Source organism: Massilia psychrophila, assembly GCF_002760665.1.
In the GTDB taxonomy this organism is placed as follows: domain Bacteria; phylum Pseudomonadota; class Gammaproteobacteria; order Burkholderiales; family Burkholderiaceae_D; genus JAFCUW01.
In genome coordinates this window covers 281449-337818 of record NZ_PDOB01000001.1, presented here as the reverse complement: position 1 = coordinate 337818, position 56370 = coordinate 281449, and the positions used below count along the sequence as shown (strand labels likewise).

General features: G+C 64.2%; 52 protein-coding genes and 2 pseudogenes (2 of these 54 cut by a window edge). 17 read left to right on the top strand and 37 right to left on the bottom strand.

All coding sequences use genetic code 11. The annotated features are described in order from the left end of the window. The 3 genes in view from CR103_RS01605 to CR103_RS01595 are tightly spaced (at most 1 nt apart) and all read right to left on the bottom strand, a layout consistent with a single transcriptional unit that may run on beyond the window. Nucleotides 1-128 carry the beginning of an ABC transporter ATP-binding protein gene (locus CR103_RS01605; RefSeq protein WP_099914230.1) on the bottom strand. The gene continues 682 nt to the left of window position 1, outside the view, so 128 of the gene's 810 nt are visible here — the first part of the coding sequence; it begins with the start codon at nucleotides 126-128; the stop codon falls past the left edge of the window. Nucleotide 129: 1 nt separating this feature from the next. Then, nucleotides 130-996, bottom strand: a complete 867-nt coding sequence (locus tag CR103_RS01600; RefSeq protein WP_099914229.1) for an ABC transporter permease — start codon at nucleotides 994-996, stop codon at nucleotides 130-132. Further along, nucleotides 986-1960 carry an ABC transporter substrate-binding protein gene (locus CR103_RS01595; protein WP_099914228.1) on the bottom strand — a complete coding sequence of 325 codons (975 nt, stop codon included), beginning with the start codon at nucleotides 1958-1960 and terminating at the stop codon, nucleotides 986-988. Before CR103_RS01595 ends, CR103_RS01600 begins: the two co-directional genes overlap by 11 nt. A 332-nt stretch (nucleotides 1961-2292) precedes the next feature. Here CR103_RS01595 and ffh point away from each other — a divergent pair, with 332 nt between their 5' ends. Together ffh and CR103_RS01585 are read left to right on the top strand one after the other, a co-directional pair. Beyond that, nucleotides 2293-3660: a signal recognition particle protein gene (gene ffh, locus CR103_RS01590; RefSeq protein WP_099914227.1), complete on the top strand. Its 1368-nt coding sequence runs from the start codon at nucleotides 2293-2295 to the stop codon at nucleotides 3658-3660. Between the two features lie 276 nt (nucleotides 3661-3936). Next, on the top strand, nucleotides 3937-4338 hold the full coding sequence (locus CR103_RS01585) for an SWIB/MDM2 domain-containing protein (protein ID WP_099914226.1): 402 nt from the start codon (nucleotides 3937-3939) through the stop codon (nucleotides 4336-4338). Between the two features lie 135 nt (nucleotides 4339-4473). Here CR103_RS01585 and CR103_RS01580 read toward each other — a convergent pair whose 3' ends face one another. Continuing rightward, complete coding sequence (locus tag CR103_RS01580; RefSeq protein WP_099914328.1) at nucleotides 4474-5106, bottom strand: lytic transglycosylase domain-containing protein; 633 nt, start codon at nucleotides 5104-5106, stop codon at nucleotides 4474-4476. Nucleotides 5107-5123: 17 nt separating this feature from the next. Beyond that, complete coding sequence (locus CR103_RS01575; RefSeq protein ID WP_099914225.1) at nucleotides 5124-6869, bottom strand: proline--tRNA ligase; 1746 nt, start codon at nucleotides 6867-6869, stop codon at nucleotides 5124-5126. 202 nt (nucleotides 6870-7071) lie between these two features. Between CR103_RS01575 and CR103_RS01570 the strand changes: the two genes are divergently transcribed. Next, nucleotides 7072-7683: an RNA pyrophosphohydrolase gene (locus CR103_RS01570; protein WP_229442599.1), complete on the top strand. Its 612-nt coding sequence runs from the start codon at nucleotides 7072-7074 to the stop codon at nucleotides 7681-7683. Between the two features lie 181 nt (nucleotides 7684-7864). Next, a complete protein-coding gene (locus tag CR103_RS01565) occupies nucleotides 7865-8284 on the top strand; it encodes a DUF1841 family protein (RefSeq protein WP_099914224.1) in 420 nt (139 codons plus the stop codon). A 19-nt stretch (nucleotides 8285-8303) separates the two neighbouring features. Here the strand turns inward: CR103_RS01565 and CR103_RS01560 are convergent, their stop codons facing one another. The 4 genes from CR103_RS01560 to CR103_RS01545 form a co-directional block, all read right to left on the bottom strand. Continuing rightward, entirely contained in the window at nucleotides 8304-9785 is a 1482-nt protein-coding gene (locus CR103_RS01560; protein ID WP_099914223.1) for an amidohydrolase family protein, read from the bottom strand. A gap of 67 nt (nucleotides 9786-9852) precedes the next feature. Further along, nucleotides 9853-10995, bottom strand: a complete 1143-nt coding sequence (locus CR103_RS01555) for a helix-turn-helix domain-containing protein (RefSeq protein ID WP_099914222.1) — start codon at nucleotides 10993-10995, stop codon at nucleotides 9853-9855. A gap of 102 nt (nucleotides 10996-11097) precedes the next feature. Continuing rightward, nucleotides 11098-11442: a c-type cytochrome gene (locus CR103_RS01550; RefSeq protein ID WP_099914221.1), complete on the bottom strand. Its 345-nt coding sequence runs from the start codon at nucleotides 11440-11442 to the stop codon at nucleotides 11098-11100. 10 nt (nucleotides 11443-11452) lie between these two features. Continuing rightward, the gene (locus CR103_RS01545) at nucleotides 11453-11791 is read right to left on the bottom strand and encodes a c-type cytochrome (RefSeq protein WP_099914220.1); all 339 of its coding nucleotides are present in this window, start codon (nucleotides 11789-11791) and stop codon (nucleotides 11453-11455) included. Between the two features lie 175 nt (nucleotides 11792-11966). Between CR103_RS01545 and CR103_RS01540 the strand changes: the two genes are divergently transcribed. Together CR103_RS01540 and CR103_RS01535 are read left to right on the top strand one after the other, a co-directional pair. Further along, nucleotides 11967-12845 (top strand): AAA family ATPase, encoded by an 879-nt coding sequence (locus CR103_RS01540; protein WP_099914219.1) that lies wholly within the window; start codon nucleotides 11967-11969, stop codon nucleotides 12843-12845. An 86-nt stretch (nucleotides 12846-12931) separates the two neighbouring features. Further along, nucleotides 12932-14101, top strand: coding sequence for a vWA domain-containing protein (locus CR103_RS01535; RefSeq protein WP_099914218.1), 1170 nt, complete (start codon nucleotides 12932-12934; stop codon nucleotides 14099-14101). A 285-nt stretch (nucleotides 14102-14386) separates the two neighbouring features. Here CR103_RS01535 and CR103_RS01530 read toward each other — a convergent pair. After that, nucleotides 14387-15364 (bottom strand): annotated as a pseudogene (locus CR103_RS01530) (gamma-glutamyl-gamma-aminobutyrate hydrolase family protein). 24 nt (nucleotides 15365-15388) lie between these two features. Then, a complete protein-coding gene (locus CR103_RS01525) occupies nucleotides 15389-16231 on the bottom strand; it encodes a response regulator (RefSeq protein WP_099914217.1) in 843 nt (280 codons plus the stop codon). A 160-nt stretch (nucleotides 16232-16391) separates the two neighbouring features. On the opposite strand from CR103_RS01525, the gene CR103_RS01520 reads away from it, so the two are divergent. Then, nucleotides 16392-18389, top strand: a complete 1998-nt coding sequence (locus CR103_RS01520) for a DNA topoisomerase IV subunit B (protein ID WP_099914216.1) — start codon at nucleotides 16392-16394, stop codon at nucleotides 18387-18389. Between the two features lie 144 nt (nucleotides 18390-18533). Continuing rightward, nucleotides 18534-20948: a DNA topoisomerase IV subunit A gene (gene parC, locus CR103_RS01515; RefSeq protein WP_099914215.1), complete on the top strand. Its 2415-nt coding sequence runs from the start codon at nucleotides 18534-18536 to the stop codon at nucleotides 20946-20948. 13 nt (nucleotides 20949-20961) lie between these two features. Here the strand turns inward: parC and CR103_RS01510 are convergent, their stop codons facing one another. Beyond that, nucleotides 20962-23097 carry a TonB-dependent receptor plug domain-containing protein gene (locus CR103_RS01510; RefSeq protein WP_229442597.1) on the bottom strand — a complete coding sequence of 712 codons (2136 nt, stop codon included), beginning with the start codon at nucleotides 23095-23097 and terminating at the stop codon, nucleotides 20962-20964. A gap of 218 nt (nucleotides 23098-23315) precedes the next feature. On the opposite strand from CR103_RS01510, the gene CR103_RS22395 reads away from it, so the two are divergent. Then, nucleotides 23316-23459 carry a hypothetical protein gene (locus CR103_RS22395; RefSeq protein ID WP_180279240.1) on the top strand — a complete coding sequence of 48 codons (144 nt, stop codon included), beginning with the start codon at nucleotides 23316-23318 and terminating at the stop codon, nucleotides 23457-23459. 29 nt (nucleotides 23460-23488) lie between these two features. Next, nucleotides 23489-23761, top strand: a complete 273-nt coding sequence (locus CR103_RS22390; RefSeq protein ID WP_180279239.1) for a hypothetical protein — start codon at nucleotides 23489-23491, stop codon at nucleotides 23759-23761. Here the strand turns inward: CR103_RS22390 and CR103_RS01500 are convergent. The 3 genes from CR103_RS01500 to CR103_RS01490 all read right to left on the bottom strand — a co-directional run bounded on the left by CR103_RS01500 (nucleotide 23739) and on the right by CR103_RS01490 (nucleotide 27250). Next, the gene (locus CR103_RS01500; RefSeq protein WP_099914214.1) at nucleotides 23739-24221 is read right to left on the bottom strand and encodes a hypothetical protein; all 483 of its coding nucleotides are present in this window, start codon (nucleotides 24219-24221) and stop codon (nucleotides 23739-23741) included. The genes CR103_RS22390 and CR103_RS01500 overlap by 23 nt on opposite strands. A 236-nt stretch (nucleotides 24222-24457) precedes the next feature. Beyond that, the gene (locus CR103_RS01495) at nucleotides 24458-25900 is read right to left on the bottom strand and encodes an IgA Peptidase M64 (RefSeq protein WP_099914213.1); all 1443 of its coding nucleotides are present in this window, start codon (nucleotides 25898-25900) and stop codon (nucleotides 24458-24460) included. Nucleotides 25901-25987: 87 nt separating this feature from the next. Next, the gene (locus CR103_RS01490) at nucleotides 25988-27250 is read right to left on the bottom strand and encodes a cyanophycinase (RefSeq protein WP_180279238.1); all 1263 of its coding nucleotides are present in this window, start codon (nucleotides 27248-27250) and stop codon (nucleotides 25988-25990) included. A gap of 245 nt (nucleotides 27251-27495) precedes the next feature. Between CR103_RS01490 and CR103_RS01485 the strand changes: the two genes are divergently transcribed. Continuing rightward, nucleotides 27496-28614, top strand: a complete 1119-nt coding sequence (locus tag CR103_RS01485; protein WP_099914212.1) for a succinylglutamate desuccinylase/aspartoacylase family protein — start codon at nucleotides 27496-27498, stop codon at nucleotides 28612-28614. A gap of 33 nt (nucleotides 28615-28647) precedes the next feature. On the opposite strand, the gene CR103_RS01480 is transcribed toward CR103_RS01485, so the two are convergent. Next, nucleotides 28648-29073 (bottom strand): GNAT family N-acetyltransferase, encoded by a 426-nt coding sequence (locus tag CR103_RS01480; RefSeq protein WP_099914211.1) that lies wholly within the window; start codon nucleotides 29071-29073, stop codon nucleotides 28648-28650. Between the two features lie 199 nt (nucleotides 29074-29272). Here CR103_RS01480 and argH point away from each other — a divergent pair, with 199 nt between their 5' ends. From argH to CR103_RS01465, 3 genes are all read left to right on the top strand, one after another. Beyond that, entirely contained in the window at nucleotides 29273-30670 is a 1398-nt protein-coding gene (gene argH / locus CR103_RS01475; protein WP_099914210.1) for an argininosuccinate lyase, read from the top strand. Nucleotides 30671-30730: 60 nt separating this feature from the next. Beyond that, entirely contained in the window at nucleotides 30731-31300 is a 570-nt protein-coding gene (locus CR103_RS01470) for a TRAP transporter small permease subunit (RefSeq protein WP_099914325.1), read from the top strand. Nucleotides 31301-31372: 72 nt separating this feature from the next. After that, complete coding sequence (locus tag CR103_RS01465; protein WP_099914209.1) at nucleotides 31373-32989, top strand: TRAP transporter large permease; 1617 nt, start codon at nucleotides 31373-31375, stop codon at nucleotides 32987-32989. A 173-nt stretch (nucleotides 32990-33162) separates the two neighbouring features. Here CR103_RS01465 and CR103_RS01460 read toward each other — a convergent pair whose 3' ends face one another. Further along, nucleotides 33163-34044 (bottom strand): CPBP family intramembrane glutamic endopeptidase, encoded by an 882-nt coding sequence (locus CR103_RS01460; RefSeq protein ID WP_099914208.1) that lies wholly within the window; start codon nucleotides 34042-34044, stop codon nucleotides 33163-33165. A 209-nt stretch (nucleotides 34045-34253) separates the two neighbouring features. On the opposite strand from CR103_RS01460, the gene CR103_RS01455 reads away from it, so the two are divergent. From CR103_RS01455 to CR103_RS23145, 3 genes and pseudogenes are all read left to right on the top strand, one after another. Further along, complete coding sequence (locus CR103_RS01455) at nucleotides 34254-35945, top strand: DUF1800 domain-containing protein (RefSeq protein ID WP_099914207.1); 1692 nt, start codon at nucleotides 34254-34256, stop codon at nucleotides 35943-35945. A 24-nt stretch (nucleotides 35946-35969) separates the two neighbouring features. Next, nucleotides 35970-37379, top strand: a pseudogene (locus CR103_RS01450) (DUF1501 domain-containing protein). Between the two features lie 45 nt (nucleotides 37380-37424). Further along, nucleotides 37425-37754, top strand: coding sequence for a hypothetical protein (locus CR103_RS23145; protein ID WP_229442595.1), 330 nt, complete (start codon nucleotides 37425-37427; stop codon nucleotides 37752-37754). Here CR103_RS23145 and CR103_RS01440 read toward each other — a convergent pair whose 3' ends face one another. The 20 genes from CR103_RS01440 to paaH all read right to left on the bottom strand — a co-directional run. Then, the gene (locus CR103_RS01440) at nucleotides 37755-38135 is read right to left on the bottom strand and encodes a translational machinery protein (RefSeq protein WP_099914324.1); all 381 of its coding nucleotides are present in this window, start codon (nucleotides 38133-38135) and stop codon (nucleotides 37755-37757) included. 127 nt (nucleotides 38136-38262) lie between these two features. Continuing rightward, the gene (locus CR103_RS01435; protein ID WP_099914206.1) at nucleotides 38263-39540 is read right to left on the bottom strand and encodes an NAD(P)/FAD-dependent oxidoreductase; all 1278 of its coding nucleotides are present in this window, start codon (nucleotides 39538-39540) and stop codon (nucleotides 38263-38265) included. Then, nucleotides 39537-39848, bottom strand: a complete 312-nt coding sequence (locus CR103_RS01430; RefSeq protein WP_099914205.1) for a c-type cytochrome — start codon at nucleotides 39846-39848, stop codon at nucleotides 39537-39539. Before CR103_RS01430 ends, CR103_RS01435 begins: the two co-directional genes overlap by 4 nt. Nucleotides 39849-39865: 17 nt before the next feature. Continuing rightward, a complete protein-coding gene (gene soxA / locus CR103_RS01425; protein WP_099914204.1) occupies nucleotides 39866-40636 on the bottom strand; it encodes a sulfur oxidation c-type cytochrome SoxA in 771 nt (256 codons plus the stop codon). A gap of 4 nt (nucleotides 40637-40640) precedes the next feature. Beyond that, nucleotides 40641-40964 carry a thiosulfate oxidation carrier complex protein SoxZ gene (gene soxZ, locus CR103_RS01420; RefSeq protein ID WP_099914203.1) on the bottom strand — a complete coding sequence of 108 codons (324 nt, stop codon included), beginning with the start codon at nucleotides 40962-40964 and terminating at the stop codon, nucleotides 40641-40643. After that, nucleotides 40965-41432: a SoxY-related AACIE arm protein gene (locus CR103_RS01415; RefSeq protein ID WP_099914202.1), complete on the bottom strand. Its 468-nt coding sequence runs from the start codon at nucleotides 41430-41432 to the stop codon at nucleotides 40965-40967. It abuts the gene before it with no gap. Then, the gene (gene soxX / locus CR103_RS01410; RefSeq protein WP_099914201.1) at nucleotides 41429-41857 is read right to left on the bottom strand and encodes a sulfur oxidation c-type cytochrome SoxX; all 429 of its coding nucleotides are present in this window, start codon (nucleotides 41855-41857) and stop codon (nucleotides 41429-41431) included. Before soxX ends, CR103_RS01415 begins: the two co-directional genes overlap by 4 nt. Before the next feature lie 23 nt (nucleotides 41858-41880). Beyond that, nucleotides 41881-44067: a xanthine dehydrogenase family protein molybdopterin-binding subunit gene (locus tag CR103_RS01405; RefSeq protein WP_099914200.1), complete on the bottom strand. Its 2187-nt coding sequence runs from the start codon at nucleotides 44065-44067 to the stop codon at nucleotides 41881-41883. Continuing rightward, nucleotides 44064-44576, bottom strand: coding sequence for a (2Fe-2S)-binding protein (locus CR103_RS01400; RefSeq protein ID WP_099914199.1), 513 nt, complete (start codon nucleotides 44574-44576; stop codon nucleotides 44064-44066). The genes CR103_RS01405 and CR103_RS01400 overlap by 4 nt, the downstream gene beginning before the upstream one ends. A gap of 116 nt (nucleotides 44577-44692) precedes the next feature. After that, nucleotides 44693-46744 carry a phenylacetic acid degradation bifunctional protein PaaZ gene (gene paaZ / locus CR103_RS01395; protein WP_099914198.1) on the bottom strand — a complete coding sequence of 684 codons (2052 nt, stop codon included), beginning with the start codon at nucleotides 46742-46744 and terminating at the stop codon, nucleotides 44693-44695. 124 nt (nucleotides 46745-46868) lie between these two features. Continuing rightward, a complete protein-coding gene (locus CR103_RS01390) occupies nucleotides 46869-47465 on the bottom strand; it encodes a phenylacetic acid degradation protein PaaY (RefSeq protein ID WP_099914197.1) in 597 nt (198 codons plus the stop codon). A 39-nt stretch (nucleotides 47466-47504) separates the two neighbouring features. Next, a complete protein-coding gene (locus CR103_RS01385; protein ID WP_099914196.1) occupies nucleotides 47505-48233 on the bottom strand; it encodes an ABC transporter ATP-binding protein in 729 nt (242 codons plus the stop codon). Between the two features lie 18 nt (nucleotides 48234-48251). After that, nucleotides 48252-49007 (bottom strand): ABC transporter ATP-binding protein, encoded by a 756-nt coding sequence (locus tag CR103_RS01380; RefSeq protein ID WP_099914195.1) that lies wholly within the window; start codon nucleotides 49005-49007, stop codon nucleotides 48252-48254. A 1-nt stretch (nucleotide 49008) separates the two neighbouring features. Continuing rightward, on the bottom strand, nucleotides 49009-49950 hold the full coding sequence (locus CR103_RS01375; RefSeq protein WP_099914194.1) for a branched-chain amino acid ABC transporter permease: 942 nt from the start codon (nucleotides 49948-49950) through the stop codon (nucleotides 49009-49011). Continuing rightward, nucleotides 49947-50822, bottom strand: coding sequence for a branched-chain amino acid ABC transporter permease (locus CR103_RS01370; protein ID WP_180279237.1), 876 nt, complete (start codon nucleotides 50820-50822; stop codon nucleotides 49947-49949). The genes CR103_RS01375 and CR103_RS01370 overlap by 4 nt, the downstream gene beginning before the upstream one ends. 36 nt (nucleotides 50823-50858) lie before the next feature. Beyond that, a complete protein-coding gene (locus CR103_RS01365; protein ID WP_307719659.1) occupies nucleotides 50859-51983 on the bottom strand; it encodes an ABC transporter substrate-binding protein in 1125 nt (374 codons plus the stop codon). Between the two features lie 80 nt (nucleotides 51984-52063). Beyond that, the gene (gene pcaF / locus CR103_RS01360) at nucleotides 52064-53293 is read right to left on the bottom strand and encodes a 3-oxoadipyl-CoA thiolase (RefSeq protein ID WP_099914323.1); all 1230 of its coding nucleotides are present in this window, start codon (nucleotides 53291-53293) and stop codon (nucleotides 52064-52066) included. 64 nt (nucleotides 53294-53357) lie between these two features. Continuing rightward, nucleotides 53358-54671: a phenylacetate--CoA ligase PaaK gene (paaK, locus tag CR103_RS01355; protein ID WP_099914191.1), complete on the bottom strand. Its 1314-nt coding sequence runs from the start codon at nucleotides 54669-54671 to the stop codon at nucleotides 53358-53360. A gap of 58 nt (nucleotides 54672-54729) precedes the next feature. Further along, entirely contained in the window at nucleotides 54730-55167 is a 438-nt protein-coding gene (paaI, locus tag CR103_RS01350; protein WP_099914190.1) for a hydroxyphenylacetyl-CoA thioesterase PaaI, read from the bottom strand. Next, a protein-coding gene (gene paaH, locus CR103_RS01345) for a 3-hydroxyacyl-CoA dehydrogenase PaaH (RefSeq protein ID WP_099914189.1) crosses the window boundary here: on the bottom strand, nucleotides 55160-56370 show its 3' portion. It continues 370 nt past the right edge of the window; only the last 1211 of its 1581 coding nucleotides appear in the window; the start codon falls outside the window, past its right edge — the gene reads right to left on this strand; it ends in the stop codon at nucleotides 55160-55162. Before paaH ends, paaI begins: the two co-directional genes overlap by 8 nt.

Below are 56370 nucleotides of genomic sequence, written 5' to 3'. Positions count from 1 at the left end.
CAAATGAACTGGCCGCGCGGGATGACCAGGTCGATGCCGGACAGCGCCACCAGTTCGCGGTCGGCCGTCTGGAACACCTTGCTGACGCCTGAAATGACAATATGGGTGCTGGTGCTATCGGTGCGCATCTTAACTTTCCATGCCGCGGTGCCAGCGCAGCAAATAATTGTTCAGGCGGTTCATGCCGACGTCGATCGCCAGGCCCCACAAGCCGATGGTGATCATGCCGGCGATAATTTTGTCGGACCAAAAATACTCGCGCGCCTCCAGGATGCGAAAGCCCAGGCCGTTGTTCACCGCGATCATCTCGGAGACGATCACCACGATGAAGGCGGTGCCGATGCCGATCCGCACCCCGGCCAGGATGTAGGGCACCGAGGCCGGCAGGATCACGCGCAGGAACATGGTGCGCTGGTTGGCGCCGAGGTTGCGCGCCGCCCGCAGGTAGATGCTGTCGACCTGGCGCACGCCGGCGATGGTGTTCATCAACACCGGGAAAAAAGCGCCCAGCGCGATCAGGAACACCGCCGGCGGATTGCCCAGCCCGAACCACAGGATCGACAGCGGGATGTAGGCGATCGGCGGGACTGGCCGCAGCAGCTGGAACAGCGGGTTGAGCCAAGCGTAGACGCGGTTGCTCGCCCCCATCGCCAGGCCGATCGGCAGGGCCAGGCCGGCGCCGATGGCGAAGCCCACCACCACCCGGTACATCGAGCTGAGCGAGTCGATGATCAGCTCACCCGAAAAATACCAGGCCAGCTTGCTGCCTTCAACGTACGGCTGCAGCGGCAGCAAATACGCGATCCACTTGGCGACTACCGCCAGCGGCGACGGCAGCACCTGGGGGTTGACCCAGCCCATCGCCGCCACGACCTGCCATAGCGCGATGATCGCCGCCGGCACCACCAGCCCGACGCCGATCTCACGCCAACGCCGGCTACGCACGCCTGTCGGCACCCTGTTGGCCAACTGCGTGCCAGCGCCCTTACTTGACATTCAAGCTCTTCTTGGCGGCGTCGAGCATGTCGGTCTTGACCCAGTCTTTTGCCAGCGGCGGCTTGGTCATCCTGCCGACGCCGGTCTTGACCATGATGTCGGTGGTGATCTGGATGTGCTCGGGCGTGATGTCGTAGGTGTACGACGAATTGCCGATCGCGTCGTTGAAATCGTCGGTCGTGATCTGGCCCTTGAACACCACTTCGCGCACGTACTTCTCGGCCAGCGCCTTGTTGTCGATGAAGGTCTTGGTCGCCTCGACGAAGCACTTCATGAACTTCTCGGCCAGCGCGCGCTTCTCCGTGTAGAACTTTTCCGTCATCACCATGGTGCGCACCGGTTCGCCGATCGGCGTGTCGTACGGCTTGATCACTTCGACGCCGAAATTCTTGTTGATCGCCTGCGACGACTGCGGCTCCGACTGCATCATGGCGTCGATGTTCTTGCCCAGCAGCGCGGCGTTCAGGTCCGGGTATGACAGAAAGATCAGCTGGACGTCCTTGCCGGGCGCACTGTCGGAGGTCAGGCCGTGCTTTTGCAGCTCGGCCATCAACAGCACTTCCTGGATCGCGCCGCGGGTGACGCCGACCTTCTTGCCCTTCAAGTCTTTGACGGTCTTGATATTGAGCTCGGGGCGGGCCACCAGGCGCGCGCCGCCCTTGGCGAAACCGGCCACGACGTAGATCGGCGCCCCGGATGCGCGGCCCGAAATGGCGGCCTCGGAAGCGGTGGTGGCGACGTCGAGTTCACCGGCAATGACGGCCTGCATGGCGTCGAGCCCCTTGGCGAAGATCTTCTCTTCGACCTTGATGCCGCATTTCGGCGCGATTTCCTTGATGTACGATACCGCGCCATAGTGCGCAAACTTCAGGTTGCCGAGCCGAACCACTTCCTGCGCCTGGGCGCCGCCCGCCACCAGCATTGCCGCGATGGCGATGGTCCTGCAGATCAATGTCGTCGTCATGCCTGTCTCCGTGATTAAAATGAGTGTTCGGTGTTGCCAACATTATGCATTCAAATGCCAGCACGTAAGGGCCTGTCGCTTAAAGCGCTGTTGCTTTCCCGTCAGTGATTGTCGCGCCCAGCCAACGTAAAAAGTGGCTGGTAGGAAAGGCTATACTGCAAAGCAAGATGTGTCAAACATCAACATGCCGCCGGCGCCACGCAACGGCGCGCAACTATATAGAAGAAAGGCAGCCGCTTGCGATGCCGCCGGCACGCCACGGCGATGAGGTAAAATGCTCGTCACCGCCCGGCGCTGCGCCGGGCTCGTCCAAGTCTTCATCCAGGTTCGCCATGCTAGATAACTTAACCCAACGCCTTGCCAAGGTCGTCAAGACCATGCGCGGTGAGGCGCGACTGACCGAAACCAATACCGCCGAGATGCTGCGCGAAGTGCGCCTCGCCCTGCTCGAGGCCGACGTGGCGCTGCCCGCCGTGCGCGAATTTATCAGCCGCGTCAAGGAAAAAGCGCTTGGCGAGGAAGTCATCGGCTCGCTGTCCCCGGGCCAGGCGCTGGTCGGCGTGGTGCAGAAGGAACTGGCCGCGCTGATGGGCGCCGACCTCGGGCCGGAAGCGTCGCAGCTCAGTTTCGCGCAGCAGCCGCCGGCGATCATCCTGATGGCCGGCCTGCAAGGCGTCGGCAAGACCACCACCGTCGGTAAGCTGGCCAAGTACCTGCGCGAAGAAAAGAAGAAAAAAGTGCTGACCGTCTCGGCCGACGTCTACCGTCCGGCCGCGATCGCCCAGCTCGAGTCGGTCACCAAACAGGTCGGCGCCGACTTCTTCCCCTCTTCCGCCACCGACAAGCCGGTCGCCATCGCCCTTGCCGCGCTCGACTGGGCAAAGAAGCATTACCACGACGTGCTGATCATCGACACCGCCGGCCGCCTCGGCATCGACGAAGCGATGATGCAGGAGATCACCGCACTGCACGCCGCCGTCAAGCCGATCGAAACGCTGTTCGTGGTCGACGCCATGCTCGGCCAGGACGCCATCAATACCGCCAAGGCGTTCAACGACGCGCTGCCGCTGACCGGCATCGTGCTCACCAAGCTCGATGGCGATTCGCGCGGCGGCGCCGCGCTGTCGGTGCGCCACATCACCGGTAAGCCGATCAAGTTCGCCGGCGTGTCCGAAAAGCTCGACGGCCTTGAGGCGTTCGACGCCCAGCGCATGGCCAACCGCATCCTCGGCATGGGCGACATCCTCGCGCTGGTCGAGGAAGCGCGCAAGGGCGTCGACGTCAAGGCGGCGGCCGACCTGGCCAACAAGATCAAAATCGGCGGCAAGTTCGACATGAACGACTTCAAGTCGCAGCTCGGCCAGATGAAGAAAATGGGCGGCATGGCCAGCCTGGTCGACAAGCTGCCGGCCCAGTTCCAGCAAGCTGCGGCCGGCGGCAACATGGACCAGGCCGACAAGCAGGTACGCCGCATGGTCGGCATCATCGACTCGATGACGCCGTCCGAACGGGCCAAGCCGGAGCTGATCAAGGCCACCCGCAAGCGCCGCATCGCCGCCGGCGCCGGCGTCCAGGTGCAGGAAGTCAATCGCATGCTGACACAATTCGACCAGATGCAAAGCATGATGAAAAAGCTCAAGGGCGGCGGCATGATGAAGATGATGCGCGGTATGAAAGGCATGATGCCGGGGATGCGTTAAGGGTTTTAATCGCGTTTTAATCGCTCCGATGCCGCTTCCAAGCGCTCGCGGCGCGATAAAAAGCCGGCTGACGGAATCGCTCCGCAGCCGGCTTTTTTTATCGGTTTTCCCCGCCGCGGCGCCCGGGCAAGCACCGGGCGCGCGCATTATTGATTATTTCGCTTGTGTTAGAGTGAAAAACGTTGAAAAAGACTTGCAACAACAGTAAAAGCCCACCAATATAAGCCGTGCGATCAATTGCGCAATTTCCCATGTGTTCGTTAAGGAGGCTTGAAGATGGCAACAGCCAAAAAAACCCCAGCAGCAGCTCCAGCAAAAGCAGCAGCCAAGCCGGCAGCAGCGGCAAAGCCAGCGGCTAAGAAAGCAGCTCCAGCAAAGGCTGCGGCGCCAAAAGCAGCCGCAGCGACAAAAGCACCAGCAGCACCACGCAAGCCGAATGCCGCCTTCATGAAGGCGATGACTCCGTCCGATACCCTGGCCGCAGTGGTTGGCGCAGCCCCGCTGCCACGCACCGAAGTCACCAAAAAAGTATGGGACTACATTAAAAAGCTCGACCTGCAGGATCCAGTAAACCGCCGCATGATCAATGCTGACGACAAGCTCAAAGCTGTCTTCGGCGGCAAAGCCCAGGTATCCATGTTCGAAATGACCAAACTCATTTCCGATCATCTGAAATAAAAACAACCAGGCTCCATCGGCCGAATTGAGAAAGGCCCCGGTTGAAAAACCGGGGCCTTTTGTTTTATGCCTGATTCGCAGTTAATTAATAACTTGGAAACTAAGGGCGTTGCGGATGCTGCACATTTAATCGGATTAGCCACTGGCCAGCGGCGCCAACTCCCACTTCTTCCACGCCGCCAGTACCGCATTCGGATACTCTGGCCGGCCGCGGCTGCCGTTGTAGCGTCCCAGCGCCAGATACAAACTGCCCGCTTCCATATCGATGTACATGCGCAGGATCGCGCAGCCGTAGCGCAGGTTGGTCTGCATGTGGAACAGCTTCCTGCGGTCGCTGTCGCCGATCACCTTGGCCCAGAACGGCATCACCTGCATGTAGCCGCGCGCGCCCACCATCGATACGGCGTACTTGCGGTACGCCGACTCGACCTGGATCAGCCCCAGCACCAGGCTCGGATCGAGACCGGCGCGGGTGGCTTCGTACCAGGCCGTCTCCAAAAATTCGGTACGCGACTGCTGGTCGGGCAGCTTGCGCCTGAGACGCTCGGACATCTCGCCAAGCCATCGCTGGTAGCGCTGGCGCGCCGCCTCGTCGCGAAACACCGGCTGCGGCGGGCGCGCGTCCTTGATGGCGTTGGCCAGCGCCAGGCGCACCGACAGCGCCAGCGCCTCTTCCTTCTGGTTGCCAGCGTGGGCCGGAGCGCCACCTACAACGCCAAGGATCAATGCAAGGGCAGCGGCGAGCAGTACCCGCGCCAGTCGTGTCATGCTTGCCGCAACACCCATCACCGGCCCAGCTTGCCTTTGATAAAGTCGACCATGCCGGCCACCGGCACGGCGGTCGCATCAAAGTCGCGCCGGCCCTGGTACTCGAGGTTGCCTTCTTTGAGGCCACGCTCGCCGATCACCACGCGGTGCGGCACGCCGATCAGTTCCCAGTCGGCGAACATGGCGCCCGGACGCAGGCCGCGGTCGTCGACGATGACGTCGACGCCGGCAGCCGTCAACGCCGCGTACAGGCTTTCGACCTCGGACTTGACCATCTCGCTGCGGTCCATGCCCATCGGGCACAGCACCACTTCGAACGGCGCGATCGCGCTTGGCCAGACGATGCCCTTGTCGTCGAAGTTCTGCTCGATCGCCGCGCCCAGGATGCGGGTCACGCCGATGCCGTAGCAGCCCATCTGCAGCGGCGCCGGCTTGCCGTTCTCGTCGAGAAAAGTAGCCTTCATCTTTTCCGAGTAGGCGGTGCCGAGCTGGAAAACGTGGCCCACTTCGATGCCGCGCTCGATCGCCAGTACGCCCTTGCCGTCCGGCGAGGCGTCGCCTTCGACGACGTTGCGCAAGTCCGCCACGAGCGGCTCGGTGACGTCGCGCCCCCAGTTCGCGCCCGTGAAATGAAAGCCTTCAACGTTGGCGCCGCAGACGAAATCGGCCATGTTGGCGACGGTGCGGTCGGCAACCACGGTGACGGGTTGCTTGCAGCCGATCGGCCCGAGGTAGCCGGGGATGGTGCCATAGCACTCGAGGATCTCCGCTTCGGTGGCAAAGCGGTGGTTCGCCAGGCCCGGCACCTTGGCCACCTTCACTTCGTTGAGCTCATGGTCGCCGCGCAGCAGCAGCATCCAGTTCTCTTTAATCAGCTTGCCCCCCGGTTTGCCGCCCTCTTCCTTCTCGACCGTCAGCGCGATCGTTTTGACCGTGTGCGCCAGGTCGATGCCGAGCAGGGCTGCGACCTGTTCGCATTTGACGGTGCCTGGCGTCGCTGTTTTTTCGAGCGCATGCGCGGCGGCCGGACGGCTGGACGCGATCGGCATCGCTTCGGCCGCTTCCATGTTGGCGGCGTAGTCGGAGGTGGGGCAGTACACCAGCGCGTCTTCGCCGGTGCTGGCGATGACGTGGAATTCATGCGAGCCACTGCCGCCGATGGCGCCATTGTCGGCCGCCACTGCGCGGAACTTCAGGCCGAAGCGGGTAAAGATGGCGCTGTAGGCGTCGAACATGACCTGGTAGGACGCTTGCATGCCGGCCAGGTCGCGGTCGAACGAATAGGCGTCCTTCATGGTGAATTCACGCCCGCGCATCAGGCCGAAGCGCGGCCGGCGCTCGTCGCGGAACTTGGTCTGGATATGATAGAAGTTCAGCGGCAGCTGGCGGTAGGACTTGATTTCCGCGCGCGCCACGTCGGTGACGGCTTCTTCGGACGTCGGCTGGATCACGTAATCGCGGCCATGGCGGTCCTTGACGCGCATCATTTCGGGACCGAATTTGTCCCAGCGACCGGTCTCTTGCCACAGCTCGGCCGGCTGGACGAGCGGCATCAGCATTTCGATCGCGCCCGCCTTGTTCATCTCGTCGCGAATGATCGCTTCGACTTTGCGGATCACCCGCAGACCGGTCGGCATGTAGGTATAGATGCCGGAACCGAGGCGCTTGATCATCCCCGCGCGCATCATCAGCTGGTGGCTGACGATCTCGGCGTCGGAAGGCGCTTCTTTTTGGGTTGAAATAAAAAATCGGGAGGCACGCATATCGATGAATTCTTTTTAAAAAGAGAGAGTTATAATCAATCTAATTTTAAAGGATTAGCTGGTCGATGCGTCCCAATCTTTATACAAATGGGTCCGATTCAACGGTTCCGGCTGTTTTCGCGTGTCGAAAACCCGGTGGGAGCCTGGATTTGTAGGTAAAAATATAAGAAGCATACGCCGGCAGAAAGTTTCGAGGTGCAATATGCTCGACCGTGAAGGGTTTCGACCCAACGTCGGCATCATCCTGCTGAACGCCCAGAACGAGGTGTGGTGGGGCAAGCGGGTGCGCGAGCACTCGTGGCAGTTCCCGCAAGGGGGAATCAAGTACGGCGAGACGCCGGAGCAGGCCATGTACCGCGAGCTTGAGGAGGAAATCGGCTTGCGCCAGGAGCACGTCAAGATTGTGGGACGCACCCGCGACTGGCTGCGCTATGAAGTGCCGGATCATTTCATCAAGCGTGAAATCCGCGGGCATTACCGCGGGCAAAAGCAGATCTGGTTCCTGCTGCGCATGGTCGCGCGCGACAACGACGTCAACCTGCGCCTGACCGACCATCCCGAGTTCGACGCCTGGCGCTGGCACGAATACTGGGTGCCGCTGGACTGCGTGATCGAGTTCAAGCGCGATGTCTACCAGCGCGCGCTGCAGGAACTGTCGCGCTTCTTGACTTGGCCGGCCAATAGCGGCGGCCACCACACCAGCGAGCGGCGCCACACCTCCCGTTACCTGCGCCAGCCGCATGCGCCACGCGTCTGCGCCGAGCAGGAAGCCGGCGGCGAGCCGCAACTGCTGCTGCTGCCCGCCAAGGAGTGACGGCGAGCTGCGTCGACAACCCGGGCCGGCGCTGGATGCGCCGGTTTTCTTTTGCCTGAACACCGGGCGACGTCAATTTCTTGCCAGGTGTCTCGCCAGCATCTGGCCGAGACTTGAAATTTACAATAGCGCTTACAATGGTGGTTGCCCATCTACCGCCATCATTGCCGCCCATATTGCCATGTTCACACCATCCTCCGACGACGTCCGCCGTTTTTTCTGCGAAGCGTTCCGCAAACAGCGCGCCGGCGACATCCTCAGCCCGATGGACGCGATTGCCGTCGACTGGATCGCCGAGCATCCCGAATACGCCGATGTGCTCACCGACGTCGACGCCGCGCTGGCGCGCAATTATTCGGTCGAAGGCGGCGAAGCGAACCCCTTCCTGCACCTGTCGATGCACCTGTCGATTGCCGAGCAAGTCTCGGTCGACCAGCCACGCGGCATCCGCGACGCCTGCAACGCCCTCACCGCCCGCCTCGGCCAGCACGACGCGCATCACCAGATCATGGAGTGCCTGGGCGAGATGATCTGGACCTCCCAGCGCGCCGGCCTGCCGCCGGACGCCGACGCCTACGTCGAGTGCGTGCACAAGCGCTGAGCCAATATCAATCGCGCGGCTATTCGCCCGCGGCCAACTGTGCGCGCGCGACCTGCTTGCCGCCCACCCACAGCGTGACGACGCTGTCGTAGGCGGCGATGTCCTTCAGCGGCGAGGTGCGCATTAACAACAGGTCGGCGTTCTTTCCCTTTTCGATCGTTGCCACCTGCGCGTCGAGCTTGAAGGTGCGCGCGTTGTTGATCGTGGCCGCCTTGAAAACCTGGGCCAGCGACATGCCGGCCGCGTGCATCCGGCGTAGCTCGAGGTTGCCGTTCAATCCAGGCAGGTTGCCGAAGGTAGGCGACGACGGGGTGTCGGTGGCAACGACGATATTGGCGTTCTTGCTGGCCAGGTAGGCGATCACCTGGGCCTGGCGGCGCAGCGGCGCTTCCATCCCTTTCAACGCCACGGCATCAATCTCGCCATCGCCTGCCAGTTCCTCCTTGAACCACTTGCCTTCGGCGCTTTGGAACCAGGCCAGCATCGCCTTCGGCACCACCTTGGCAACGCCCGGGTCGTTCAGATACGCGGGATCGAAATACGCCCGCAGCCCGTACAGCACCTGCATGGTCGGCTGGTAGCCGATGCCCTTGGCGGCGATGTCGTCGAGCAGCGTCTTGATCTGGGCCGGCAATTCGGCCTCATTATCCAGCGCGCCCCAGTGCCACATGCCATGCGCCAGCACGTCGGCGCCGGCGGCGACGGCCGCCGTTTGCGTCTTGAACGAATTGGCATGCGTCACCAGCACCAGGCCGTGGTCGGTGGCCGCCGCCCGCACTTGCGCAAAGACGGCCGGTCCCATCATCGGCAGGTTGCGTTCGCGGCCGAAGCCGTGCTCGATGTGGGTCTTGACGCAGATGCCGCCGGCGCGCTTGACGCGGGCCACGCCGGCCTCCGGCGTATGCGCTTCGGGACGGTACTGCGACGGGATCGACGCCGCCTGTTTAGGGTCGTAAATGAAGTTGTTGAACGTCTCGAAGCGCACCTTTGGCGCCGCAAACGACATCGGATAGCCGTTGGCGAACACCAGCGGCTCGCCGCAATGGACCACTTGCGGATGCAGCGGAGCCTGGTTGAAGCGGTCGATCACGCCACGGTCGGCCAGCGCCAGGTCGATCACGGTGGTGAAACCGTAATACAGGAAAGAGCGCGGTAGCTGGCGGAAATACTGCTGCTGCATCAACGGCTGCGCCGCCGCCTGCTCCGCGCTCATGCCCGGCACGGCGTGCAGGTGGACGTGGGAATCGATCAGGCCGGGGGTAAGGAAGTAGCCTTTGCCGTCGACCAGGGTGGCGCCGGCCGGCTTGCGGGCGCGGGCGCCGCGTTCGACGGCGGCGATGCGGCCGTCCTCGATCAGGACGCTGCCGCGCTCGATCCGGTCGAGCCGTTCGGGCGACACCAGCTTGACGTTGGTGATCCAGATGGCGCCGGAGGCGAAGGCAGGCAGACAAGACAACAGCGACAACGTTGTTGAAAACAGACAGGCAAACAGCAGTTTCATGGCGACTCCGACTCTGATATGGGTGGAAAACCGGCCCAGTGTCACGCCAAACCGGGGGCGCAGCGCCTCACATGATGATTTGGGACTCCGTTGACTCCTCTGAACCGCCGCGAAACTCGCTCGGCGTCACGCCGGCATGCTTTTTGAACACCCGGTTGAGCGCGCTCTTGCTGTTGAAACCGGCGCCCAAGGCCAGTTCGAGGATGGTGGCGCCGGCATGGCGCGGGTCGCGCAACGTCGCCTTGAGCGCGTCGACCCGGTAGCGATTCAGGTATTCCTGGAAATTGGCGCCGCATTCCTCATTGATCAGCTGGGACAATTCGTGCGGCGTCACGGCGACCTGGTCGGCAAGTTGCTCGAGCGTCAGTTCGCCATTCCGGTACAGCTCGTCGTCGTCCATGCAACGCTCGAGCGATGCCAGGAAGCGGGCGCGGTCGGCATTGAGCAGCCGGCTGCTGGCGTAACGGGGTTTTGATGGCAGCGACAGCGGCAGCGGCGCCAGGGCTGGCTCGGCCTGCGGCCGGTAGCCGAGCGGCAGCCGCAGCGCCAGCCAGGCGGTGGCGTACACAAAGCACATCAGGCCGAGGGCGCCGATCGCATCGGCCGACACCGGCAAATCCGGCTCCAGGTACTCCGCCAGCAGCGCGGCGACGCTCAACACGCCGCCAACCAGCCAGACCTGCATTAGCCGGGCCAGCCCGGCGGCCAGCGCGCCGGGCCGGGCGCGCCCGACCAGCCGAAAGCAGACGACTATATAAGTGAAAAACACCACCATCTTGGCCGGCGCCGCCAGCAGCAGGTACCACGGCGGAGCCGAATGGCGCAACATCCACGCGGCCTTGGCGGCGCCCGGCTGCAGGTAAAACGGCAGCAACGCCAGCGTGGCGAGCAAAAACGGCAGGAAGTGCAGGCTGGCGCGCAAGGTGAGCGGGCGCTTGAACAGCATGCTGCCCAAATACAGGTACAGCAGCGGCCCGACCAACAGGCCAAGCGTGGCGATTGCCAGCGCGCTGTGCGGATAGGCCAGGTACAGGTGGTGGAGGCCGAGCCAGGCGTGGCCGATGATGGCGGTGCACGCCAGCAGCAGCGCCGACAGCAGCCGGTTGGCAGCCTTCACTTCGCCCTGGCGCGCGCTCAGCAGCGCCGCGGCCAGGAACAATCCCTGGCCGATTGCGAGCAAAAACATCAAAGAGAGGATGGTCGTGGTCACGGTGATCAGGCTCGCTGAAAAAAAACCTCTTGCACCGACAGCGCCGGTGCAAGAGGATTTTTATGGAAATCGCGTGCCGTCAGCGGACGGCGGCATACAAGGTCAGCGGCGGCCGACCGTCATGCCGGCTGGCAGGCTGCCAAGGTAGGCGGCGATGTCGACGATGTCCTTGTCCGACAGCGGCTTGACTTGGCCGCCCATGATCGCGTTGTTGCGCCCGTACGGGCCATCGCCGCGCTTGTACGCCACCAGTGCGTGCGCGAGATAGTCGGCATACTGGCCGGCGAGCTTCGGATAGCTCGGGTCGATCGGCTTGTTGTAATCAGCGCCGTGGCAGGCCGCGCAGCTGTATTTCTTGGCCAGCGCTTCGCCGCTGGCAATGCTGCCGGCGGCGAAAGCGTTAATCGAAACGACGCCGCAAGCGAGCAAGGTAATCAGTTTTTTCATGAGGCGGTCCTTATTTCTGCACGGTGGCCGGTGACATTTGCGCGTAATACGCTGAAACGTCGGCGATGTCCTGGTCCGACATGCTGGCGGCGATGCCGCGCATCGTCGGGTGCTTGCGGTCACCCTTTTTATAGGCGTTCAACGCACTTTCCAGGTACTTGGCGGATTGCCCCGCGATCATCGGCACCCGGTACACTTCCGGGAAAGTCCCTTTGTAGCCGGAGATGCCGTGGCAGCCGATGCACTGCTCCACCTTGGCGGCTGCAGCCTTGGGGTTTCCAACGATGTCTGCCGCCGCGGCGGCATTGAAGACGCCGGCGAGCACGAGAAGTGCGTAGATTTTTTTCATGGTTGCGATGGTGAGGTGATTATCAGGGCCGGCCGTGCATAAATTACAAGTTGCATCATTAGCTTGCGATTCTAACCCAAGCCGCCAATGCAGTCCAGATTCGCCGCACGCACCCGTCGATGGCGCCCAACTGGCATATACTAAAATAATTTCATTTTTTCCAGCCATCAGACCCATGCATTCAAACCCGCATTCACCTCATGCGCCGGCACCCCGCTTCGAGGGTTCCGACAGTTATGTCGCCACGGCCGACCTGAAACTGGCCGTCAACGCGGCACTGACCCTGCAGCGCCCGCTGCTGATCAAGGGCGAGCCGGGTACCGGCAAGACCATGCTGGCCGAGGAAGTGGCCGCCGCCCTCGACATGCCGCTGATGCAGTGGCACATCAAGTCGACCACCAAGGCGCAGCAGGGCCTGTACGAGTACGACGCCGTGTCGCGCCTGCGCGATTCCCAGCTCGGCGACGAGCGGGTGCGCGACATTAGCAACTACATCGTCAAGGGCGTGTTGTGGCAAGCCTTCACCGCGCCCGAGCCGGTGGTGCTGCTGATCGACGAGATCGACAAGGCCGACATCGAGTTCCCGAACGACCTGCTGCGCGAACTCGACCGCATGGAATTCTATGTCTACGAGACGCGCGAAATGGTCACCGCGGTGCACCGTCCGCTCGTCATCATCACGTCGAACAACGAGAAAGAGCTGCCGGATGCCTTCCTGCGCCGCTGCTTCTTCCATTACATCAAGTTCCCCGACAAGGACACGATGGAGCAGATCGTCAAGGTGCACTACCCGACCCTGAAGCAGGATTTGCTGGCGCAGGCCTTGCAAAGCTTTTATGAGGTGCGCGACGTGCCGGGCCTTAAAAAGAAGCCGTCGACCTCCGAATTTCTCGACTGGCTCAAGCTGCTGCTGGCCGAAGACATCGGCCCGGAAGCGCTGCGCGGCAAAGACACCAAGAGCGTGGTGCCGCCGCTGCACGGCGCGCTGCTCAAGAACGAGCAGGACGTGCACCTGTTCGAACGCCTGGTCTACATGTCGCGCACCAACCGCTAGCGGCACACGCCTTGAACCGCATGGCCCGGCATCGAACCGGCCCTGCACGACCGCCTGCAACCTCACGCGAAATGCGCTAATTTTTTATGTTGATCGATTTTTTCTTCACGCTCAAGGATGCGAAGATCCCGGTGACCATCAAGGAATTCCTGACCCTGCTCGAGGCGATGGAAAAGAACCTGATCGGCCAGTCGATGGACGACTTTTACTTTTTGGCGCGGCTGGCGATGGTCAAGGACGAAGCGCACTACGACAAGTTCGACCGCGCCTTCGCCCAGTATTTCAAAGGTATCAATGGCGCCTTCGAAACCGATTCGGCCATCCCGCTCGACTGGCTGCTCAAGCGGATGGCGCGCGAGCTGACTCCCGAGCAAAAAGCGGCGCTGGAAAAATTCGGCTACGACAAGCTGATGGACCGTTTGACCGAACTGCTGAAGGAACAGAAGGAGCGCCACGAAGGCGGCGGCAAGTGGATCGGCACCGGCGGCACCTCGCCATTCGGCAACGGCGGCACCAATCCGGAAGGCATCCGCATCGGCGGCGCCGGCGGCAACCGCACCGCGGTCAAGGTGTGGGAACAGCGCGCCTTCAAGGATTACGACGCCGAGCGCGAACTGGGCACGCGCAACATCAAGGTGGCGCTGCGGCGCCTGCGCAAGTTCGCCCGCGAAGGCGCCGAGGACGAACTGGCGCTGGACGCCACCATCCGCGCCACCGCCAGCAACGCCGGCTACCTCGACATCAAAATGCAGCCCGAGCGCAAGAACAAGATCAAGGTGCTGATGCTGCTCGACGTCGGCGGCAGCATGGACGACCATATCGCCCGCACCGAAGAACTGTTTTCGGCTGCCAAGACCGAATTCAAGAACATGGAGTTTTTCTACTTCCACAACTGCGTCTACGATTACCTGTGGAAGAACAACCGGCGCCGCAACGCCGAGCGCTTCCCGACCTGGGACATCCTGCGCAAGTACCCGGCCGACACCAAGCTCATTTTCGTCGGCGACGCCACCATGAGCCCGTACGAAGTGCTGCAGCCGGGCGGCTCGGTCGAATACAACAACGAAGAAGCCGGCGCCGAATGGCTGGCGCGCTTCTGCCACGCCTTCCCCAAATTCGTCTGGCTCAACCCGGAGCCGGAGGGCGTCTGGCAATACCGCCAGTCGATCTCGGTAATCAAGCAGATCATGAACAACCGCATGTTTCCGCTGACGATCGACGGGTTGGAACGGGGCATGCGGTTGTTGAGCAAGTAGCGTATTGACTGCTATCACGATCGCGCCGCGATTCAATGTCGCTAGAAGCAAGACCGTCATCCTCGCGCACAACCTCCGGGGTCAGTTCCGACATTCGGACACGCGCACAACCTCGGGGGTCAGTTCCGACATTCGGACACGAGCTCGGCACTAACGCTGTTGGCTCATGGTTAAGGGTCAGCCTCCGGGGTCAGTTCTGACATTCGGACACGAGCTCGGCACTAACGCTGTTGACTCATGGTTAAGGCAGAGGCCGTGTCCGAATGTCGGAACTGACCCCTGGGGTTAAAATCGGGTATCGCGGGCGGCGCGCAAGAATTCGTCGAGGATCGGGGTGCAGTCGAGCAAATCTTGGCCGCCGGCGCGGTGAAATTCGGGATGCCATTGCAGCCCCATGACGAAGTCGGCGCGCTGGTAGCGGATCGCCTCGATGACGCCGTCCGGGTCCGACATCGCCTCGATGCCGATATCGCGCCCGAGTTCCTTGACCGCGTGGTGGTGGATCGAATTGACGACCGGCCTGCGCTGGTTCTGAAACATTTTGCCCAGCGACGAACCGGGCGGGAACACGATGGCGTGGCGGTGGGTGTCGTAATCGGTATGCCCGTGCGCCAGCGCGTCGGGCAGGTTGCTGGCGACGTCCTGGTACAGGCTGCCGCCAAAGGCCACGTTGATCAGCTGGCAGCCGCGGCAAATCCCCAGCACCGGCTTGCCGGCATCGACAAATTCGTGCAGCAGTTCGAGTTCGTACAGGTCGCGCGCGCGGTCGCCGCCCCATTCGGGCCGGGTGGCCGCCTCCGAATACGTCTGCGGCGAGACGTCGGCACCGCCTTGCAGCACCAGGCCGTCGAGATGGCGGGCGTAGTGGCGCAAGGTGATATTGCTGGGATGCAGTAAGCCGTTGGTGTTCACCGTCGGCACCATGAACACCAGCACGTCGCGCGACATGACCCATTAGGCGATCGATTCTTCGAGGTATTGCAGATTTTTCGAGCGCAGGCCGACCGAGCCGGCTGCGGGATGGAAGATGCGCGCCGATACGCCGATCTTGAGGGTGCGGCGCATAAAATCGCGGCTGAAGCGATCGCGCAGGGCGCGGCGGTCGGGTACGCGGTCGGGTCCGTCCTGCCCGGGCGTCGCGGCACGGCGCTCGGCGCCTGGCGATATGGGCTTGTCTATATCCAGCGTGACTGCAATATAGCTCGGCAATGCCCGCGCACGATTAAAATTTGTAACAATGGCGTAACGGATCGGACGACGCATCGGGCGCCGGTCGCTTGCCCGGCTTCACGGCAGCGACATCAGCCTCTTGATCGCCGAGTACAGGTGGCGGTCGGCCACTGGCTTGTCGAGCACGCCGCGCACGCCGACCTTGCGCCCGCGCGGCGCGTCATAGCTGAAATTAGGGCCGACCAGGAACATCACCGCGGTGCGGTGGGCCGCCGGCAGGCATTTGACGTCGGCGCACAGCCGGTAAGGGTCGATCCGGGGCGTCGAGGTGTTAATCATCAGTACCGACACCGCCGTCTCGTCGCACAGCAGCACGGCGGCGCCGGCGCTGTCGGTCCATTCGACCGACAGGCGGCGCGCGCCGAACACCTCGGCAACGTGATCGCGAAAGGCGCCGCCCTTGTCGACGATCAGGATGGCGCCGCACGGGCTCTCCTGGCGGCGCTGCTGGTACAGCAGCGGATCGCCGACATCGAGGTCGACGCGCGGATGACGGCGCCGCTCGATCATCGGCGCCACCCCGCGCGCGCTCAGCAGCGCCAGCGCCTGCGCCCGCTTGCCGATCAGCCCGGCCAGCAAGTGGTGCATGCGGCGCGCATCCAACGCTCCCGTATCAACCGTACGCAGCAGGTGCGGGAAGGGAAATGCTGGCGCGGCGGCGTTGCCGATCAACAGGGCCGGGGCGACATCGGTCGGGTTGACGCCGGCCAGCGTGGCCATCGCCAGCAAGTCGTTGCCATTGGCGATATACAGATCCGGCTCTTGCAAACTGTCGTCCAGCAGGCAAAAATACGACGGTCCGGCCGGCGGCGCCAGCGCCAGCGTGGCGCAGACCTCGGCCGCTTCTGCCGCGACAAAGCCGATCAGGCGTACCGCAAAAGGATATTTTTGAGAATGCATTTTTGACACCGGAAGACGTTGCGCCGGCGCTTAACGCCAGCCCACCGTGAGAATCTAGCGACAAAAGCGGCCATTTGCAAGCAGAATCATTCTCTGCAAACCGCTTCCTTTTCCGTCCGACAAGATAGAATGCCCAGGCATCCGCTCATTGAAAACCAGTATGGCCACTAAAAAACCCGCATCCGACTATAGCGAATCATCGATCCGCGTCCTCAAGGGACTCGAGCCCGTCAAGCAACGCCCGGGCATGTACACCCGCACCGAGAATCCTCTGCACATCATCCAGGAAGTGATCGACAACGCCTCCGACGAAGCGCTTGGCGGGCACTGCAACCACATCGGCGTGACGATCAACGTCGACGGCTCGATCACGGTGGAAGACGACGGCCGCGGCATCCCGGTCGGCCTGCATCCGGAAGAGCAAGTGCCGACGGTCGAAATCGTGTTCACCCGGCTGCACGCCGGCGGCAAGTTCGACAAGGGCTCGGGCGGCGCCTACGCGTTTTCCGGCGGCCTGCACGGCGTCGGCGTGTCCGTCACCAACGCGCTGTCGTCGCGCCTCGAAATCACCGTCTGGCGCAAGGAAAGCAACGGCAACGGCCTGCACCACATGGTGTTCGCCGACGGCGACGTGATCGAGCCGCTCAACTCGCGCCTGGCCCCGCGCGACGGCAAGAAGTCCGGCACCCGCGTCACCGCCTGGCCGAACCCGAAGTATTTCGATTCGCCGACCATCTCGCCGCTCGAGCTGGCGCGCCTGCTGCGTTCGAAAGCGGTGCTGCTGCCGGGCGTGACCGTCACCCTCACCACCGCCAAAAGCGGCGACGTCCAGACCTGGAAGTACGACGAAGGCCTGCGCGGCTACCTCAACGAGATGCTGGCGCAAAGCTCAAGCGGCGACACCGTGATCCCGGTGTTCGAAGGGGCGCAGTATTCGACCGGCGAAACGGACGGCTTTGCCGAAGGCGAAGGCGCGGCCTGGGTGGTGGCCTGGACCGAGGAAGGCGGCGTGGTGCGCGAATCCTACGTCAACCTGATCCCGACGTCGAACGGCGGCACCCACGAATCGGGCCTGCGCGACGGCCTGTTCGGCGCGGTAAAAAACTTCGTCGAGATGCACTCGCTGCTGCCAAAAGGCGTCAAACTGCTGCCCGAAGACGTCTTCGCGCGCGTCTCGTTCGTGCTGTCGGCAAAAGTGCTTGACCCGCAGTTCCAGGGCCAGATCAAGGAACGCCTCAATTCGCGCGACGCCGTGCGGCTGGTATCGACCTTCACCCGGCCGCCGCTCGAAGTGTGGCTCAACCACCACGTCGAATACGGCAAGAAGCTGGCCGAACTGGTCATCAAGCAGGCCCAGTCGCGCCTGCGCTCGCTGCAAAAAGTGGAGAAGAAAAAATCGTCCGGCGTGGCAGTGCTGCCCGGCAAGCTGACCGACTGCGAATCGTCCGACATCGGCCGCAACGAAATCTTCCTGGTCGAGGGCGACTCGGCCGGCGGCTCGGCCAAGATGGGGCGCGACAAGGAATTCCAGGCGATCCTGCCGCTGCGCGGCAAGGTGCTTAACTCGTGGGAAACCGACCGCGACCGGCTGTTCGCCAACAACGAGATCCACGACATTGCAGTGGCGATCGGCGTCGACCCGCACAGCCATGGCGACTCGCCCGACCTGTCGGGCCTGCGCTACGGCAAAATCTGCATCCTGTCCGACGCCGACGTAGACGGCTCGCACATCCAGGTGCTGCTGCTCACCTTGTTTTTCAAACACTTTCCGGCGCTGTTCGCCAACGGCAACATCTGCATCGCCCGCCCGCCGCTGTTCCGCGTCGACGCGCCAGCGCGCGGCAAGAAGCCGATCCAGAAGCTGTACGCCCTCGACGCCGGCGAACTGGTGGCGATCGAAGACAAGCTGCGCAAGGACGGCGTCAAGGAAGGCGCCTGGGGCATTTCGCGCTTCAAGGGTCTGGGCGAGATGAACGCCGAGCAGCTGTGGGAAACTACGATGAACCCGGACACCCGGCGCCTGCTGCCGGTAAAGTTGGGCCAATTCAATCACGTCGATTCGTCCGCGCGCTTCAACATGTTGATGGGCAAAGGCGAAGCCGCCGCCCGCCGTGCCTGGATCGAAGAGCACGGCAACGAAACGGAAGCGGATATTTAAAACAACGGGGTCAGACCCGTTTTTTCGCAACCGATCAACGCAAAAACCCGTTAAATAATGGGGTCAGACCCGTTTTTTTGAGACTGCTTAACGCAAATATCCGAATAAAAAACGGGTCTGACCCCAAATTGAACTGAAATAACTATGTCATCACAAGCTACCCTGTTCGATGTTCCGCCCGCGCCGCCGGGCGACGGTGCTCCGCCACCGCCTCCGCATGACATTGCACCGCCGCCACCGCCACCACCTGAAGACGACGGCGAATCGCTGACGCTGTCGACCTTCGCCGAGCGCGCCTACCTCGACTACGCCGTCTCGGTCGTCAAGGGCCGCGCGCTGCCGGACGTGTGCGACGGCCAAAAGCCGGTTCAGCGCCGCATCCTGTACGCGATGAACGATCTTGGCCTCGGCCCGACGGCCAAGCCGCGCAAGTCGGCGGCGGTAGTCGGCGACGTGCTCGGCAAACTGCACCCGCACGGCGACCAGTCGGTCTACGACGCGCTGGTGCGCATGGCGCAGGATTTTTCGCTGCGCTACCCGCTGATCGACGGCCAGGGCAATTTCGGCTCGCGCGACGGCGACGGCGCGGCGGCGATGCGCTACACCGAAGCACGCCTGACGCCGATCGCCCGCCTGCTGATGGACGAGATCGGCCAAGGCACGGTCGACTTCCAGCCGAATTACGACGGCTCCACCATCGAACCGAAAACGCTGCCGGCGCGCCTGCCGATGGTGCTGCTCAACGGCGCCTCCGGCATCGCGGTGGGACTGGCCACCGAGATCCCGTCGCACAACCTGACCGAAGTGGCGCAGGCGGCGGTGGCGATGATCCGCAACCCGAAACTGACCCACGCCGAACTGATGGCGATCATCCCCGGCCCGGACTTTCCGGGCGGCGGCCAGATCATCACGCCGGCCGGCCAGATCGCCGAGATGTACGCGAGCGGGCGCGGCAGCATGAAGGTGCGGGCGCGCTGGAAGATCGAGGAACTGGCGCGCGGCCAGTGGCAGGCGGTGGTCACCGAACTGCCGCCGGGCACCTCGTCGCAGAAGGTGCTCGAAGAAATCGAAGAGCTGACCAACCCGAAAATCAGGATGGGTAAGAAAGCGCTTTCGCCCGAACAGCTGGCCATGAAGCAGACCATCCTCGGCTCGCTCGACACGATCCGCGACGAATCGGGCCGCGCCGCGCCCGTGCGGCTGGTGTTCGAGCCGAAGTCGAAAAACCAGGACCAGGGCGAGTTCATGCTGATGCTGCTGGCGCATACCTCGCTCGAGTCGTCCAACTCGATCAACCTGGTGATGATCGGCGGCGACGGCCGCCCGCGCCAGAAAGGCTTGTCCGACATCCTGCGCGAGTGGATCGAATTTCGCTTCATCACGGTACGCCGCCGCACCGAATTCCGGCTGACCAGGGTCGACGACCGCATCCACATCCTCGAGGGCCGCGAAGCGATCCTGCTCAACATCGACAAGGTGATCCGCATCATCCGCGAGGCCGACGAGCCGAAGGCGGCGCTGATCGAAGCATTTCGCCTGTCCGACCGCCAGGCCGAGGACATCCTCGAGATCCGGCTGCGCCAGCTGGCGCGGTTGGAAACCATCAAGATCCAGCAGGAGCTGGCCGAACTGCGCAAGGAAAAAGCCACGCTGCAGGACATCCTCGAGAACCCGTCGACGATGAAGCGCGTGATCATTCGCGAAATCGAGGCCGACGCCAAGGCGTTCGGCGATGCGCGCCGCACCGTGATCGAGGAAGCGCAAAGGGCGGTGTCGGAGCAGAAGGTGGTCGATGAAGCGGTCACCGTCATCGTTTCGGAAAAAGGCTGGGTGCGCGCGCGTACCGGCGTCGGCCACGACGTCGCCCAGTTCACCTTCAAGGCCGGCGACGCGCTGTACGGCGCCTTCGAATGCCGCACCGTCGACACCCTGCTCGGCTTCGGCGACAACGGCAAGGTGTACTCGGTGCCGGTGGCGGCCCTGCCGGGCGCGCGCGGCGACGGCGTGCCGATCACCACGCTGGTCGATATAACAGGCGGCGCCCCAGGACAGGCCGTACGCATTCTTCACTATTTCGCCGGCAATGCCCAGACCCAGCTGGTGCTGGCGACATCGACCGGCTATGGCTTCGTCTCGAAGGCAGGGGACATGGCAAGCCGCCTCAAGGGCGGCAAATCGTTCATTACCCTCGACGCCGGCGCCATCCCGCTGCCGCCGCGCATGGTTGCCGAAAAAGCCAGCGCCGTGGCCTGCCTGTCCGAAAAGGGACGGTTGCTGGTGTTCGGCATGGATGAAATGAAGGTACTCACCAACGGCGGACGGGGCGTGATCCTGATGCACCTCGAACCGAAAGAAAAGCTGCTGGCGATTCAGCCAATCACGCAGAAAGGCGTCAACGTCATCGGCACCTGGGCCGGCACCAAGCCGCGCGTGGTCGAGCTGTTCGCGTCAAGCCTGGAGCCGCATTTCGGCAAGCGCGCATTGAAGGGCAAGGCGCTGGTGCAGAAGGTGAAGGTCGTAACGCTGGCGATGCGCACCACCGAGTCGGACGCCGGCTGATCTACGCGGCCGGTCAGAACGATTGCTCCAGTACCAGCCGTGCCAGCGCCGCCCCTTCGGCAGTGCTGGTGCGGCGAAGGCTGCCACCGGCGCTGGCATAGAACTCGGCGCTGCGGCGATCCTGGGGCGGCAGGTTGGCCGCGCTCATGCGCAACTTCGTGCGCGCATTGATTTGCCACACCGCGTAGATATCGAGCACGCATTGGGCTGCCCTGTAGCTGCTCATTTCAATCGAGGACGTGGTGGTGGCCGCGCCCTGATACGTGGCGTTGAAACCGGCGCTCCAATGGCCGCCGGGACGGTAGTCGAGTCCTACATTGGCGCTGAACGGCGTCTGGTCGGCCAGCCGGTTATACGGTCCGGCAACCGCGTCGAGGCGCGACCACGCGCGCGTCAGGTTGGCGCGCAACTCCAGCGCCGACGCCGGCAACCACCATCGCAGCGGCATCTTCAGGTCCAATTCGATGCCGTGCGTCCTGGCCGCGCCCGCATTCTCGGGCCGCGCGACCCAGGCCGCGCCGTCCAGGTACAGGCGGCGCAGCGTGACGTCGCCGATGCGCCGCGCAAATCCGGATACGCTGGCCATGCCGCCAACGCCGAAATATGTTTCGTACGCCAGGTCGAGCCCCCAGCTCAGTTCCGGGCGCAAGGCGGCATTGCCTTCCTCGTCGGGATTGGCCGCGCTGTTATTGTTGTTCATCGTGTAGCGCCGCGGCACCAGGTAGCGCGTCAGCGGCGCCTTGTAGGTACGCGCCAGCGCCAGCCGCACCTGATCCTTGGGCCGCGCCGGCAATTTCCATAACAGCTGCGCCGATGGACTGAACACGCTGTAGCGATTTGCCACCCGGTCGAAGTCCTTGCCGTCGGTGGCGCTGCGCACGCCTTCCCAACGCAGCCCGAGGTAGCTCTGCAATTGCGGCGACATCTGCCACTCGTCCTGCGCGAACAGCGCCATGCGCTGCACCCTGGCAGTGTAATCCTGGTCCAGCACCACGGCGGCGCTCTGCGACAGCCGGCTATCGGTCTGCAGGCGCGCCTCGCCACGCGTCACCAGCGCGCCATCCCAGCCGATTCCCAGCGCGTGATTGGCGCCCAGCGGTGCGGTAAATTTGCCACTGATGCCGACACTGTCCTCGTCCACGCTTGAGTCGACCGCGCGCAGCAGGGCGCGCACGCCGTCCGGCCCGGCACCGTCGAAGACATAGGCAGACCTGCGGCGGCTGCCATTGAACACTGCCTTGGCAGTGAGTTTGCCGTCTTCGCCGATGCGGTGCGTCCAGCCGACGTCGCTGCGCAGCGAGGAAACGCGCGAACGCAACGCCGCGCGATTGTCCGGGAAAGCGCTGGGCGCGCCGAACAGCGTGTCCTCGCGCTCGCCGGAATGGCTGTCGACCCGGCTCAAGCCGATCAAGTTTTGCCAGGTCACGGCGTCGCCGTTCTCAAACGCCCAGGTCAAACGCGGTGCGAGGTCGAGCCGGTCGTCGTTGCCGCGGTTGTAGCGGTCGAAGCGGCGCAAGGCGATCGGCGCGCCGCCGGCGGCGCGCATGTCTTCGTCAATTTGCTGAGGAAAGTCAAATGCCCTCCTTGCCAGCGTCGCCCCAAACGTGTACGACAGCGCCCCGGCACGGTCGCCAAACTGCAGCGACGCGGTCGGGCTGGTACGTCCGCGCTCGAGCGCGGCGCCGGCCTTGGCCTCCCGCGCGGCTTTGGCGACGACTTTGCGCAGCACCAGGTTGATGCTGCCGGCGATGGCTTGCGTGCCCTGCTCGGCCGTGGCGCTGCGCAGTATTTCGATCCGTTCGACCATGTCGGGCGAAATTGAGGCGATCGAAAAGCCTTGCGGCGCCGGGTCGCCATTGATCAGGATGTGCGTGTATCCGGCGCCGAGGCCGCGCATGCGCACTTCGCCGTCCGTGACCGAAATGCCGGGCTGGCGCTTGAGTACGTCCGCCAGGTTGCTGTCGCCGAACTGCACGATGTCGCCGCGCGCGACGACGATCTTCGCCACGCTGCTGTCGCGGCGCAAGGCCACGCTGCCGGGGCCGCTGATCTGGACCGACGGCATCGGCGCCGCGCTCTCTTGCGCCAGCGCCGCGGCGCACAGGGCACTAAAAAATACACAGGATAGTACTTGCTGCAGACGTGGCATTGCGAACGCTTTCGGTAATTGATCGACAACAGTCGGCAGTGTGCCGCGTCCGGCGCCGTTTGAACAGCGGGAAAGTGACGAAACGCCGGTATGCCGTGACGAAGACCGGGCCGGGCCGGGCCGCGCTGTCGCAAAACGCCCGCTGGTATACTTACGGCCAATGAATCGCCTGCCCATCGCCTGCAAGATCCCTGCCCCGCGCCTCTCTAACCGACGGCGTGCACAAGGGCGCTCCAGGGAGCTACCTCGACATGCTGGTCAGCGTATCGAATCCGGCCAGCGCGCAGGCGTCGCTGCGCACCGAATTGCGGGACGAGCGCTTCCTGGTCGAGATCCGCATGCCGCTCGCCGCACGGGGCTAAGCCGGTGCCGATGCGCGTACTGATTGTCGATGACGAGGAGCCAGGCCGGATTAACCTGCGCTACGCGCTGGCACCACATCGCCAGTTCACCATCGTCGGCCAGCCTGGCGGTCGTCGGCGAAGGCAACTACCTGCTCGGGTTGCACTGCGGCGCCGGGATGGCGGTCAGCGCGCGCTATGTCCCGTCGGTCAGGGCGGCGAACATGCATGAAAACCGCGCGCCCATGAAACAAGGACAGCTCGCGCTGTCCTTGTTTCATGCCCTGTGCTGCAGGCTGATTACTTGCCGGCTGCTTTCTTGACGTCGGCAGCTGCTTCAGCTTTCTTTTCGACCGTCTTGCTGTGCGCGACAGCTTTGTCGGCTTTGGCTTCGACAACCGCTTTTTCGACTTTGGCATCGGCCTTGATGACAGTCTTGTCGGCGCTCAGGTCGGCCTTGGCGACTTTGGCATCAGCCTTGCCTTCCGCTTTCATCTTGTCGGCTGGAGCAGCTTTGGCGACGTCGGCGGCTGCATCGGCGTGCTTTTTGGCGGCCGTGGCGTGTGCCTTGGCTTTTTTGCTGTCCGCTTTGGCGGCGGCCTTGGCGACGCTTTCGTCAGCTTTGGCGACGTCTTTAGCTTCAGCAGCTTCCGCTTTCACAACGGCCTTTTCGCCTTTTACGACAGCTTTGGTCACAGCCGGGGTGGCGGCTGGAGCAGGCGTTTGTGCATAAACCGAAGTAGCAAACAAACCAGCGATCAGGGCAGCGAGTACTTTATTCATGGTGTTTCCTTTTAATGATGAGTGGAGTGAAGCATTCGGACGTTGTGGGCCGGGCCTTCGCAGGCGCCAATCCGGTGGTCTTCTTTCATTTCTCTTCCAAAACTTGCGCCTAGGAATGAGGTAAAAATATGACACCTTGACAACAGGGTCTGTACGCTATCGAATACACACATTGCCCGCTGTTGCATCCTCAACGGCCCAGCTTCGTAATTGGTTGACACGATGCATCTTCTTCATCATTTCGAAATAACAGCCTGTTTTTTGTCCGCGTGCGGGGCGTAGAGGTCGATAATTTCGCTGATTGCCTCCTCGCATACCTTACAAAAAGTTTCACTTCGGTCGAACATGATGCATTGCATCTCTGGTCGGTAGAAGCCGCTGGCTTCGTAATTGGCGCCTTCGAACGCACCGATTGCGCGCCGCTGCGGCGCTGTCGAAAACAGCGCGTTGGTGCGTGCCAGGTCTTCGCGAAACAGCGCGCTCATTTCCGACTCCGGCCGGTTTGCCGCCCGCAGCGCGGTCCTGCGGGCCTGGTAGGCGCGCGAAGCTGCCTCGTATTCTGCCTTCGGCCACGGTGTCGGCAGCGGCGTGCCGGGCACGACGTGCTTTTTCCACTTCGGGCGGGCCGGATCGCGCAGCGCCGTCACGTTCGGCTCCCACGGTTCGAGCCGCGCCGCGCTCGACTGATAGGCGACGGGCGAGGTGTAGTACTCGTCGGCCAGGCCGGCGAAATGGTGGCCGAATTCGTGGACGAACAGGTAATCGGCCCAGTCGTTGCTCGCCGCCACGGTGCTGAACTGGCCGAAAATGCCGCCGCCGCCATAGGTGTCGTTGTTGACCAGGATTTCGATGAACTCGTATGGGACGTACTGGGCGATGTCGCGCAGCGCGCGGTTGTCCAGCGTCAGCACGTAGCGCTCGCTGCCGAAAATGTCGTAGCGGGTGCCCAGCGCGGAGGCGTGGTGCACGCCGGTGGACGGCCGCGACACGCCCGATTGCTGGGTCGGCACCGCCATCGCCCAGACGTTGAAATCGGCCGCGCGCTCACGAAATGGCGGCACCTTGAACAAGTAATCGGTCAGGCGGCGCGCGTCAAGCTCGAATTTTTTCATGTCGGCGCCGGTATAGCCGTCGCCGAGAATGAGCAGGTCGACTTTTTGCGCCGACGGTCCGTTCACCCGGATCGGGATCAAGCGGGCCGGCGCCGGTCCCTGCTTGCGAATCACCTCCGGCGCGCCGGCATCGACGTCGACGCTCCACGCCACCGAAAACAGGTTGCGCTCGTCACGTTTCAGGATGCGCACCCGCACCGGCTTGCCTTGGTCCGGGAAGCGCACCGATTCATGGAAGCCGCGGCTGGTCTTGCCCGCTTCGTCGGTGCTGCGCCATTCGCCGAAGATCGTCGAAAAGCCGCGCGAGTACAGCAGGTCGCCGGTCTTGGGATCGACCACTTCGACCATGTTCTGGCCGCGGTTGGTGTTGTCGACGTTGTGCGCCAAATTGCCCGGCCACGTCAGCGGCTCGACCAGCACGCGCTCGAGCGCATAGGTGTCGGCCAGCGCATTGCCGCTGTGAAGATAGTCGACGCGGATGGTGGCGGGGGCTTGGGCAAGTGCCTGGGCGGCGGCGGCGGCCAGCGCCAGCGCACAAGCGAGGAATCGGATGGGTGACACCGGCATTGCTGCTCCTGGCGGGGATGGGATGCGTGAACGAGCATTGTAATCCCGGCCGCCGTCATAGCCTTCGTGCGGCCACGACGGCGAAGTTCAATCGCCGCCCTGGCGCGCCAGCGTGTTGTTCTCCTGCCGGCCCTCCCGCTTGTACTCGTACAGCGGCAGCCGGATCCGGATTGGCCGGATGTCGAGCCGCACGTTGTAGACCGAGTACGCCTCCGACGACGCCGACAGGTAGCCGACGCTGTCGCGCGCGCGGCTGAAGCGGAACTCGAAGCCGAGGTCGGGCTGGTCGCTGCGCGGGCTGCCAAGGGTGAGGCCGATGGCCTCCGGCTGGTCGCTGTCGATCAGTTTGCCCATCAGGTCGACCACGGCGGAGTTGCCGAGGATGTCGGCGTTAAACAGCGGCTCGCGGTAATGCGGCCTGGCCGGATCGAGCTTGCCGTCGGCCTTGTCGGGCGCTGGCGTGAAAACGCCACTGGCGATGTTGAAGCGGTCGCCGCTGTCGAGGTAGCTGACCTTGGCGTTGGCCAGGTTGAAGGCGCCCGGTTCGGTCGTGACCGACGCCAGGTCGATCAGCAGCGCGCCCTTGTAGCCGATCACCTCGACGTCGCGGTTCGGGCCCACCACCATGGCGGTGTTCTCGTCGATCCCCAGGCCCAGCTTGTAGCCTTTCTTGAGCATGGCCGGCAGCATGCGGGCGAAGCGCCCGCGCACCAGCAGGTGCTGGTCGACGAAGACGTCGGCGCCGATGAAGCCGAGCCCCGGGGCGATCTCGTGGCCGTCGGCGACGCCTTGCTTGAGGATGGACAGCACGTTCTTCGGCGCGGCGAACATGGTGCTGCTCATGATGGCGGCGCCGGCGCTGGAACCGGCGATCACGCCGCCGCGGCGGTACATGTCCCACAGCGCGTCGAGTACCAGCGAATTGCTGCCGTCGGGGCGGCGCAGCGCGCGCGTGATGCGGCCCTGGTCGCCGCCGGCAAAATAGGCGCCGCCGGCCTGGCGCACGCTGGCGGCGAGCACCGGGTCGTCGGCCGCGGCAAGGTAGTCGGTGCCGGCCAGCTTGACGGCGACCGGGATGAAGAAGGCGTCGGCGCCGTAGCGCTGAAGCAGGTCCATGTTGTACCTGGCGGCCTGTTCGGGGCTGGACGAGGCCGATGCGAACACCGCAATGCGGGCGGCCTTGCCGCCGGCTAGGCGCACGATGCGCTCCCACACCACGGCGTTGTCGGCGCGCAGCGCACCGCCGGCGATGACGAGCGAACCTTGCGGCGCGGCCGGTCTGGCCGCTTGCACCGGCGCTCCGGCAGCCATAATCAACAAAAACGCGGCACGGTACAGGAATTTGAACATGAGGTTTCCTTCAGGGCGGGTGATGGCCTGGGTCGTCGCCTACTACGACAGAATACGCACTCCCAACAGCTTTTGTCGCAGGCTTGGCCACGTTCCAGAATACGCGCCGCTTGCGCACGAGATTTGCCTGCGCGCAAACCAGTCCCGGTCCCGCCTATGCGGCACAGCGCGCGCCACCGGCTTGTCGCCGGGCCGAGGTGTATGCCACACTGTGCACTTGACCTTTTCTCTGACCGGCGCCCACCATGCAAGCACAGCGACACCAGATTTCAAGCGTCGAGAGCGGCGCGAGCTATCACCTGGCGAGCTTTCATTTCGGCATACAAGGCCGTGGCAAAAAAGTCTATATCCAGGCCGCGCTGCACGCCGACGAAGTGCCCGGCATGCTGGTGGCGCAGTTCCTGCGCACCGAACTGACGGCGCTGGAAGCGCAGGGCAAGCTGCTCGGCGAAGTGATCCTGGTCCCGGCCGCCAATCCGCTGGGGCTGGCGCAAGCGATCATCGGCGCACCGTTCGGCCGTTTCGACCTGTCGACCGGTACCAATTTCAATCGCGCCTACAAGCACGTGGCCGAGGACCTGAAAACCTCGCTCGAAGGCCGGCTCGGGCCCGATTGCGCCGCCAACGTCGCGCTGGTGCGCGACCACGCGCGCGCGTCCGTGGCCGCCTGGCGGGCGTGCACCGACGCCGAGGCGCTCAAGAAAATCCTGCTCGGGCTGGCGATCGACGCCGACATCGTGCTCGACCTGCACTGCGATAACGAAGCGGTGGTGCATATTTATACCGGCACGCCGCTGGCCGACGCGGTGGCGCCGCTGGCGGCCGTGATGGGCGCGCAGGCGGTGCTGCTGGCGCTCGAAGCGGGCGAAGAGCCGTTCGACGAAGCCTGCAGCCGTCTATGGTGGGATCTGGCCGCGCATTTCGGGCCAGGGTATCCGATCCCGCCGGCATGCCTGTCGACGACCATCGAACTGCGCGGCGAAATGGACGTCAGTTATGACTACGCGCGCAAGGACGCGCAGGGTTTACTGCAGTTCCTCGCCCACAGCGGCGTGATCGACATGGCGCTGCAGCCGCTGCCGGCGCCGCTGTGCCAGCCGACGCCGCTCGAAGGGGTCGAGCCGATCGTCGCCCCGCATGCCGGCGTGCTGGTGTTTACGCGGAACCTGGGCGAGATGCTCGCCCTTGGTGACGCCATCGCCGACCTGATCGATCCGCTCAGCGGCAAGACCACCACCTTGCGCACCGCGGTGGCCGGCGTGTTCTTTGCGCGCAGCGCCCACCGCCACCTGCTGCGCGGCATGGCGGTCGGCAAAATCGCCGGCGCCAAGGCCTTCCGCACCGGTAAACTGCTCGGCCAATGAGACCGCGGGCCGCCACCAGGGGCTGACCTCAAATCAGGACAGGTAGATGTTCGGGAAGTAGCGTTCCATCAGCGTCTCCGGGCGCTGCGGCGGCGCGAAGCCGAAGTGTTCGAACAGTTCGTGGGCGTTGCCGGTGGCAAGGGTGAAGCGGCGCAAGCTCTTCAGGCTTGGATGGCTCATCACCGCCGTCATCAGCTCGCTGGCGTAGCCATTGCCGCGGTATTCCGGGATCACGAAGACGTCGACCAGGTGGCCGAAGGTGGCGAAATCGGTAACCACCCTGGCAAAGGCGATTTGGCGGCCATCGACGTAGCCGCCGAAGCAGAGCGAATTTTCGATCGCCCGGTCGACCACGACGCGGGAGATGCCGACCGCCCAGGTCGATTGCTCGCTGAGGAACCGGTAAATCAGCGGAACGTCGAGTTCCCCCCTGTCGGTACTGATCTGTAGACTGGACATGACAATAGCGTCTCCCAAAAACGCCAATTCTACCGTCCTTTAGGCAATCGGGAATGCCTGATTTTCGGCGGGTGCGAAAGATGATCGCCGCCCCCCAATCTGCTGAGCGCCTGCCGGATCATTGGGCAAATCCCGGCAAAAATCACGCCAGCCCCGCTTCCTTGTTTATAATCAGGTAAATCAACAGGGCCCCACTATCATGACTGCACAATTTTCCAACAAGGGCGAAGCCTGGTCGGCGCGTTTTTCAGAACCGGTCTCCGACCTGGTCAAACGCTACACCGCTTCGGTGTTTTTCGATAACCGGCTGGCGATGGTCGACATCGCAGGTTCGCTGGCGCACGCCGAAATGCTCGCCGCGCAGGGCATCATCAGCGTGCTTGATCGCGCCGACATCGAGCGCGGCATGGCCCAGATCAAAAGCGAGATCGAGGCCGGCAGCTTCGAGTGGCTGCTCGACCTGGAAGACGTCCACCTCAATATCGAGAAGCGCTTGACCGAACTGGTCGGCGACGCCGGCAAGCGGCTGCACACCGGCCGCTCGCGCAACGACCAGGTGGCCACCGACATCCGCCTGTACGTGCGTTCGGCGATCGACGACATCGTGCTGCTGCTGCAGTCGCTGCGCGGCGCCCTGCTTGATCTCGCCGAGCAGCATGCCGACACCATCATGCCGGGCTTTACCCACATGCAGGTGGCGCAGCCGATCACGTTCGGCCACCACATGCTGGCCTATGTCGAGATGTTCGGCCGCGATGTCGAGCGGATGCAAGATGCGAGGAAGCGCGTCAACCGCCTGCCGCTGGGCGCCGCCGCGCTGGCCGGCACCACCTTCCCGATCGACCGCCTGCGGGTAGCAAAAACGCTCGGCTTCGACGACGTCTGCCACAACTCGCTCGACGCCGTCTCGGACCGCGACTTCGCGATCGAATTTTGCGCCGCCGGCGCGCTGGTGATGATGCACGTGTCGCGCATGTCGGAAGAACTGGTGATCTGGATGAGTCCGCGGGTCGGTTTCATCGACATCGCCGACCGCTTCTGCACCGGCTCGTCGATCATGCCGCAAAAGAAAAACCCCGACGTGCCGGAACTGGCGCGCGGCAAGACCGGCCGCGTGTACGGCGATCTGATGAGCCTGTTGACCCTGATGAAAGGCCAGCCGCTGGCCTACAACAAGGACAACCAGGAAGACAAGGAGCCGCTGTTCGACACCGTCGACACCGTCGTCGACACCTTGCGCATCTTCGCCGACATGGCCGGCGCCATTACCGTCAAGCCGGAGGCGATGCGCGCGGCCGCGCTGCAGGGCTACGCCACCGCCACCGACCTGGCCGACTATTTGGTCAAAAAAGGCCTGCCGTTTCGCGACGCCCACGAAGCGGTGGCGCGCGCGGTGCGTGCCTGCGACGACGCCAAATGCGACCTGTCGGAAATGTCGCTCGAACGCCTGCGCGACTTCTCGCCGCTGGTAGCCGACGACGTGTTTGCCGTGCTGACATTGGGAGGCTCGGTTGCCGCGCGCGACCATGTTGGCGGCACCGCCCCGCGCCAGGTGCGCGAGGCGATCGCCCGCGTACGCGCTCAGCTGGCGTCCTGACGGCATAGCTTTCGCCGTCGCCCAGCAATCTCACAGCCCCGCCGGAGCCGCCCGATGTTTATGCCCATCTCGCGCCTGATCGACGCGCTGAACGAAAAAATCGCCAACGCCGTGAGCTGGGCGTTGCTGATCGCGGTGATCATCTGCGCCGGCAACGCGCTGGTGCGCTACCTCTTCAAGATGAGTTCCAACAGCTGGCTCGAGATCCAGTGGTACCTGTTCGCCGCCCTGTTCATGCTGGCCAGCGCGTACACCCTCAAGCGCGACGAGCACGTGCGCATCGACGTCATCACCAGCCACTTTTCCAAGCGCACCCAGGTCTGGATCGACCTGCTCGGCTACCTGCTGTTCCTGCTGCCGGTGTGCCTCGTGATCGTCTACTACGGCATCCCGTTCGCGCGCTATTCGATCAGCACGGCGGAAATGTCGAGCAGTGCGGGCGGGCTGATCGTCTGGCCGGTCAAGCTGTTGATACCGGTCGGCTTTGGCCTTTTGGTGTTGCAAGGGGTTTCGGAGATCATCAAGCGCATCGCGTTCCTCGCCGGCCACATCGACGGCCACGAATTTGCCAGGCACGCCAGCACGCCGCAACAAGAGATCGAGGCGATCAAGGCGGCCAACAAGTTGTAGCAACTGCAGTAAAGCAAGTGCGCAAGGGCTATCGGCGCCGGCCCGCAATCATAGAAGCACCCTTGGGGAACCATGGAACAATTTATCATCGCCAACCTGGCGCCCATCATGTTCGGCGCGCTGGTCATCTTCCTGCTGTCGGGCTTCCCGGTGGCGTTTTCGCTGGCGGCCAACGGCCTGTTCTTCGGCTTCGTCGGCATTGAACTGGGGCTGATCAAGCCCGAACTGCTGAACGCCCTGCCGAACCGGATCTTCGGCATCATGGCCAACGACACGCTGCTGGCGATCCCCTTCTTCACCTTCATGGGCCTGATTTTGGAGCGCTCGGGGATGGCCGAGGACCTGCTGGATACCATCGGCCAGCTGTTCGGGCCGATCCGCGGCGGCGTCGCTTACGCCGTCATTTTTGTCGGCGCCCTGCTGGCGGCAACCACCGGGGTAGTGGCCGCTTCGGTGATTTCGATGGGCCTCATTTCGCTGCCGGTGATGCTGCGCTACGGTTACGACAAGCGCATCGCCTCCGGCGTCATCGCCGCCTCCGGCACGCTGGCGCAGATCATCCCGCCGTCGCTGGTGCTGATCGTGATGGCCGACCAATTGGGCCGCTCGGTGGGCGACATGTACCGCGCCGCCTTCTTTCCCGGCCTGATACTCACGCTGATGTATGCCGGCTACGTGCTGGCGCTGTCGATCTTCAAGCCGCTGCACGTGCCGGCGCTGCCGCCGGAGGCGCGCAACCTGAAGCAGCCCAACGGCGACAGCGGCGTGGTTTCGCTGCTGGCGCTGCTGGCGGCCACGGTGGCCATCGGCTACGGCTTCGCCGCCTGGTACGGCGCCTTTCACCCGTCACTGGCCGCCGACGAACTGGGCATTTTTTCGGCGGCGGTGGCGATCGCTTTTGCCTTCCTGTTCGCGCTGGCGAACCGCCACCTGAACATCGCGCTGCTCTCGCGCATGGCCGAAAAAGTCGTGTTCGTGCTGATCCCGCCGCTGGCGCTGATCTTCCTGGTGCTGGGAACGATTTTCATCGGCTTGGCCACCCCGACCGAAGGCGGCGGCATGGGCGCGGCCGGCGCGCTGATCCTGGCGATTGCCAACGGGCGCCTGTCCTGGAGCCTGGTGCGCCAGGCGATGCACTCGACAACCAGGCTGTCGTGCTTCGTTATCTTCATCCTGATCGGCTCGACCGTGTTCTCGCTGGTGTTTCGGGGCGTGAACGGCGACCTGTGGGTCGAGCACCTGCTCACCAGCCTGCCGGGCGGCGCCACCGGCTTCCTGGTCGTGGTCAACATCATGTTCTTCGTGCTGGCCTTCTTCCTCGACTTCTTCGAGCTGGCCTTCATCCTGGTGCCGCTGGTCGGGCCGGTGGCCCACAAGCTCGGCATCGACCTGATCTGGTTCGGCGTGCTGTTAGGGGTAAACATGCAGACCTCGTTCATGCACCCGCCGTTCGGCTTCGCGCTGTTCTACCTGCGCTCGGTGGCGCCGAAGGAAGTCAAGACGACCGACATCTACTGGGGCGCGGTCCCGTTCGTGCTGATCCAAGTAGCGATGGTCGCCCTGATCATCGCCTTCCCGCACCTGGTGTCGATCGAAAAAAAGGTCGACATGAACGAGCAGCTCGAACTCAAGCTCGACGTGCCGCAGGAAGGCATGGAGGCGCCGTCGTACGATTCGGAATCGAAGTAACTCGGTAAGAAATAAACCCGGGGTCAGTTCCGACATTCTAAATAAACCCCGGGGTCAGTTCCGACATTCGGACACGATCTCAGCGTTAGCGCATGACAGCGGATGGGGCCGTGTCCGAATGTCGGAACTGACCCCAGGGGTATGCGCCGATCACGTAACGGCGGGCGGGGCGTTCATTCGGCAACAGGCCGCCGCTTCCAGGGTGGCGCCACGATCCGCTCTTTCGCCACGTACGCCAGCAAAGCGGCGCTGCCAGCAATAACCGCCACCACCGCCAGCGCCGATCCTTCTACCCCGAAGGCGCCGCCGGTGAGCCAGTTGGGGCCGGTTAGCACGCCCTGGATCATGCCTTTGGCGGGTTGGCCGGACACCGGCACCGAAAACAGGCCGCCCTGGGTGAAATTCCAGCCGATGTGAATGCCGATGCCGAGCCATAAGCGTCCGGTCAACATATAGGCCGCGCACAGCAGCAGTCCAGCCCCCGCCACCGAGGCCAGGGCAATTGCCGAGACGCCCTGGTTAGGAGCATGGGCCAGCGTAAAAATGACGACCGAGATCAGCACGGCGATCCAGCTGCCCAGCCACCCCTGCAAGATCCGGAACAGGATGCCGCGAAAAAGGATCTCTTCCAACAAACCCACCACGACCATGCCGAACAATGGGCCGATCATCACGGTCCAGGGCGCGGTCGTCGTCACCCGGTATGCCCCCACCAGGTACAGGGTACCCAAGGTCGCACAAAAAAGCAGCGATCCGCCCACCACACCCAATCCCGTTTCGCCGGCGGCGTGGCTACCCACCAATTCCGCCACCGGCCGGCGTTCGATTCTGCGCACGTAAAGAACGTACATCGCATAGCAGCAAGCGGCCGACAACAGGGCCGGCCACACCTTCATCAGCTGTTTGTCGATCGGCAGTTTTTGCAGGACGATCTGCAGGAGTATGAAGGGCAGCATGACAAAACCTGTCGCGACAAGAATGCGCACCAGGGGCCAGCGCAGCCAGCGTGGTCCGGTGTCCTCGACAGGATTGTTGACAGGCGCGGCGTCGATCATGAGTTTCCGTTCAGGTTGTTGCAAGAAATGCAAATAGTATAACTCGGCTACGGAGTAGCTTGACCTAAATGTTTCAACTCGGAAAAAGCGCGGGCGTCGCGTCAACGCTTAAGTAGTGATATTTACAACTTGTATATAGGAATTTTGAACACCCTGTTTTACTATCAGCATCCTTGGCCTGGTTTTCAACGACAACTTCGGGTGCGCGCATGGAAGATATCGGATTGACAAAGGAAACGCAGGCGGCATCCCCCGCCGGCGATGGCGTGCTGGCCGTCCTGCTGGCTGGCGGCTTGCTCACCGCCTGCGGCGGCGGCGGTTCTACTTCTACCCCTTCACCGGCACCGGCACCGCTGCCGGTGCCGGTGCCGCCCGCGACCGCCCCCACTGCCACCGAAGCGTCGCGCTTCCTGGCCCAGGCATCGATGGGCGCCACCCGCGAACAGATCGCCCGCGTGCAGGCAATCGGTTATGGCGGCTGGCTCGACGAACAGTTCGCCATGGCGGCGTCAGCTACCCGCTGGGACTGGCTGGTCTCGAAAGGCTTCGACGCGCTGGCCAACAAGAACGGCGAAGCCGGCGCCGACCCGGCCATCTGGCGCAAGATGCTGTCGTCGCCCGATACCTTGCGCCAGCGCATCACGCTGGCGCTGTCGGAAATTTTGGTGACCGCGGTGGCGGGCTTTAACGGCGGCTGGAAAACGTTTTCGGCCGCCGCTTACCTCGACCTGCTCGAAACGCACGCGTTCGGCAATTACCGCACCTTGCTGCAGCAGGTGTCGACCAGCGCGCCGATGGGCGAATACCTGACCTTCCGCGGCAACGTCAAATTCAACGCCACCACCGGCGCGCTGCCGGACGAAAACTACGCCCGCGAGCTGATGCAGCTGTTTACCATCGGCCTGGCCCAGCTGAACCTCGACGGCACGCCAAAACTGACCGCCGGCGCGCAGCAGGAAACCTATTCGCTCGACGACATCACCGGCCTGGCGCGCGTGTTTACCGGCTGGAACTACGACCTGGCCGGCTTTGATACCAATACGCCGGATTTCAAGCGCCGGCCGATGACGATCACGGCCAGCCGCCATGAGAGCGCCGGCAAAACTTTTTTGGGCAGCACCATCCCGGCCGGGACAAGCGGCGAGGATAGCTTGCGCCTGGCGCTCGACGCCATCTTCGCGCATGCCAACGTGGCGCCGTTCATCGGCCGCCAGCTGATCTTGCGCCTGGTCTGCAGTAATCCGAGCCCGGCTTACGTCGCCCGCGTGGCCGGCGTCTTCAATAACGACGGCGCCGGCGTCAAGGGCAACCTGAAAGCGGTGATCAAGGCGATCTTGCTGGACGACGAGGCGCGCGACAAGGCCCGCCTGCTCCAGCCCGGGTTCGGTAAACAGCGCGAACCGGTATTGCGCCTGGCGGCGTGGGCGCGCGCATTCAAGGCCGATTCGGTCAACAACAGCTGGACGGTGGGCAACACGTCCGATCCGGCCACCCGGCTCGGCCAAAGCCCGCTGCGCGCGGGCAGCGTATTCAATTTTTTCCGGCCCGGCTATGTGCCGCCGAACAGCGCCATCGCCAGCGCCGGCATGGTCGCACCGGAATTCCAGCTCACCAATGAGTCGAGCGTGGTCGGCTACCTCAATTACATGCAGACGGTGGTCAGCAAGGGCGCCGGCGACGTCAAGGCCGATTACGCCAGCCTGATGCCATTGGCCGACACCCCCCAAGCCCTGCTTGACGAAATGAACCTGCTGCTGGCCGCCGGCCAGCTCTCAAGCGCCACGCTGGCCTTGATGCAAACGGCAATCGGCAGCATGGCCGCCGGCACCGATTCGGCGCGCCTGAACCGGATCTACGCGGCGCTGGTGCTGGCCGCGCCGGAATTCATTATCCAAAAGTAAAGGGTTACTATGAAGAACGCTCCCATGCACAGCAAACCAGACACCGCCGCTTCGCGCCGCGCCTTCCTCAAGCGCGCCTCGGCACTGTCGGTGGCTGGCATCGCAGCGCCGTGGGCGCTAAATCTGGCGGCGATGGCCGAAGCATCGGCCGCCACCGCCAGCGACGCAGGTGATTATAAAGCGCTGGTGTGCGTCTTTCTCTACGGCGGCAACGATTATGCCAACACGCTGGTTCCCTACGACAGCGCCAGCTACGCCGCTTACCAGCAGATGCGCCCGTCGTTTGCGTACAGCCGTGCGAGCCTGGCCGCCACCGCCTTGAATCCAGCCAGCGCCCCGCTCGACAGGCTCGGCGCGGCCCACCAGTACGCACTGGCGCCGGAACTGGCGCCGCTGCTGCCGCTGTTCGATGCCGGCCAGATGGGCGTGATCCTCAACGTCGGCACCCTGGTGCAGCCGACTACCAAGCTGCAGTACATCAACAAGTCCGTAAAACTGCCGCCCAAGCTGTTTTCTCACAACGACCAGCAGTCGGTCTGGCAGTCGTCGTCGCCCGAAGGCGCCACCTCGGGCTGGGGCGGGCGCATCGGCGACCTGTTCGAGAGCGGCAACGGCAACGCCACTTTTACCTGCGTCAACGTGTCGGGCAATGCCGTCTTCATGTCGGGCAGATCGGCGGTGCAGTACCAGGTGTCGACCGGCTGATCGGTGCCGCTGGCCGGCCTGAAAACGCCGCTGTTCGGCTCCACCGCCTGCTCGGACGCGCTGCGCGCGCTGGTCAGCCAGCCGCGTGCGCACCTGCTGGAAAACGAATACAGCCGGGTGACGAAGCGCTCGGTCGACGCCGATACCGTATTGACGGGCGCGCTGGCGTCGAGCGCCGCACTGGGCACGGTTTTTCCCGCTCCGAACGGCCTGGCCGACCAGCTCAAGATGGTGGCGCGCATGATCTCGGCGGCGCCGGCGCTGGGTGCAAAGCGCCAGGTGTTTTTCGTGTCCCTGGGGGGATTCGACAACCACGATGCCATGCTGACCGCGCATCCCGGCCTGCTGACGAGCGTGGCCGGCGCGCTTGCCGCTTTTTACAAGGCGACGGCCGAACTGGGCCTGGCCGACAAGGTCACCACCTTTACCGCTTCCGATTTCGGCCGCACCATGAGCGGCAACAACGACGGCTCCGACCATGGCTGGGGCAGCATGCATTTCGTGCTGGGCGGCGCCGTTAAGGGCAGGAGTTTTTACGGCACCGCGCCGGTCGTCGCCAGCAATGGACCGGACGACGTCGGCCAGGGCCGGCTGCTGCCGAGTACCTCGGTCGACCAGCTGGCGGCGACCCTGGGCAGCTGGCTCGGCGTGTCCGACAGCGACCTGCTCGGCTTGCTGCCAAGCCTGGTCAATTACAACGCAGGGTCACGTAAACTCGGCGTCGTTTGACCGATGCGGCGGTGATGGGCCGCGCGGCGCCAGCCGGACGAGACAATGGCATCGACATATCCTGGCTTCATATGTGCAACCGGCATAGAAAACAGCGTCCCGACCATTCAAGGCGGCAAGGTCCGCATGGACGAGATGGAAAATGCGGTCACTACCGCCATTGGCGGCGCGATTTCGACCTGGTGCAGGAGCTTGGCATCGGCTTCCTGCGCTATGGCCCGCCGCTGCACACCACCTTGCTCGGCCGGCGAAATTTTCGGCTATGCGGTCGTTAGGCACCAGTATTGCAACCGCTACCGCCTGCCGGTAATGCACACCGAAACCAATCTCTGTCAGGGTGCGTCCGGCGACGAGGCGGTCGCCAGCTTTACATAGTTACTTCAAGCCGCCGGTGCTGACAAAATACTTGCGCGCATGGGTGAGCAATTGCGCGTCGGACGGGTGATCCACTGTTTCCACAGCAGCGATTTTGGCCGCCAGCGCCGGCACTTTGGCCTTCAAATAGGTAACAAAAACGTTCTTTTCCTGGGCCGGCCCGACCACCAGTACCGTGCTCGCGTCGTTCAAGGCGGTCGCGATATTGTCGAAAAAAACCGTGTTGTCGTCTTCGGCGGCATGGGTGTCGCCGTGGCGCTTGTGCGGGTGCGGGTGGGTCGAGTGCGTCTTGAGCGACTCGGACTCGGACGCATCCGCGTCGAAATAAATGACTTGGGCTTTGGTGTGATCGATCCAGACGACGGCGTTATTGAGAGACATGATTACTTTCGTTGTGATTTCTATAAAGTAAAAACCAGCCACGGCAGACATGGAACATGAACAATATTACGTCGTTGCGTGCAAATGATCGGTGCGGTAGCACACGCCGCCGCCCGCGCGACGTGTGCTACCGCACCTGGTTCAGCGAGTCGGACCAGATGTTGCGGGCCCAGCTCATCGCATAGGCTGCTTCCGGTTCGTTGGCCGCGCCCGACAGGCCGCCCGAGCCGGGCACCACCAGCAGCGTCTTTGCCGCCGCGTCCCAGGCGTGGACCGACGCCACGTGGATGGCCTCGCGATCGGTGACGAAGCTGTAGCAGGTGTTGGTCAGCATCGGCGCCGGGTTCGGCGACTTCCCGTTCAACAAGTCCACCACCGCGCCGGCGCATATCTTGGCGTGTTGGTTTGCCATGTGCGCCGATTTCGGCATCAGCGGCGAAGCCTGGATAGCGTCGCCCAGCACGTGCACGTTGGCCGCTTGCGTCGACGCGAAGGTCAGGAAGTCGACTTCGCACCAGCGCCTGTTGACGTTGGCCAGCCCGGCTTGCGCCGCGATGCTGCCGGCGCGCTGGGGCGGAATGACGTTCAGCACCGCGGCCTGCACCTTGTCCCCCAGTTCGGAAATCGCGGTGCGGGCGGCGGCGTCGACATCGGCAGTCATGAAGCGGGGGCGGTATTCGACCATGCCGGCGTAACGCGTGGCCCAGATTGCCTTGAACAGCTTGCCCTTCGACACCACATCGTCGTTGGCGTCTAAAATCAGCACCTTCGACTTCGGCTTCGCGCGGCTGAAATAATGCGCCACCTGGCAGGCGCGTTCGTACGGGCCGGGCGGACAGCGGTAGGGCGCCGGCGGGATCGTCATCGCGAAGACACCGCCGTCCGCCATTGCGCCCAGCTGGGCGCGCAAGGCCGCGGTTTGCGTACCGGCATGCCAGGCATGCAGCACGGTGTCCTGCGCGCCGGGCCGCTGCATGCCGGGTAGCTGGTCCCACAGAAAATCGACGCCAGGCGAGAGCACCAGCCGGTCGTAACGCAACGCCTGCCCGCTGGCCAGCATCACGGCCTGCTTGTCGAAGTCGATCTGCGCCGCGCGGTCGCGCACGATGCGCACGCCAATGCTTGCCAATCCGGCGTAGCCAAGCGTGATGTCGGCCATCTGCATGGAACCGCCCAGCACCAGGTTTGACAGCGGGCAGGAGATGAACGTGGGATTCGGCTCTACCAGCGTGACGTCGATTGCACCCTCGCTCCACAGCCGGATGTATTTGGCGGCAGTGGCGCCGCCGAAGCCGCCGCCGACCACCACCACCTGGCGGCGCCTGCTACTGGCGGTGCTGGCGCAGCCGGCGAGCGGGGTCAGGGCCAGGGCGCTGATGCCTTTGACGAACTGGCGGCGTTTCATTTCGCTTGCGTCGAACGCTGCGCGGCCAGGTAGCCGGCAATCTGTTCGATCTGTTCGTCGCTGTAGCCCTTGGCGATCTGCCCCATGATGGTGGCGGGCCGGGTGCCCTCCTTGAACGCGCGCATGCTGGCCGCCAGCGCGTCTTTCGGCTGGCCGGCCAGCACCGGCAGCAGCTTGCCGCCGCCGGCGTCGAGGCCGGCGGTACCGTGGCAGCCGGCGCAGCTGGCGTACAGGCGCTGGCCGTTTTCAAGCGCAACGGCGTGGGATGATGCTGCCAGAGCGAGCAGCGTAACAATCAATAGGTTCATCGGGTTTCCTTTACATGCTAGGGCCGCACGCCCGGCGCTTCCAGTGTCATTCCTTTGGCGCGCGTCGCCAGGTACACTTCGAGGTCAACCAGCTCCTGCGCGTTCCATCGCGGCACCTGCGCGCGCACCCCGCTCATGCAGTTGCGCAGCCGGCGCTGCAGCGACCCCATGCCTTGCCACTCCAGCCGGTACACCGGATAGGCGAGCGCATGGCCTTGCGGGATGGTGCTGCCGCCCAGCCGCCGGCCCCAGTTGGCGTCATGGCACTGCGCGCACGACAGGTTCAGCTGGCCGATGCGCTGCGCAAACAGCCGCCCGCCGCGCGCCAAAGCCGGTGTCAGGCGCGGATCCGGCGGCGGGGCCTGCGGCATGCCGCGCGATTGCACGGCCACATAACTTTCGACGCTGAGCAGTTCTTCGCTTTCAGGCGCCAAGGGTTCGGCCTGCTGGTGCCGCACGCGGCATTGGTTGATGCGCTGCCCAAGGCCGATGGCCGCGTTGGTATGCGGATCGAACGCCGGAAACCGCGCCGCCACGCCACGCATGCTGGCTGTGGCGTCGCCGTGGCAGCTTGCACACGATTGATTGCTGCGGCCGGCCTTGCGCTGCCACAGCGCTGCACCGCCGCCCACCCACAGCATCGCCGGGTTCTGGGTGTCGTCGCGCTGCATCGCCTGGGTCGACGGGCTCATGAAGTCAAAGCCGGACTTGCGCGGGTCACCGGCGCGACCGATCCCTGCGCACAGCAGCAGGACCAACGGCACAAGCGCAAGGAAGCGCGGTGGCATGCGGCTACCCCGTCACCGTGATCGGCATGGTCTCGGCCTGGACGAATCCGCGGTCGCCCTCCCATTTGAATTCGAGCGATCCGCTCTCGACTGCGACCGTGTAAAAGGCGATGTAGGGATTGGCCGCGATGGCCTGGTGCAGCTCGGCCGAGAAGACGATTTCGCCGTTGTAGCGGCACGTGAAACGGCGGATGATGTCGCGTTCAAGTACCTTGCCGTCGGCACCGGGCCGGTAGCCCGTTTCCATCGGGTGGCCGATCAGGGCGCGAATCCCGATTACCTCGCCGCGCCGGGCGGTAGCTTGCATGTGGACCAGGGCGCGCGCCATTTACGCCTCCCCCTCAATGCACGCGGCTAACGCCACCACCACGTCGGCGCTGTGGATCCGGAAACTGCCGTCGCTCATGCGCGCCACCGCCACCAGTTTCTGCGACGTGGCCATGCGGATGCGCGTCGACACCTCGGCCTTGCCGGCGCGCGCACCGAGCGTGAACACGGCGACGCCGGTTTCCGGATTGCGTTCGTTAAAGACGGCAATCGCGGCGACGTGGTCAATTGCCGTCATCGGGCTATCCACGCGCACCGTGATCGGCACCGTATTGCCGTTGTCGACCAGCGACGCCACCTCGAGCGTGATGCCGCCACGCCGCGGCGTGGCGGCGCCGGTAAATGCATCGATTGCGGCGGCCATTTTTTCGGGCGTGGCGCAGGCCGGCCCCACCGGCACCAGCAGCAACGCGCCAAGGCCGGCGAGTGCCTTGCGGCGGCTACGGTCCAACTTGTCGATTGCCGTCATGGCGCACCCAAGGTCTGCAGATACGCCACGACATCTTCCACCTGCTGCGCGCTGAGGATGGTTTTGCCTCGCAGCGCGGCCGGCGTACGCGGCGCGCCACCCGGTTTGAAATAGGACGGCATGATGGTTTCGGAATTAAACGCGCTGGCGTCGACCATCCGCATGCGCAGCTGGCTGCCAGACCAGCGCGCACCAGCGCCGTCCAGGCTTGGTGCCAGGTTGCCCTGGAAGCGCTCCTCGGCAATCGGCGCGCTGTGGCACAGCAGGCACAGGCCGAGCTGGCGATCGGCCACGATGGCCCGCCCGCGCGCCGCATCGCCCGCTTCGGCGGTGAGCGGCGCGGCGATGCTGTCGGTTTGTGCCCGCGCCGCAGCACCGGCACCGGCACCGGCACACGCAAACAGCAGGCAGGCAACAATGCGCATCGATTTCAACAATGCATCCTCGGCTACGCCTTCAGGCTATGGTTCTTGAGCGGCAGGTCGCGCACGCGCTTGCCGGTGGCAGCAAAAATCGCGTTGAGCACCGCCGGCGCGGCCACCGCGATGGTCGGCTCGCCGACCCCGCCCCAGAAGCCGCCCGACGGCATGACGATGGTCTCGACCTTGGGCATGTCGGCAAGCAGCATCACCGGGTAGGTGCTGAAGTTGTCCTGCTCCATGCGGCCGTTCTTGACGGTGCACTCGCCAAACAAAGCCGCCGACAGGCCGTAGACGAAGGAACCCTCGACCTGCGCCTCGATCTGCTGCGGGTTGACCGCGTGGCCCGAATCGGTGGCCGCGACGATGCGGTGGATCTTGAGCTTGCCGGCCTTGTCGACCGAGACCTCGGCGCAGGCGGCGACGTAACTGCCGAAGCCCATGGTCTGCGACAGGCCGCGAAAGACACCCTTGGCCGGCTTCTTGTCCCAGCCGACGCGCTGTGCCACCGCATTTAACACCGCGAGGTGCTTTGGGCTATTGACCATCAGCTTGCGGCGCAGCGCCAGCGGGTCCTGCTTTGTGGCGTGCGCGATTTCGTCGATAAAGCACTCGAGGTAGACCGCGTTCTGGTTCAGGTTCACGCCGCGCCAGAAGCCGGCCGGCACCGGCGGGTTGCGCATCGCATGGTCGACCAGCAAATTGGGGAAGGTGTAGCCGATCGAGGCCTCCGGCCCCGGCGCGTTCAGGCCCTGGAACACCACCGGGTCCTTGCCGTCCTTGATCGACTGCGGCGCTACCGATGCCAGGATCGACTGGCCCGAGATGCGCATGTGCACACCGGTAATCTCGCCCTTGGCGTCCAGCCCGGCAGTCATCTTGCACTGGGTGACCGGATGATAGCGTCCGTGCAGCATGTCTTCTTCGCGCGACCAGATCAGTTTGACGGGCGTTCCCGGCATCGCCTTGGCGATCTCCACCGCCTGGCGCACCCAGTCGTGCACGGCGCCGCGCCGGCCGAAGCCGCCGCCCAGGTGCAGTTTATAGATTTCGCACTTGGCGGGCGGCAGGCCGGCAGCTTCGGCCGCCGCCGCCAGCGCAGCCTCGCCGTTCTGGGTCGGGGTCCACACCTCGCACAGTTCCGGCGTCCACCTGGCGGTCGCGTTCATGGTTTCCATGGTCGCGTGGTTCTGGTACGGGTACGAGTACACCGCTTCGACCTTGCGTACCGCGCTGGCGATGGCGGCGCGCGCGTCGCCGTTCTGGTTGCCGATGACGGCGTCATCGGCAACCAGCCCGGCTTTCAAGGTGGCCGCGATGTCAAGACTGGACAGCTTGGCGTTCGGCCCCTCGTCCCAGACGATCGGCATCGCCTCCAACGCGCTGCGCGCGCGCCACCAGGTGTCGGCCACTACCACCACCGCGCTGTCGCCGATCTGCAGCACCTTCTTGATGCCGGGGCGTTTTTCGATCGCGGCGGCGTCGAAGCTTTTGACTTTGCCGCCGAAAACCGGGCAGTCCTTGATGGCGGCGTTGAGCATGCCCGGCATGGTCAAATCCATGCCGTAGACCTGCGAACCGTTGGTCTTGTTGACGGTGTCCAGGCGGGCCAGGCGCTTGCCGGCCAGCTTCCACTGCGCCGGGTCCTTGAGTGCGATGTCGGCGGCGGCGGGTGGCGCCAGCTTGCCGGCGGCGCTCGCCACCTTGCCATAGCTGGTCGTGCGGCCGGACGGGGTATGCGTGATGACGCTGTTGGCGGCCACGCATTCGGACGCCGGCACCTTCCATTCGGCAGCGGCGGCCTGCACCAGCATCATGCGCGCGCCGGCGCCGCCCTTGCGCACGTACTCGTGCGAGTCGCGCATGCCGCGGCTGCCGCCGGTCGAAAAGCTGCCCCATACGCGGTTGCGCGCCAGGCTTTGGCCGGGGGTCGGATATTCGGTCGTAACGCGGCTCCAGTCGGCGTCCAGCTCCTCGGCCACCAGCTGGGCCAGGCCGGTCAGCGTGCCCTGCCCCATCTCGGAGCGCGCGATGCGGATGACGATCGTGTCGTCGGGTTTCACGACAACCCAGGCGTTGATTTCCGGCTTGGCAGGCAAATCCTGGGCTGCAGCCTCGCCGCCAAAGGGAATGTGAAAGGCCAGCACCAGGCCGGCGGCGCCGGACGTTTTCAAAAAGCCGCGACGGGAAGGCGAGGCGATAGCAGGGCAGCTCATGCCTTGCTCCGTTCGCTGCGTTCGACGTGTTTAATTGCCAGGCCCGCGCTCTTGACATCGCCGCCCGCGGCGACGACCTTGATGGCGGCGCGCACACGGTTGTAGGTGCCGCAACGGCAGATATTGGTCATCGCGCTGTCGATGTCGGCATCGCTCGGTTTCGGTTTCTGTTTGAGCAGGGCGCTAGCGGCCATGATCATGCCGGACTGGCAAAAACCGCATTGCGGCACGTCGAGCGCGGCCCAGGCCTTCTGCACCGGATGCGAGCCATCCTTCGACAGGCCTTCGATCGTCACGATCTTTTGCGTGGCGGTGACGGTGAACACCGGACGCACGCAGGTGCGGGTCGGTTCGCCATCGATATGCACCGTGCAGGCGCCGCACTGGGCAACGCCGCAGCCGTATTTGGTACCGGTCAGGCCAAGCTGCTCGCGCAGCACCCACAGCAGAGGCGTGTCATCCTCCGCTTCGAATTCACGCACCATCCCGTTGACGTTCAGCTTCGCCATGCAGCGCTCCTTTTGTAATTATTTGAGGAAAGACAATTCGGATATTACACGGATTTTTTCGTGCCTGCGCGGGGCGCCGCCGACGTCAATACAAGGTGCGCCGTTTTAAACGAATACTACGAGCGCTTCATCACCAGTGTCAAAATGTCGTAGCTGGCTACCAGCTCTTCGTGTTGGTTGGTCACTTGCACGTCCCACGCCACCACGCCCTGGCCGACGCCTTTTTCATCGACGCGGTTGCGGTCGACCTTGCGCTTGCACGTCAGGCGCGCGCGGATGGTGTCGCCGATGCCCACCGGGGTGATGAAACGCAGGTTGTCGAGGCCGTAGTTGGCCAGCACGGGACCTGGCGCCGGCGAAACGAACAGCCCGGCGGCGGCCGACAGCACGAAATAACCGTGCGCGATGCGCTTGCCGAACTGCGAATCCTTGGCCGCGATCTCGTCGAAGTGCATATAGAAAAAGTCGCCCGAGATGCCGCCAAAGCCCACGATGTCGGCCTCGGTCACGGTGCGCCGGTGCGTCAGCAGCGAGTCGCCCATGTCGAGGTCTTCGAAATATTTGCGGAACGGGTGCAGTTGGCTCTCCTGCACCGCGGCGCCGCGCACGTATTCGCCCGTGACGGCGGCGAGCATGGTCGGCGAGCCCTGGAGGGCGGCGCGCTGCAGAAAGTGGCGCACCGCGCGGATGCCGCCGAGTTCCTCGCCGCCGCCGGCGCGGCCCGGGCCGCCGTGCTTGAGCTGGGGCAGCGGCGAGCCGTGGCCGGTCGAGTCGACCGCCGCTTCACGCTCGAGTACCAGCACGCGGCCGTGATACGCCGCCAGGCCAGGGACCGCGCGCGCGGCAATCATAGGATCCTTGGTGCACAGCGTCGACACCAGGCTGCCCTTGCCGCGCGCGGCCAGCGCCACCGCTTCGCCGATGCCGGAATACGTCATCAGGGTGCTGACCGGGCCGAACGCTTCGACGTCGTGCACGGCGTCGTTGCTCATGGCGTTGCGGCACAACAGCAAGGTCGGCGCAAAGAAGGCGCCGTTGGCGCAGCCTTCGCCGACTGGCGCAAAGCCGTCGCGCGCGCCGAATACGATTTCGTTGCCTTCGGCGAGCATGGCGACTCTTTCGCCGACGTCGCGATGCTGATCCATCGACGCCAGCGCGCCCATCCGCACGCCTGCCATTCTCGGGTCGCCGACGACGATCTTTGCCAGCTTCTCGCGCAGCCGTTCGGCCACCGCATCGACCTGATTCTGCGGCACGATGATGCGCCGAATCGCCGTACATTTCTGGCCGGCCTTGCCGGTCATTTCGCGCGCCACTTCCTTGACGAACAGCTCGAACTCCGGGTCGTCCGGCGTGACGTCGGGCCCGAGGATGGCGCAGTTGAGCGAGTCCGCTTCGGCGGTGAACGGCACCGAGTTGGCCAGCAGGTTTCTATTGGCGCGCAGTTTGAGGGCGGTGTCGGCCGAACCGGTGAAGGTCACCACGTCAGCCCCGTTCAGACGGTCGAGCAGGTCGCCGGTGCTGCCGATCACCAGCTGGAGGCTGCCCTCGGGCAGCAGGCTCGATTCCGTCATCATGCGCACCACCGCTTCGGTCAGGTAACTCGTGGCCGTGGCCGGCTTGCCGATGCACGGCATCGCGGCCAGAAAACTGGGCGCAAATTTTTCAAGCAGGCCCCAGATCGGGAAATTGAATGCGTTGATGTGCACCGCCAGGCCGCCGCGCGGCACCAGGATGTGGGTGCCGGCAAAGCCGCCGCGCTTGCCGAGCGCAAGCGCCGGGCCTTCGTGCAGCACGTTCGACGACGGCAGCTCGCGACTGCCCATGCTGGCAAACGCGAACAAGGTGCCGATGCCGCCTTCGACGTCGACCCAGCTGTCCGCGCGTGTGGCGCCGGTGTGGCGCGAAATCTCGTACAGCTCTTCCTTGCGGCCCATCAGGTACACCGCCAGCGCTTTCAGGCGCGCGGCGCGGGTCTGAAAGTCCAGTGACATCAGGGCAGGCACGCCGGTCTTGCGGGCGTAGACGACGGCCTCGTCGAAATCGATTTTCTCGGCGTGGGTGTGGAAAATAAGCTGGCTGTCGATGGCGCTGTGCAGCGGCATATGCGCCTCTTTGCCGAGCCAGCGGCCGCCGATCAGGCTTTGCAGGGTTGAGATGTTGGTCATGGCGGTTCTCCAAATTCGTAAATGACGCAGGGGTTGACGCAAAGTCAACCCCAGTACTTCCGGTCGCGGGCACTACCTCAATCGGGGTCAGACCCCAACGGCACAATCGGGTCTGACCCCTGGCTTAAGCTTTTGGCTTGTGCATGTCGAAGCCGAACTCGATGCGCTTGCGGCCAGGCTCGACCTCATCGTGCGAATCGACTTCGCGCATGGTCTGCATCGAGCGCACGACCAGTTCGTGGTACTGTTTCGTGCCGAAACTCTTCCACGCGATTTCCTTCTCTTCGAGCGCGCGCACCACCTTCGCCGGCACCCCCATCACCATGCTGCGCGGCGGGATCACCATGCCGGCCTTGATGAAGCTCATCGCGGCGATGATCGAGTCTTCGCCCACCACCGCCTGGTCCATCACCACCGCGTTCATGCCGACCATCGCGTTGCGCTTGATGCGGCAGCCGTGCAGCACCGCGCCGTGGCCGATATGGCCATCGACTTCGACCACCGTGTCGTCGCCCGGAAAACCGTGCATCACGCAGCAGTCCTGCAAGTTGGCGCCCTCTTCCAGCACCAGCCGGCCGAAGTCGCCGCGCATCGACGCCAGCGGACCGACGTAGCAGCGCGGGCCGACGATGACGTCGCCGATCAGCACCGCGCTCGGATGGACGTACGCCAGCGGATGCACCACCGGGGTGACGCCATTGATTTCATAGACCTTGACCATGCCGTGTTCTCCTTGTTACATGCCGGGTTACATGCCGGGTTACATGCCTAAATAGGCCGATTGCACCTGCTCGTTGCCCAGCAGTTCGGGGCCGGGGCCAGACAGCACGATGGCGCCGGTTTCGATGACGTAACCGACGTCGGCAATCGCCAGCGCCGCGTGGGCGTTCTGCTCGACCAAGAAAATCGTGATGCCCTCGTCGCGCAAGCCTTCGACGATGCGGAAGATGTCGCGGATCAGGAGCGGCGCCAGGCCCATGCTCGGCTCGTCGAGCAGCAGCAGCTTCGGGTGGCCCATCAGCGCGCGCGCCATCGCCAGCATCTGCTGCTGGCCGCCCGACAGCATGCCGGCCACCAGCAGGCGCTTTTCCTCAAGCACCGGGAACAGCGCGTAGACCCGTTCCAGGTCGCCGGCCAGTTCGGTTTTGGGCCGCGTGTAGGCACCCAGGCGCAGGTTGTCTTCAACCGACATCGGGCCGAATACCTGGCGCCCTTCCGGCACCTGGCAGATGCCGGCGCGCACGCGCTGGTCGGGGCTGGCGCGGGTGATGTCGACGTCCCCAAACGCGATGGCGCCGCCGCTTACCGGCTGCACCCCCGAGATCGCCCGCAGCAAGGTGGTCTTGCCGGCGCCGTTGGCGCCGACCAGCGCCACCAGTTGCCCCTGGCGCACGTCGATGTCGATGCCGTGCAGCGCCTGGATCGGACCGTAATGGCTATGCAGGGCCCGGATTTGCAGCACTGGCGGCGCGCTTGAAAAATCTCGCATCTGGTTTCCTTTTTCCCGTTACGCCGGGGCGCCAAGATAGGCGGCAATGACGTCGGGGTTGGCGCGCACTTCGGCGCCGGTGCCGACCGCGAGCGTCTTGCCGTAGTCGAGCACCAGGATATGCTCCGACAGGTTCATCACCAGTTTCATGTCGTGCTCGACCAACAGCACGGTGACGCCAGACTGCGCGATTTTGCGGATCAGTTCCTCGATCTCGCCCGTTTCGGTGTGATTGAGGCCGGCGGCCGGTTCGTCCAGCAGAAGAATTTTGGGACTGGCCGCCAGCGCCCGGGCGATCTCGAGCCGCTTGAGGGCGCCGTACGGCATCTGGCCGGCGTCGGCATCCTTGTACGCTCCGACGCCGACAAACTCCATCAGCCGTGCCGCTTCCGCGCGGCATTGCACGTCCATCCGGCGCACCGCCGGCAGGCGCAGCATCGAAGCGAACAGGTTCTGGTTCAGGCGAAGATGCGCGCCGACCATGACGTTGTCGATCGCCGTCATGTTCATGCACACCTGGAGGTTTTGAAAAGTGCGGGACAGGCCGCGCCGCGCCAGCGCATCGGGCGCTAGGCCGGCGACGTCTTCGCCGTTCAACATGATGCGGCCCGACGTCGGCGCGTAGATCCCGCTGACCAGGTTGAACAGCGTGGTCTTGCCGGCGCCGTTGGGGCCGATCACCGAATGGATCGCCCCTTCGCGCGCCGTGAACGACACGTCCTGCACCGCGTGCACGCCGCCGAAGCTCTTGCTGAGATGTTCGATGGTCAGCATGTCACTTCCTGCGCGATCGCAGGCGCTGTGCGATGCTCGGCACCAGTCCTTTGGGCATGAAGATCATGGTACCCATCAAGATCACGCCGAACACCACCACTTCCCAGCCTTCGAACGCCTGCAGCAACTGCGGCAAGATGGTCAGCAGCGCGGCGCCGATGATCGAGCCAAATACCGACGCCATGCCCCCTACCACCACCATCGTCACCAGTTCGATCGAGTGGAAAAAGCCGGCCATGCCGGGCGTGATAAAACCGATGTAATGGGCGGAAATCGAGCCGGCGATGCTGGCCACTACCGCCGACAGCACGAACACGCGCACCTTGAACCTGGTGGTGTCGACGCCGGCCACGCGCGCGGCGATCTCGGAACCATGGATCGCCTGCAGCGCGCGGCCAACCGGCGAATCGATCAGGTTCAGCGCCAGCCACGTCATCAACAGCAGCAACACGGCCGCCACGATGTACCAGCTGGTTTCGCCGGCGATGGTGATGCCGGCCAGCGCGAATGCCGGCACCGACATGCCATCGGGCCCGCCGGTCCATCGCCCTTCATTGTTGATGACGATCGATATGATGATGCCCAGGCCCAGCGTGGCCATCGCCAGCGTGTGCCCTTTCAGTTTGAGCACCGGCCGCGCCAGCACCCACGCCAACAGGCCGGTGGCAAGCGCGCCGGCGGCCAGCGCTGCCAGCGGCGGCCAGTCGAAGTGGGTGGTGAGCGCTGCCGAGGCATAGGCGCCGAGACCGTAAAAGCCAGCGTGCCCGAGGCTGATCTGGCCGGTGTAACCTATCAGCAGATTGAGCGCGATGACGACGATGGCGTTGAGCGCGATGCGGATCGCGACGTCGACGTAGAAGGCGTTCGGCAGCACCAGCGGCAGCACCGCCAGTACCAGGGCGAGGATCAATAAACCGCGGTGCCGTGATTGCAGACACTTCATACGCGCTCCGACAGCTTGGCGCCGAACAGGCCGCGCGGCATAAAGAACAGGATCAGCAGGATCAGCACAAACGGCACCGCATCCTTGTATGACGACGAAATGTAGCCAGCCGTCATGGCTTCGGCGATGCCGAGGATCAGGCCACCGGCGACCGCGCCGACGCCGCCGCCAAGTCCACCCAGCACCGCGGCCACAAAACCTTTCAGGCCCAGCATGATGCCGGCGTCGTAAGAGGTGTAGGTGATCGGCGCGACCAGGATGCCGCCGACGGCGCCGAGCAGCGCCGACAGGCCGAACGACAGCAGCAGCACGCGCCGCGTGTCGATGCCGACCAGCTGCGCGGCCAGCTTGTTGTGCGAAGTTGCCAGCATCGCCTTGCCGAGCAGGGTGCGGCCAAAAAACCAGGCCAGGGCGCCGACAATGGCCAGCGTGACGCCCAGCACCCACAGGCTTTGCGGCAGCAGGCTCGCGCCCAGCAGCACGATCGGCGTGTCACCCGAAAACGGCGCCAGCGAATGGGTGCCCTTGCCCAGCCAGATCTGCACCAGGCCGCGGATCGTCAGCGACGCCCCGATCGTGATGATGATCAGGCTGACCACCTGCGCGTTCCTGGCCGGTTCGATGACCGATTTCTCCATCACCAGCCCGACCACGGCGGTGGCGACGACGGCGCCGACGATCGCCAGCGGCATCGGCACGCCGGCGCCGGCCATGATGGCCGCCAGCATCCCGCCCAGCATGATGAACTCGCCCTGGGCGAAGTTGATCACGCCGCTGGTGTTGTAGATGATCGTGAAGCCCAACGCGGCGAGCGCATAGCTTGATCCGACCGTCATTCCCGAATACAGGAACTGGAGGAATTGAGGAAGCATCGAAGTATCGTCCATGGGGTGTGGGTAACTACCGCTTTATTTCAGCAGCTGCCAGTCGCCGTTCTTCACTTCGACCATGCGGAACGCCGACAAGTCCAGTCCCATGTGGTTAAGCGGCGACATGTTAAAAACGCCGGTAGTACCGACGAAGCCCTTGGTACTTTCCAGCGCCGCGCGCACCTTCTCGCGGTCGGTGCCGCCGGCGCGCTTGATGGCGTCGACCGACAGGTTCAGGGCGTCGAGGGCGTAGCCGCCGAAGGTCGACGGCTCCGTCTTGTAGCGCTCTTTGTAGGCCTTGTCGTAGTTGGTAACGACCGGCTTTTGCGCGTCGCCCGCAGGCAGCGCGCCGGCGATCAGCAGCGCCGGCGTCGGCAGGCGTACGCCTTCGGCGGCCTTGCCCGACAGTTTCAGGTATTCATCCGAGGCGACGCCGTGCGACTGGTACATCGGGAGGCTTGCCATGGCAAGCTGGCCGTAGTTCTTGGTGACGACCGCCGGCCCCTGGCCCAGGCCGAATACAAACAGGGCCTGTACGCCGGGCGCGCTCTTGATGCGGGTCAGCTGCGCCGTGATGTCGGTGTCTTTCGGGCCGTAGGTTTCATCGGCCACCAGCGTGATGCCGTATTTGGCAGCGACAGCCTGGGCTTCCTTGCGGCCGGACGCGCCGAAGCCGCTGGTTTCCGACAGCAGGCCGACCTTGTTGATGCCGCGTTTTTTCATGTCCTCAAATACTTTTTCGGCCGCCATGCGATCGGTGTGCGGCGTCTTGAACACCCACTTCTTGACCGGATCGATCACCACCACGGCGCCGGCCAGCGAAATGAACGGCAGGCTGGCTTTCTCGACCAGCGGCGCCATCGCCATGGTCGCGCCGGTGGTGGTGCCGCCGATCAGCACGTCGACCTTGTCGGACTCGATCAGGCGCTTGGTAAAGCTGTTGGCTTTGGCGGCGTCGCTGCCGTCGTCGTAGTGCACCAGTTCGAGCTTGCGGCCGAGGACGCCGCCTTCGGCGTTGATTTTCTCGACGTACAGCTGCAGCGTTTTCAGTTCAGGGTCGCCGAGGAATGCGGCCGGGCCCGACACCGACAGCACCGAGCCGATGCGAATCGGATCGGCGGCCGACGCGGCGGCAGCGCAGGCGCCGGTTGCGGCGGCGGCCATGGCTGCGAACAGGACGGTTTTCTTGAGTATGGGGTTGAACATTCTTGTCTCCTCGGGGGTGGTTGTTTTAATAAAAACGATCAAACGCGTTCGATGATCATGGCAATACCCTGGCCGACGCCGATGCACATGGTGCACAAGGCGTAGCGCCCGCCTGTGCGGTGCAGCTGGTTGACGGCGGTGGTGATCAACCGGGCGCCGGAAGCGCCGAGCGGGTGGCCGAGGGCGATGGCGCCGCCGTTCGGGTTGACGTGAACGGCATCATCGGGCAAGCCGAGGTCGCGCATCACCGCCAGGCCCTGGGCGGCGAACGCTTCGTTCAATTCGATGACATCCATCTGGCCGATCGAAAGTCCCGTCTGCGCCAGCACTTTTTTCGACGCCGGCGACGGGCCGAAGCCCATGATGCGCGGCGCCAGGCCGGCAGTGGCCATGCCGACCACGCGCGCGCGCGGGGTCAGGCCGAAGCGCGCGGCGGCGCTGCCTGAGGCGATCAGGATGGCGCAGGCGCCGTCGTTTACGCCCGACGCGTTACCGGCGGTGACGCTGCCGTCGGCCGTCACAACACCCTTGAGCCTGGCCAGCATCTCGATGGTGGTGTCCGGGCGCGGATGCTCGTCGGTGTCGAACTGGCGCGACTCACCTTTTGATCCACCTTTTGATTCACCTTTCTTCTGGTGCACCGTGACGGCGACGATCTCGTCCTTGAAAAAGCCGGCGGCGTGGGCCGCGGCCCAGCGCTGCTGGCTGCGGATGGCGAACGCATCCTGGTCGGCGCGGCTGACGTTGAATTCACGGGCGACGTTTTCGGCCGTCTCCGGCATCGAATCGATACCGTATCGCGCTTTCATCAGCGGATTGACGAAGCGCCAGCCGATGGTGGTGTCTTCGATCTTGGCGGCGCGCGAAAATGCGCTGTCGGCCTTGCCCATGACGAAGGGCGCGCGCGTCATCGACTCGACGCCGCCGGCGATGATCAGGTGGGCTTCGCCGGCCTTGATGGCGCGCGCGCCCATGCCGACCGCGTCCATGCTCGAGCCGCACAGGCGGTTGATGGTGCTGCCCGGGACGTCGACCGGCAGGCCGGCCAACAGGCCCGCCATGTGGGCGACATTGCGGTTGTCTTCGCCGGCCTGGTTGGCACAGCCGTAATAGACGTCGTCCACCAGCGACCAGTCGACGCCGGGATTGCGGGCGATCAGCGCCGCGATCGGCAGCGCGGCCAGGTCGTCGGCGCGCACGGTGGCGAGGGCGCCGCCAAAGCGGGCGAACGGGGTGCGGATGGCGTCGCAAATGAAGGCGTCGGTAATCTGGGTCACGGTCTGCTCCTGGTACTTGAAAGGGTTACGATGGTTACTGGTTACTGGTTACTGGTTATGACTTGGTGCGCTTGTCGATCACGCGCCTGGCCTTGCCGGTAAGGGTGCGCTCGATGCCGTTGGCGGCCATCAAGGTCACGCGGGTAGTGACGCCGACAAAGGTCTTGATCTGGTGTTCGAGCTGACGGCACAGGGCCTCGACGCTGTCTTTCGACTGCGAGTTCTCGCGCAGCTCGGCAAGCACGTCGAGCTTGTCGAGGTGGCCGTCGCGCCAGACCACCAGCTGGTAATGCGGCGCCAGCAGCGGCATTTTGAGGATCAGCTCTTCGATCTGGGTCGGGAACAGGTTGACGCCGCGGATGATCAGCATGTCGTCCGAGCGCCCGGTGATCTTGCCCATCCGGCGCATCGAGCGCGACGTCGGCGGCAGCAGCCGGGTCAGGTCGCGGGTGCGGTAGCGGATCATCGGCAGCGCTTCCTTGGTCAGCGACGTCAATACCAGTTCGCCGTCCTCGCCGTCGAGCACCACTTCGCCAGTCTCGGGGTTGATGACTTCAGGATAAAAATGGTCTTCCCAGATCACCGGGCCGTCCTTGCTTTCGATGCATTCGCTGGCCACGCCCGGCCCCATCACTTCGGACAGGCCGTAGATATCGACCGCGTCGATGCCGGCGCGTGCTTCGATCTCGCCGCGCATGGCGTCGGTCCACGGCTCGGCGCCGAAGATGCCAACGTTGAGCGAAGAATCGGCCGCGTCGAGCCCCTGGCGGGAAAATTCTTCGATGATGTTGAGCATGTACGACGGCGTCACCATGATGATGTCCGGCTTGAAGTCGCAGATCAGCTGGACCTGTTTCTCGGTCTGTCCGCCCGACATCGGGATCACCGTGCAGCCGAGCCGCTCGGCGCCGTAATGCGCACCCAGGCCGCCGGTGAACAGGCCGTAGCCGTAGGCGACGTGGACCATGTCGCCGGGCCGCCCGCCCGAGGCGCGGATCGAGCGCGCCACCACGCCGGCCCAGGTGTCGATGTCGTTTTGCGTGTAGCCGACCACGGTAGCCTTGCCAGTGGTGCCGCTCGAAGCATGGATGCGCACGACTTTTTCGCGCGGCACCGCGAACAGGCCGAATGGATAGTTCTCGCGCAGGGTCTTTTTTTCGGTGAACGGGAATTTGGCGAGGTCGGCCAGCGACTTCAGGTCGCCCGGGTGGACGCCGGCGGCATCGAACGCGGCACGGTAATGCGGCACGTTGTCGTAGGCGTGCTTGAGCGTCCACTTCATGCGCTCGAGCTGCAGCGCTTGCAATTCGTCGCCGCTGGCGCGCTCGATCGGCTCCAGGTCGCCTGGTGCGGGAATGCGTTGAACCATGTTGTCTCCTCGTTCTTCGAATATGGACTCAAGCCGCCGCTGTGGCCAAAGCGTCCAATCAGCTGGCCGCTTCAATCACCATACCGGCGACCCGGTGCGATTTTCCGCGAAACAGGGCGACGGTGCGCCCTTCGCCGTTGCTCACCTTGACGTCGTACACGCCGGTCTTGCCGGCCAGCGCCTGCTCGCTCGCCTCGGCGGTGAGCAGGTCGCCCTCGCGGCCGGGGGCCAGGTAGTCGATGCTGCAGCCGGCGCCAACCGTGTTGTGATTATGCGAATTGCAGGCAAACGCGAAGGCGCTGTCGGCCAGCATGAAAATATAGCCGCCGTGGCAGCTCTGGTGGCCGTTGAGCATGTCGGCGCGCACCGTCATCGTCATGCGCGCGTAACCGGGCCGGATTTCGGCCAGCAGCATGCCCAGGGCCTGGCTGGTGGGGTCGCGCTGGTACATGGTTTTGCCGGCCAGTTCGGCAAGTAGCTGTGGATTGCTATGCATAAAATCGTGTTCCCGCAGCTGTTCCCGCCAGCTTGCGGCGCAGCAGCGGCGAGACGCGGTAGCGCTCTTCGCCGTAGCTTGTGGCCAGGTTCGACAGGACGGTGACGACCTGACGCACGCCGATCGCGTCGGTCCAGGCCAGTGGGCCGCGCGGGTAGTTGACGCCTTTTTGCATCGCGATGTCGACCGCTGCCGCGCTGCAGACGCCCTGGTTGACGGCGTCGGCCGCCTCGTTGGCCAGCATGGCGACGGTGCGCATCACCGCCATCCCGGGCACGTCGTCGATGCGCGAGACGATGAAGCCGGCGGCCTGGAACAGCCCGACCGCGGCGTTGTATGCCGCGTCGCCGCACTGGTCGGCGCGCGCGAGCGCGATGCGCGTCGCCCCCGCATAGTCGAAGGCGAGGTCGAACAGGACGGTGTCGGGATGCTTGTTGGCGTTGGCGCGCTCGGTGGCGCTGCGGCCATCGGTCAGAAAGATCGCCGCGCCGTTGCAGTGGAAGGCCGGCGCCTCGTGTTCAAGAGCGCCCGGCAAGGGTTTACGGTGGGCCACGGTAAAGCCGGCGCCGGCCAGGCGCTGCGCAATCAAGCCGGTCACCGCATGATTGACGCCGGGCTCGACACTGACGCTGACGGTTTCGGGGCGCAGCTGAACGGCTTCGCTCTGCGGCGCCGGCTTGACGTCGTCGTCGCCATAGCGGTAAAAGCCGCGCCCCGTTTTGCGGCCGAGGAAACCGGCGTTGACCATCTCCTGCTGCAGCACCGACGGCGTAAAGCGCGGGTCGCCGAAATAGGCCTGGTGAACCGAGCGGGTGACCGCGAAATTGACGTCATGGCCGATCAGGTCCATTAGGGCGAAGGGACCCATGCGAAAACCGCCGCAGTCAACCATGATCGCGTCCAGCGTGGCCGGGGCGGCGGCCTGCTCCGACAGCAATCGCAGCGCCTCGGCGTAAAACGGACGGGCGACGCGGTTGACGATAAAGCCGGGGGTCGATTTTGCGTGTACCGGGTTCTTGCCCCATCGCGCGGCGGTGGCGAACACGGTGTCGGCGACCTGCTGCTCGGTGGCCAGGCCGCTAATCACTTCGACCAGCGCCATCAGCGGTACCGGGTTGAAGAAGTGCATGCCGACCAGGCGCTGCGGGCGGCGCAATTCGGCGCCGATCGCAGTGACCGAAATCGACGAGGTGTTGGTGGCCA

Coding starts and splice junctions, on each gene's coding strand:
- CR103_RS01435 (WP_099914206.1), bottom strand. CDS start 39,540: ATGAAACGCCGCCAGTTCGTCAAAGGCATCAGCGCCCTGGCCCTGACC.
- CR103_RS01415 (WP_099914202.1), bottom strand. CDS start 41,432: ATGACGGCAATCGACAAGTTGGACCGTAGCCGCCGCAAGGCACTCGCC.
- CR103_RS01510 (WP_229442597.1), bottom strand. CDS start 23,097: ATGCCACGTCTGCAGCAAGTACTATCCTGTGTATTTTTTAGTGCCCTG.
- CR103_RS01500 (WP_099914214.1), bottom strand. CDS start 24,221: ATGAATAAAGTACTCGCTGCCCTGATCGCTGGTTTGTTTGCTACTTCG.
- CR103_RS01460 (WP_099914208.1), bottom strand. CDS start 34,044: ATGATCGACGCCGCGCCTGTCAACAATCCTGTCGAGGACACCGGACCA.
- CR103_RS01570 (WP_229442599.1), top strand. CDS start 7,072: ATGCTCGACCGTGAAGGGTTTCGACCCAACGTCGGCATCATCCTGCTG.
- CR103_RS01485 (WP_099914212.1), top strand. CDS start 27,496: ATGCAAGCACAGCGACACCAGATTTCAAGCGTCGAGAGCGGCGCGAGC.
- CR103_RS01370 (WP_180279237.1), bottom strand. CDS start 50,822: ATGCTTCCTCAATTCCTCCAGTTCCTGTATTCGGGAATGACGGTCGGA.
- CR103_RS01440 (WP_099914324.1), bottom strand. CDS start 38,135: ATGTCTCTCAATAACGCCGTCGTCTGGATCGATCACACCAAAGCCCAA.
- CR103_RS01550 (WP_099914221.1), bottom strand. CDS start 11,442: ATGAAAAAACTGATTACCTTGCTCGCTTGCGGCGTCGTTTCGATTAAC.
- CR103_RS01600 (WP_099914229.1), bottom strand. CDS start 996: ATGTCAAGTAAGGGCGCTGGCACGCAGTTGGCCAACAGGGTGCCGACA.
- soxA (WP_099914204.1), bottom strand. CDS start 40,636: ATGCCACCGCGCTTCCTTGCGCTTGTGCCGTTGGTCCTGCTGCTGTGC.
- CR103_RS01430 (WP_099914205.1), bottom strand. CDS start 39,848: ATGAACCTATTGATTGTTACGCTGCTCGCTCTGGCAGCATCATCCCAC.
- parC (WP_099914215.1), top strand. CDS start 18,534: ATGTCATCACAAGCTACCCTGTTCGATGTTCCGCCCGCGCCGCCGGGC.
- CR103_RS01405 (WP_099914200.1), bottom strand. CDS start 44,067: ATGAGCTGCCCTGCTATCGCCTCGCCTTCCCGTCGCGGCTTTTTGAAA.
- CR103_RS01595 (WP_099914228.1), bottom strand. CDS start 1,960: ATGACGACGACATTGATCTGCAGGACCATCGCCATCGCGGCAATGCTG.
- CR103_RS01365 (WP_307719659.1), bottom strand. CDS start 51,983: ATGGCCGCCGCCGCAACCGGCGCCTGCGCTGCCGCCGCGTCGGCCGCC.
- argH (WP_099914210.1), top strand. CDS start 29,273: ATGACTGCACAATTTTCCAACAAGGGCGAAGCCTGGTCGGCGCGTTTT.
- CR103_RS01490 (WP_180279238.1), bottom strand. CDS start 27,250: ATGTTCAAATTCCTGTACCGTGCCGCGTTTTTGTTGATTATGGCTGCC.
- CR103_RS01540 (WP_099914219.1), top strand. CDS start 11,967: ATGCATTCAAACCCGCATTCACCTCATGCGCCGGCACCCCGCTTCGAG.
- ffh (WP_099914227.1), top strand. CDS start 2,293: ATGCTAGATAACTTAACCCAACGCCTTGCCAAGGTCGTCAAGACCATG.
- paaZ (WP_099914198.1), bottom strand. CDS start 46,744: ATGACCAACATCTCAACCCTGCAAAGCCTGATCGGCGGCCGCTGGCTC.
- CR103_RS01545 (WP_099914220.1), bottom strand. CDS start 11,791: ATGAAAAAAATCTACGCACTTCTCGTGCTCGCCGGCGTCTTCAATGCC.
- CR103_RS01390 (WP_099914197.1), bottom strand. CDS start 47,465: ATGGTCAAGGTCTATGAAATCAATGGCGTCACCCCGGTGGTGCATCCG.
- CR103_RS01535 (WP_099914218.1), top strand. CDS start 12,932: ATGTTGATCGATTTTTTCTTCACGCTCAAGGATGCGAAGATCCCGGTG.
- CR103_RS01585 (WP_099914226.1), top strand. CDS start 3,937: ATGGCAACAGCCAAAAAAACCCCAGCAGCAGCTCCAGCAAAAGCAGCA.
- CR103_RS23145 (WP_229442595.1), top strand. CDS start 37,425: ATGGCATCGACATATCCTGGCTTCATATGTGCAACCGGCATAGAAAAC.
- CR103_RS01580 (WP_099914328.1), bottom strand. CDS start 5,106: ATGACACGACTGGCGCGGGTACTGCTCGCCGCTGCCCTTGCATTGATC.
- CR103_RS22390 (WP_180279239.1), top strand. CDS start 23,489: ATGACGAGGAGCCAGGCCGGATTAACCTGCGCTACGCGCTGGCACCAC.
- CR103_RS01565 (WP_099914224.1), top strand. CDS start 7,865: ATGTTCACACCATCCTCCGACGACGTCCGCCGTTTTTTCTGCGAAGCG.
- paaI (WP_099914190.1), bottom strand. CDS start 55,167: ATGCATAGCAATCCACAGCTACTTGCCGAACTGGCCGGCAAAACCATG.
- CR103_RS01480 (WP_099914211.1), bottom strand. CDS start 29,073: ATGTCCAGTCTACAGATCAGTACCGACAGGGGGGAACTCGACGTTCCG.
- CR103_RS01380 (WP_099914195.1), bottom strand. CDS start 49,007: ATGCTGACCATCGAACATCTCAGCAAGAGCTTCGGCGGCGTGCACGCG.
- CR103_RS01560 (WP_099914223.1), bottom strand. CDS start 9,785: ATGAAACTGCTGTTTGCCTGTCTGTTTTCAACAACGTTGTCGCTGTTG.
- CR103_RS01385 (WP_099914196.1), bottom strand. CDS start 48,233: ATGCGAGATTTTTCAAGCGCGCCGCCAGTGCTGCAAATCCGGGCCCTG.
- CR103_RS01465 (WP_099914209.1), top strand. CDS start 31,373: ATGGAACAATTTATCATCGCCAACCTGGCGCCCATCATGTTCGGCGCG.
- soxX (WP_099914201.1), bottom strand. CDS start 41,857: ATGCGCATTGTTGCCTGCCTGCTGTTTGCGTGTGCCGGTGCCGGTGCC.
- CR103_RS01455 (WP_099914207.1), top strand. CDS start 34,254: ATGGAAGATATCGGATTGACAAAGGAAACGCAGGCGGCATCCCCCGCC.
- CR103_RS01400 (WP_099914199.1), bottom strand. CDS start 44,576: ATGGCGAAGCTGAACGTCAACGGGATGGTGCGTGAATTCGAAGCGGAG.
- CR103_RS01495 (WP_099914213.1), bottom strand. CDS start 25,900: ATGCCGGTGTCACCCATCCGATTCCTCGCTTGTGCGCTGGCGCTGGCC.
- CR103_RS01525 (WP_099914217.1), bottom strand. CDS start 16,231: ATGCATTCTCAAAAATATCCTTTTGCGGTACGCCTGATCGGCTTTGTC.
- CR103_RS01375 (WP_099914194.1), bottom strand. CDS start 49,950: ATGAAGTGTCTGCAATCACGGCACCGCGGTTTATTGATCCTCGCCCTG.
- CR103_RS01520 (WP_099914216.1), top strand. CDS start 16,392: ATGGCCACTAAAAAACCCGCATCCGACTATAGCGAATCATCGATCCGC.
- CR103_RS01575 (WP_099914225.1), bottom strand. CDS start 6,869: ATGCGTGCCTCCCGATTTTTTATTTCAACCCAAAAAGAAGCGCCTTCC.
- soxZ (WP_099914203.1), bottom strand. CDS start 40,964: ATGGCGCGCGCCCTGGTCCACATGCAAGCTACCGCCCGGCGCGGCGAG.
- CR103_RS01470 (WP_099914325.1), top strand. CDS start 30,731: ATGCCCATCTCGCGCCTGATCGACGCGCTGAACGAAAAAATCGCCAAC.
- paaK (WP_099914191.1), bottom strand. CDS start 54,671: ATGGTTCAACGCATTCCCGCACCAGGCGACCTGGAGCCGATCGAGCGC.